Genomic DNA, 56,013 nt, shown 5'->3' with positions numbered 1-56,013 from the left:
GACGATGGCACGATGATCGTGGTGGAAGAAGGCAGAAATTACATTGGCAAACATATTGATGTTCTTGTCACAAGTGTTCTGCAGACATCAGCCGGAAGAATGATTTTTGCAAAACCTAAGCTTCTGGAAAAAGCTTTATAATGTATGATGGAAAGTAGGACAGAACGTGCAGGGAGATTGATTTCCCTGCCTTTTTGCCTGCTTTTTTAAAAGAGGAGCCAAAAATATGAATTATCAAGTGATTCTCCCGGCTGCCGGGCAGGGGAAACGAATGGGAGCCGGAAAGAATAAGCTTCTTCTGGAAATTGGGAATGTCCCTGTGTTTATACATACGTTAAGAGTTTTTGAGGGTGACCCGAAGTGTGCGGGCATGGTATTGGCCATTAACCCTCAGGATGAGGAAGAAATGCGCACCCTCTTAAAGCAGCATCAGATTACGAAAGTGGCTGCTATGGTTGAAGGAGGGAAGGAAAGGCAGCAAAGCGTATATAATGCAGCCAAAGCGGCTCCATGTGAGGAAATTGTGCTGGTTCATGACGCTGCACGCCCTTTTATAACCCGGGATTTACTGCAGCCGCTGGTGAAAGCAGCCCGGGAAGAGGGGGCTGCTGTACTGGCAGTGCCGCTCAAGGATACCGTAAAAAAAGCAGATGGGCATTTAATTACAGAAACACTTGAACGTTCCTGCCTGTGGGCTGTTCAAACTCCACAGGCCTTTCGTGTTTCTTCTCTGCTTGAGGCGCACCGCAAGGCCGAGGAAGACGGCTTTTTAGGAACAGATGATGCGAGCCTCGTGGAGCGGTTAGGCAAAGAAGTGATGATTGTCGAGGGAAGTTACGATAATATTAAGCTGACTACGCCGGAAGATATTTATTTTGCGGAAGCAATTATTAAGAAAAGAAGTCATATGTAAAAGGGGATTGTGATCATGTTTCGGATTGGACAAGGTTTTGATGTTCATCAGTTTGCTGAAGGACGCCCGCTGATTATCGGGGGTATTGAGATACCATATGAGAAAGGCCTCTTAGGACATTCAGATGCTGATGTTCTATTGCATACAGTGGCAGATGCCTGCCTTGGCGCCATTGGAGAAGGAGACATTGGGAGGCATTTTCCTGATACAGATCCTGAATTCAAGGATGCTGATTCTGCGAAGCTGCTGGCACATGTGTGGGGAATCGTTAAAGAAAAAGGATATGAATTGGTCAATGCAGACTGCACCATCATTGCCCAGAAGCCAAAGATGGCTCCTCATATCGGGAAGATGCAGGAGCGCATTGCAGGGCTTCTGGAAACCGAAAAAGAAAATATCAATGTGAAAGCAACGACTACAGAAAAACTTGGCTTTACAGGGCGGGGAGAGGGCATTGCCTCCCAGGCAGCTGTTTTGCTGAAAAAGATAGAGAACAGTTAAAATTACCTTTCAGAAGAAAAAACTGAGTGTTAAAATATAGCTTACAAATAAACTCAACAGATTCAGAGATTTTTAAGGAGGCAGTTGTATGTCAAACGATATCCGCGTCCGTTACGCTCCAAGTCCAACTGGGCATTTACATATCGGAAATGCGAGAACGGCGCTTTTTAACTATTTGTTTGCAAGAAGCAAAGGCGGGAAATTCATCATCCGCATTGAGGATACAGATAAGAAACGGAATATTGAAGGCGGCGAGGAAAGCCAGCTTCATTATTTAAAATGGCTTGGCATGGATTGGGACGAAAGCATCGACAGGGAAGGTGAATACGGCCCATACCGCCAATCTGAAAGAAATCATATTTATAAAACCTACTACACAGAATTGCTTGAAAAAGGGCATGCCTATAAATGCTATTGTACGGAAGAGGAGCTGGAAGCAGAGCGTGAAGCTCAATCGGAAAAAGGCGAAACTCCTGCTTACTCCGGAAAATGCCGCCATCTGACAGAGGAAGAAAGAGCTGTTCTAGAAGCGGAAGGCAGAAAGCCGAGCATCCGCTTCTTAGTGCCAAAAGGCAGGGAGCTAAAATTCAATGACATGGTAAAAGGTGAAGTGTCTTTCGAATCCGATGGCTTCGGCGATTATGTCATTGTCAAAAAGGATGGCACTCCTACCTATAATTTTGCGGTAGCAGTGGATGACCACCTGATGGAAATTTCTCATGTCCTGCGCGGGGATGACCATATTTCCAATACGCCTAAGCAGCAGATGATTTATGAAGCATTGGGCTGGGACCTTCCAGTGTTTGGCCATATGACCCTGATTGTCAATGAAAGCCGCAAAAAACTGAGCAAGCGCGACGAGACGATTATTCAGTTCATTGAACAATATGAAGAGCTCGGCTACTTGCCGGAAGCACTCTTTAACTTTATTGCTCTTCTTGGCTGGTCTCCTGCAGGCGAGGAAGAAATTTTCTCCAAAGAAGAGTTTATTGATATTTTTGATGAAAACCGCCTTTCAAAATCACCGGCTCTTTTCGATAAGCAAAAGCTTGAGTGGATGAATAATCAGTATATGAAAAAGCTGGATCAGGAGCGGTTGGTGTCCATTTCAGCTCCTCATCTGGTGAAGGCAGGTAAGATCAGTGAAAACTGGAAGCAGGAAAACGAAGAGTGGGTTAACAGCCTAATCTCTCTTTACCAGGAAAAAATGAGCTTTGGTGCTCAGATTGTCGAGCTGTCAGAACTGTTCTTTACAGAGGAAATAACCGTTGATGAAGAAGCGAAGGAAGTTCTGGCTGAAGAGCAGGTTCCTGAAGTGCTGTCTGCATTCCTGCAGGAAATTGATGCACTTGCAGAATTCAAAGCAGATGAAATTAAAGCGGCTATGAAGGCTGTGCAGAAATCAACTGGCCACAAGGGCAAAAAGCTCTTTATGCCAATCCGTTCCGCGACGACTGGCCAAACCCATGGACCGGATCTGCCGCAGGCCATCGAGCTTTTAGGAAAAGAAAAAGTAAAAACTCGATTAATGAGCATTATTGGTTAACATCTTGGAGAAAATGTAATATAGTATTAAGTAAATTATTCTATATTGAAAAGTGTTGAAGAGGAAAAGTAAGAAAAAAGAAGCTTTTTAGAGAGAACCATCACCGGCTGAAAGTGGTTTAAGCCTCTCTTTATTCTGAAGTGCGCCTCTGAGCCTCAATTCGAACGGAGCCTCCTGCTTCCAAGTAGAGTTGAGCGGAACCTTCCGTTAACAAGTCAAAGTTGAGGCTATTCTAAGCCTAAACAGAGTGGAACCGCGCATAAAGCGTCTCTGTCCTATTGTGGCAGGGGCGCTTTTTTATATGTAAAACCTGCAAAAATAGTATATGAGAAAAATATTTATAAAAGAGAGAACGACGTCAGGAGGGGGAATTGAACCATGTTTGCAAGAATGAAGGAAGATATCGAAGTGGTATTTGAACAGGATCCGGCAGCAAGAAGTTATTTGGAGGTAATATTAACCTACTCAGGGTTGCATGCTGTCTGGTCACACCGTATTGCCCACGCACTTTTTAAGCGGAAGTTTTATTTTCTTGCAAGAGTGGTTTCCCAGATCAGCCGCTTTTTCACAGGAATTGAAATTCATCCGGGAGCAAAGATCGGCAGACGCTTTTTTATCGACCATGGCATGGGGGTTGTCATCGGGGAAACATGTGAAATCGGTGATAACGTAACGGTTTTCCAGGGTGTGACACTTGGAGGAACCGGGAAGGAAAAAGGCAAGCGCCATCCTACTATTAAGGACAACGCACTGATTGCAACCGGTGCGAAGGTATTGGGCTCTATTACTATTGGGGAGAATTCTAAGGTGGGTGCAGGCTCTGTTGTTCTTCATGAGGTTCCGCCGAACTCCACTGTCGTCGGCATTCCGGGCAGAGTGAAAATCCGCGATGGCGTGAAAGTGGGCAAGGACCTGAATCACAGGGACCTTCCCGATCCGATTTCAGACCGCTTTAAGGAACTGGAGGCGGAGCTGCGGGAATTAAAAACGGAAGTCGAAACATTGAGGAAAGAAAGGAGCCAGGTTCATGGCCATTCAAATCTATAATACACTTACTCGTCAAAAAGAAGATTTTATTCCCTTAGAAGAGGGAAAAGTGAAAATGTATGTGTGCGGTCCAACCGTATATAACTATATCCATATAGGGAATGCCCGCCCGCCCATTGTGTTTGATACCGTAAGAAGATATCTTGAGTTCCGCGGCTTCGATGTGCAGTATGTCTCCAATTTTACGGATGTGGATGATAAGCTGATCCGCGTGGCTAATGAATTAGGAACAGATGTTCCGTCTGTGGCAGAACGGTTCATCAATGCCTATTTCGAGGACGTCTCTGCGCTCGGCTGCAGAAAGGCTGATGTCCACCCGAGAGTAACTGAAAGCATCGATATCATTATTGAATTTATCCAGACCTTGATTGAGAAAGGCTATGCGTATGAATCAGAGGGAGATGTCTATTACCACACCCGGAAATTTGAGGAGTACGGCAAGCTTTCCCATCAGTCTATTGATGAATTGCGCGTCGGCGCCCGCATTGCAGTCGGCGAGAAGAAACAGGATTCCCTTGACTTTGTTCTCTGGAAAGCAGCGAAGGAAGGGGAAATCGCATGGGAGAGCCCTTGGGGGCAAGGAAGACCAGGCTGGCATATCGAATGCTCGGCGATGGCGAAGAAATACCTTGGGGAGATGATTGATATCCATGCCGGCGGACAGGATCTGGCCTTCCCGCATCATGAAAATGAGATCGCCCAGTCGGAAGCACTGACAGGGAAAGCCTTTGCCCGCTACTGGATGCATAACGGCTATATTAATATCGACAACGAAAAAATGTCCAAATCACTGGGGAACTTCGTCCTGGTCCATGACATTATCCAAAAGCATGACCCGCAGGTTTTAAGATTTTTCATGCTGTCGGTTCATTACAGACATCCGATCAACTACAGTGATGAGCTTCTGGAGAATACTCGGACAGGGCTTGATCGCATAAAAACGTCTTATCATAATTTGCTGCACCGCAAAGAAGCAAGTGTGAATCTGACCGATAATAATCAGGAGTGGCTGGATAAAATTACAGTTCTTCATGAGCAGTTCATTCGGGATATGGATGATGATTTTAACACTGCGAATGCCGTATCAATCTTGTTCGAGCTGTCTAAGCTGGCGAATTATTATCTGATGGAGAAAAACACGTCGGTTGAAGTGATCGATGCTTTTACGAAAGAATTTGAAACGCTGTTTGATGTCTTGGGACTTTCACTTGAAGAGGCACATGCAGACCTTCTGGATGAGGAAATCGAACAGCTGATTGAGCAAAGGCAGCAGGCCAGAAAAGAGCGCAATTTCGAACTGGCAGACAAAATCCGCGATCAGCTGAAAGAAATGAATATTATCCTTGAAGATACACCGCAGGGAATCAGATGGAAAAGAGGCTAAGCAATGCTTCCCTATGATAACAAAGTAGATGAAAAACAATTGAATAGTCTCGCCCTGGCGTATATGGGGGATGCGGTATTTGAGACCTATATACGCCACCATCTCCTGCAAAACGGACGGGTTCGGCCTCATTTTCTCCATAAGGAGGCGACCCGGTATGTTTCTGCAAAAGCCCAGTCCCTGATCATTCATGAATTAATGGACTCTGAACGGCTGACAGAAGAAGAACTGGCAGTAGTCCGGAGGGGGCGGAATGCCAAATCCGGTTCGGTGCCGAAAAATACAGATGTCCAAACATACAGATACAGCACAGCCTTTGAATCGCTGATCGGCTACCTGTTTTTAGCGAAAAGGCAGGAGCGGATGGAAGAGCTGATTTTGGAATCCATAGAGTTAGTTGAGAAAAAGAAAGGAGGAGCGGTAAAATGAGCCAGGATTTTATCATTGGGAAAAATCCCGTCATTGAAGCATTAAAGTCAGAGAGGGACATTAATAAGATCTTTATTGCAGAAGGATCGCAAAGCGGGCAGATGCAGCAGGTAATCGGGTTGGCGAAGTCTGCCGGGGTTCTTGTCCAGTTTGTACCCAAGAAAAAAATAGATGGGATGGCAGAGGGGAATCATCAAGGTGTCATCGCACAGGTTGCTGCCTATCAATACGCTGAAATCGACGACCTGTTTGCTGCTGCAGAAAAGAAAAATGAAGCACCATTTTTCCTGCTGCTGGATGAAATTGAAGATCCTCACAATTTGGGATCCATCATGAGAACGGCTGACGCTGTCGGTGCACATGGGATCATTATTCCGAAGAGAAGAGCGGTCGGGCTGACAGCGACGGTAGCTAAGGCATCAACAGGAGCGATCGAATATATTCCCGTTGTCCGTGTGACCAATATGGCCAGAACAATTGATGAATTAAAAGAAAGAGGCGTATGGATCGCCGGCACGGATGCAAAAGGAAAACAGGATTACCGTCAGATAGATGGAGCAATGCCTTTAGGTCTTGTAATTGGCAGTGAAGGTAAAGGGATGGGCCGCCTGATTCGCGATAAATGCGATTTTCTCATTAACCTGCCGATGGCTGGACATGTTACTTCTCTTAATGCATCAGTTGCGGCCGCGCTGCTCATGTATGAGGTTTATCGGAAACGTCACCCGCTAGAGGGATAAAAATGGACATCCTTCTTGTTGACGGATACAACATAATTGGTGCTTGGCCAGAACTCAGGGACCTCAAAAACAAGGATTTATCCTCAGCCAGAGACCGCCTGATTGAAAAAATGGCCGAGTACCAGGGGTATTCCGGGTACAGAGTGATTGTCGTGTTTGATGCCCATTATGTAAAGGGCACGGAAAAAAAGTTTAAGAATTCAAAGGTCGAGGTTATTTTCACGCGGAATAATGAAACAGCCGATGAACGCATTGAAAAATTGGCTATCGATCTGAGCAATATTAAAAATCAAATTCATGTGGCTACCTCCGATTTTACTGAGCAATGGGTCATTTTTGGCCAGGGGGCGTTAAGAAAATCAGCGAGGGAGCTGCTGAATGAAATGAATTTGATTGAAAACAGCATCGAAAAAAAAGTAAAAAAAATTCAGGAGAAAAAGCCAGTCTCCAAGATACCTCTCAGTGATGAAGTGGCAGAAATTTTTGAAAAATGGCGCAGAGGGGACCAATGAGCGGTTGACGCTTGAAAAAACCGTGCTGTATAATGTTTCTAACCATGCTTGTACGGTCGGGGGGATCCTAGTGAGTGCTGACTTCAAGACAATCGACGAAAATCTTATAGACTTTATCCAGCTTGAGGACGAAGAAATAGTAGAGCTCGTTCATAAGGGCGAGAGTGAGGCGCTGGATTACTTGATTCATAAGTACCGCAACTTTGTCCGGGCAAAAGCAAGATCCTATTTTTTGATTGGCGCAGATAAAGAAGATATTGTACAAGAGGGAATGATCGGCTTGTATAAGGCGATCCGCGACTTTAAAGAGGACAAGCTGTCTTCATTTAAAGCGTTTGCCGAGCTGTGCATTACCAGGCAAATTATTACCGCCATTAAGACGGCGACCCGCCAAAAGCATATTCCGCTGAACTCATATGTGTCTTTGGACAAGCCCATTTATGATGAGGAATCGGACAGAACACTTATGGATGTAATCTCCGGGGCGAAGGTTATGGACCCTGAAGAGCTGATTATTAACCAGGAAGAATTTGATCATATTGAAGTGAAAATGTCTGAGCTTTTGAGTGACCTTGAACGCAAGGTGCTTGCTCTTTATTTGGACGGGCAGTCCTATCAGGAAATTTCTGAAGAATTGAACCGCCATGTTAAATCGATTGACAATGCTCTTCAGCGGGTGAAAAGAAAGCTGGAAAGATATCTGGAAGTGCGTGAATTTTCCCTGTAGACATAATTTCCCAACACCTTGCTTTTTTTGCAGTTATTGACATGTTTTGGGGTGCGTGTTAAAGTTTTAAGGGCGTAATGTGACTTAGTAGGTGGAAATATGAAAAAAGTAGTTTTAGCTTGCTCTGCATGTGGATCCAGGAATTATTCCACAGCGGGTAAAAATGATGCTGCTAGGCTGGAATTGAAGAAATTCTGCAGCAAATGCAGCGCTCATACGATCCATAAAGAAACAAAGTGATTATATAGATAAGAAGTTTGTTCTTTTAATAGACTGAAGCTGAGGGTTTTATACAGATTGGAAGACTGGTCTGATTTGAAGCCGCTTTCGCTTCTTGTTAAAGGATATATCTTTTGAAAGTTGGGGGTTACGAAATGCAGCGCATCGTGAATTTTTTCCGTGAAGTTGGCCGGGAAATGAGAAAGGTCAGCTGGCCAAAACGCAAAGAGCTGACAAGCTATACTGTTACCGTTCTTGCTACAGTTACGTTCTTCGCTCTGTTTTTTGCAGTGATTGACCTGGGAATTTCTGAATTGATTCGTATAATTCTTGAATAACCCCTGAGTTTCCATGGTATAATGGAGAATAACACAGGAAACATTTGCAAAGCCCGGAAACGGGTTTTTTAATTTGGAGAAAAATTATAAATTGTTGAATACAGGGAGGGAAGGACGAACAAGTCCTCGTGAATGGAAAAGAATTGGTATGTTGTTCATACGTACTCCGGCTATGAAAATAAAGTAAAAGCCAACCTGGAGAAACGTGTTGAATCAATGGGTATGCAAGATAAGATCTTCCGGGTGGTAGTGCCTGAAGAAGAAGAAACAGAATTGAAGAACGGCAAGAAAAAAGTCGTGAAGCGCAAGGTCTTCCCTGGTTATGTACTTGTGGAAATCGTTATGACAGATGATTCCTGGTATGTAGTAAGAAATACTCCGGGTGTAACCGGATTCGTCGGTTCGGCAGGTTCAGGCTCAAAGCCGACTCCGCTATTGCCTGAGGAGGTTACTCATATCCTTAAGCATATGGGTGTTGAAGAAGCCCGCTTTGATATCAACTTTGAGATCGGCGAAACCGTTAAGGTGAAAGAAGGTCCGTTTGCGAACTTCACGGGCTCCATTGAAGATATTGATAAAGATAAGGCGAAGATTAAAGTGCTTGTGAATATGTTTGGCCGTGACACTCCGGTTGAACTTGATTTTACACAGATTGAAAAACTGTAAGAAACAGCCTTCTGTGAAAGTACTTTTATATATCTTTGTAAAAAAACTTGAAATTGGCTTTGAAAAGTGATAATATTTCAAAGGTCAGTATGTCTCGGACAAAGAGACTGGACAGTAGTTAAAAGTTCTTTATCTTAATATAAAGACTATAAGTTGAGTGGGAGGGAACTTTCCCTATTACCACATCACGGACTTTAAGGAGGTGTGTCTCGTGGCTAAAAAAGTAATCAAACTTGTAAAGCTGCAAATCCCTGCAGGTAAAGCGAACCCTGCACCACCGGTAGGACCGGCACTAGGTCAAGCAGGTGTTAACATCATGGGATTCTGTAAGGAATTTAACGCTCGCACAGCTGAACAAGCTGGCTTAATCATTCCTGTTGAAATCACGGTTTTTGAAGACCGTTCATTTACATTTATTACGAAAACTCCTCCTGCTGCAGTTCTTCTTAAGAAAGCGGCTGGAATCGAGTCTGGTTCTGGTGAACCAAACCGTAATAAAGTAGCAACAGTCAAGCGTGACAAGGTACGCGAGATTGCTGAAACAAAGATGCCTGATCTAAACGCTGCAAGCGTAGAAGCTGCAATGCGTATGGTTGAAGGTACTGCACGCAGCATGGGTATCGTTATCGAAGACTAATCCATGTATGAAGCAGATTTAGGGATGAGGTTGCGACGTTGAATTTGGTTCACTCGCAACCTTTGTTCTGTCAAGCGCAGGCGCCTTAATAGGCGCCTCCGCTTTTCGTATTGAGCTGCGGCGCCTAGCCCCTCGAGGTCATAAGCCAATCCGCCCGGAAAGGTAAAGAACACCTTTCAGTGTGGCTTGTCTTATGATTGTCGGGGCTGACCAAGGCGCCTCCGCTTTTAAGCGTGGGAGGTTATTCCGCTAAAACCACAATCAAGGAGGAAATAAAAATGGCTAAAAAAGGTAAGAAGTACGCAGAAGCTGCGAAGCTTGTTGATTCTTCAAAAGCTTACCCGATTGCTGAGGCAATTGAACTTGCGAAGAAAACTAATTTTGCAAAATTTGATGCAACTGTTGAGGTAGCATTCCGTCTTGGAGTTGACCCTAAGAAAGCTGACCAGCAAATCCGTGGAGCAGTAGTTCTTCCGAACGGAACTGGTAAAACTCAGCGCGTTCTTGTTTTCGCTAAGGGTGAAAAAGCGAAAGAAGCAGAAGCTGCTGGCGCAGATTTCGTAGGCGATGCTGAATACATCAACAAAATCAGCCAAGGCTGGTTCGACTTTGATGTAATCGTTGCTACACCTGACATGATGGGTGAAGTTGGTAAACTTGGCCGCGTATTAGGACCTAAAGGCTTAATGCCAAACCCTAAGACTGGCACAGTTACTTTTGACGTTCAAAAAGCAGTTAACGAAATCAAAGCAGGTAAAGTTGAATACCGTGTTGACAAAGCTGGTAACATCCACGTGCCAATCGGTAAAGTATCTTTCGAAGACGAAAAGCTTGTTGAAAACTTCAACACTATTTTCGACACAATGATGAAAGTTAAGCCTGCTGCTGCTAAAGGAACTTACATGAAGAACGTTTCTGTTACTTCTACAATGGGACCTGGCGTTAAAGTAGATCCTTCATCTGTTGCAGTAAAATAATAACAATTGACATTCTAAAATACATGCTGTAATATGTATTTTGTTGTTAAAAATATAATAACATTTGTGCCGTAGACAGCAGGTGCTTAACCGCTTAATTTCCTGCCGAGGTATTACGATAGAAATTGCTTTTTCTTGCTATTGTATACTTCCTCCATGTCTGCAAAGTCGTGGAGGTTTTTTATTGGACGGTATGAATGTAGAAAATTCTACAGGAGGTGTAAGGATGAGCAGCGTTATCGAACAAAAGAAACAAATCGTAGACGAAATTGCTGATAAGCTTAAAACAAGTTTATCAACAGTTGTTGTTGACTACCGTGGTCTTACTGTTGCTGAGGTTACTGAACTTCGTAAACAACTTCGTGAAGCTGGCGTAGAATTCAAAGTATACAAGAATTCAATGACTCGCCGTGCTGCTGAAGCTGCTGAACTTTCCGGTTTAAACGAAGCTTTAACTGGACCTAACGCAATCGCGTTCAGCACAGAAGATGTAGTTGCTCCAGCGAAAATCCTTAATGATTTCGCGAAAAAGCATGAAGCACTTGAAATTAAAGCAGGTGTAATCGAAGGAACTATCGCTTCAGTAGAAGAAGTTAAAGCTCTTGCTGAACTACCATCACGCGAAGGCTTGCTTTCTATGCTACTCAGCGTACTTCAAGCACCTATCCGCAATCTTGCTCTTGCTGCAAAAGCTGTTGCAGATCAAAAAGAAGAACAAGGCGCGTAAGTTGATTTTAGCGTTAAACTAATAGATTCAAACCAAAAATAAGGAGGAAACATAATCATGACTAAAGAACAAATCATTGAAGCAGTTAAATCCATGACTGTTTTAGAACTAAACGACCTAGTAAAAGCTATTGAAGAAGAATTTGGTGTAACTGCTGCTGCTCCTGTAGCAATGATGGGCGGAGCTGCTGCTGGTGGCGCTGCTGAAGAGAAAACTGAATTTGACGTTGTTCTTGCTTCTGCAGGCGACCAAAAAATCAAAGTTATCAAAGTGGTACGTGAAATCACAGGTCTTGGACTTAAAGAAGCGAAAGAACTTGTTGACAACACTCCTAAAGCTCTTAAAGAAGGCGTTTCTAAAGAAGAAGCTGAAGAAGTTAAAGCTAAGCTTGAAGAAGTTGGAGCTGGCGTTGAAGTTAAGTAATAGCCTTTATGAAAAGTCCGCTGTTTAAGCGGGCTTTTTGTTTTGGGCAATTATAAAATTGCGGAAGGTTTAACTTTGCGTACAGGCTGGGGAATATAACCATCATAGTCTGAGTCCGTCATGGACGAAGGGCTTGAGCATTTGTTTTAACTTTTTGCTTTTTAAGGGCCAATCCTATATAATTCCTTCGAAACCACTTAATTGTTGATTCTCCTTTAATCTTCTTATATATACTCCTGGAGGTGATTTCATGTCTGAACACTACTATTCCAAAACACAGCAAGTTGATAGCAGCCCTAAATCTTGGACCTATACTCTAAAGGAATTCCCATTCCGCTTTAAAACAGACAACGGTGTTTTTTCAAAGGGTGAAGTGGATTTTGGATCTAAACTATTAATCGAGACATTTGAACAGCCGGAAGTGGATGGGAACATTCTCGATGTCGGCTGCGGATATGGGCCAATCGGATTGACAGCGGCGAAGCTGATGCCGGAACGGACTGTTCATATGGTGGATGTAAATGAGAGGGCGCTTGGACTTGCAAAGGAAAATGCTGAATTAAATGACATAAAAAATGTCCAAATCTATGAAAGTGACCGCCTCGAAAATACAAAAGGCAATAAGTTTTCAGCTATTCTGACAAACCCGCCGATCCGCGCCGGGAAAAAGATAGTGCATGATATTTTTGAACAAAGCTTTGAGGCTCTATTATCGGGCGGAGAGCTGTGGGTTGTCATCCAGAAAAAACAGGGTGCGCCTTCTGCAATCGATAAGCTGACAGAGTTATTCGGTGAAGTGGAGACAGTAGAAAAGAAAAAAGGCTATTTTATTTTAAGAGCAAAAAAAGATTGACTTGACTTTTTTGCTATGATAGTATTGTAAAATGCCAACATATTATATTTCTATTTATAACTAAATTTATCTAATAGTTGTATAAATTTGGTTTTAATGGGAAAGCTAACAAAATAATAGTCGTATTGTGAAAATGTGGTTTTTGAAGTGAAAACCCTTTTTCTTTTTGTCTTATAAGAATGGAGGTTTGGCTTATATCCCTGTGCTTGAATGGGGGAAAGCCCGGCTTCTGGGCCAGTTTGCTGGCCGGCTTCGTGCGCCATCGGTTCCGGGTACTAAAACCTGCGCCGATAGGCAGGCGCTCATCGCTTTTCTTATGGGATGATATAAATTGCTATTAGCAACAATAACGCTTGATTTGAGGGGTGAATCAGTTGACAGGTCAACTAGTTCAGTATGGACGACACCGCCAACGTAGAAGTTACGCACGAATCAGTGAAGTTTTAGAATTACCAAATCTAATCGAAATCCAAACCTCTTCTTATCAATGGTTTCTTGATGAGGGTTTACGAGAAATGTTCCATGATATTTCTCCGATTGAAGACTTTACTGGTAATTTGTCGCTTGAATTTATTGATTACAGCCTTGGCGAACCAAAATATTCCGTTGAGGAATCGAAAGAACGAGATGTTACATATTCTGCACCTTTACGTGTGAAAGTGCGTCTTGTAAACAAAGAAACAGGCGAAGTTAAAGACCAGGATGTCTTTATGGGTGACTTCCCGCTTATGACAGAGACAGGTACGTTCGTTATTAATGGAGCGGAACGTGTCATTGTATCCCAGTTAGTGCGTTCTCCGAGCGTATACTTCAGTGGAAAGCTTGATAAAAACGGGAAAAAAGGCTTTACAGCAACCGTAATCCCGAACCGCGGCGCATGGCTTGAGTATGAAACAGATGCCAAAGACGTCGTATACGTCAGAATAGATCGTACTCGGAAACTGCCCGTTACGGTTCTTTTGCGTGCACTTGGGTTCGGCTCTGATCAAGAGATCATCGATTTGATTGGAGACAACGAGTACATTCGCAACACGCTTGAAAAAGATAATACTGAGAGCACAGAGAAAGCGCTCCTTGAAATTTATGAGCGTCTTCGTCCAGGCGAGCCGCCAACGGTCGAAAATGCGAAAAGCTTGCTTGTCTCAAGATTCTTTGATCCAAAGCGTTATGACCTTGCGAATGTTGGACGCTACAAGATCAATAAGAAGCTTCATATTAAAAACCGCCTGTTTGGCCAAAAACTGGCTGAAACGCTTGTGGATCCAGAAACTGGCGAAATCATTGCGGAAAAAGGCGTTACACTTGACCGCCGTACATTAGACCGCATTATTCCTAACCTTGAGAAGGATATCGGCTTTAAAACGGTAAGCCTGTTAGGCGGAGTAGTAGATGATGAAGTATTGCTTCAGTCTATTAAGATATATGCGCCTAATGAAGATGGCGAAAAGGTCATTAATGTTATCGGCAATGCGTATGTGGAAGAAGCTGTGAAAAACATTTCACCTTCTGACATCATTGCATCAATCAGCTATTTCTTTAACCTTCTGCACTCTGTGGGAGATACAGATGATATTGACCATCTTGGAAACAGACGTCTTCGTTCAGTCGGAGAATTATTGCAGAACCAGTTCCGCATCGGTTTATCCCGTATGGAGCGTGTGGTGCGCGAAAGAATGTCCATCCAGGATACAAATACGATTACACCTCAGCAGCTGATTAATATCCGTCCTGTTATTGCGTCAATTAAAGAGTTCTTCGGAAGCTCTCAATTGTCCCAGTTCATGGACCAGACAAATCCGCTTGCTGAACTGACACATAAACGCCGTCTTTCTGCATTAGGACCTGGTGGTCTGACGCGTGAACGTGCCGGATTCGAAGTACGTGACGTTCACTACTCTCACTATGGCCGTATGTGTCCGATTGAAACGCCGGAGGGACCAAACATCGGTTTGATCAACTCCTTATCTTCATTTGCGAAGGTGAACCGCTTCGGCTTTATCGAAACACCGTATCGCCGAATTGACCCTGAGACCGGAAAAGTTACGTCCCGCATTGATTATCTGACAGCTGATGAAGAAGATAACTATGTAGTGGCTCAGGCGAATGCACTTCTTGGTGACGATGGTTCATTCCTTGACGAAGAAGTAGTTGCCCGTTTCAAAGGGGAAAACACAGTTGTCAAACGCGACCGTGTTGACTACATGGATGTATCGCCGAAACAGGTTGTATCTGCTGCGACAGCATGTATCCCGTTCCTTGAAAATGATGACTCCAACCGTGCCCTGATGGGAGCGAACATGCAGCGTCAGGCTGTGCCATTGATGCAGCCGGAAGCGCCAAGAGTAGGTACGGGTATGGAATACGTATCAGGAAAAGACTCAGGTGCTGCAGTTATCTGTAAGCATGAGGGAATTGTTGAACATGTTGAAGCCCGTGAAGTTTGGGTCCGCCGTATTAAAAATGTAGATGGCCAGGAAGTTAAAGGCGATCTTGATAAATACAGAATGCTTAAATTCATCCGTTCCAACCAGGGAACATGCTACAACCAGCGTCCTATCGTCGCTGTTGGCAACCGTGTAACAAAGGGAGAAATCCTTGCTGACGGTCCTTCCATGGAACTTGGTGAATTAGCTCTTGGACGCAATGTTCTTGTAGCGTTCATGACATGGGATGGTTATAACTACGAGGATGCGATCATCATGAGTGAGCGCCTTGTAAAAGATGATGTTTATACATCCATCCATATCGAAGAATATGAATCAGAATCACGCGATACAAAGCTTGGACCTGAAGAAATCACAAGAGATATCCCTAACGTTGGGGAAGATGCACTGCGCAACCTGGACGAACGCGGAATTATCCGCACAGGTGCGGAAGTAAAAGATGGCGATCTTCTTGTTGGTAAAGTAACTCCTAAAGGGGTAACGGAACTGACTGCTGAAGAAAGACTGCTGCACGCAATCTTTGGTGAAAAAGCACGTGAAGTCCGTGATACATCCCTTCGTGTGCCACATGGCGGGGGCGGTATTGTACTGGATGTTAAAGTGTTTAACAGGGAAGACGGAGACGAGCTTCCTCCAGGTGTTAACCAGCTTGTACGTGTATATATCGTTCAGAAGCGTAAAATCTCTGAAGGTGACAAGATGGCCGGACGCCATGGTAACAAGGGTGTTATCTCCCGTATTTTACCGGAAGAAGATATGCCTTACCTGCCGGATGGCACTCCAGTAGACATCATGTTAAACCCTCTGGGGGTTCCATCGCGTATGAATATCGGACAGGTGCTTGAGCTTCACCTTGGTATGGCTGCCAGAGCTCTTGGCATCCATGTAGCATCTCCTGTATTCGATGGTGCCCGTGAGGAAGATGTCTGGTCAACGATCGAAGAAGCAGGCATGGCGCGTGATGCAAAGACTGTCCTTTATGATGGACGTTCAGGCGAGCCGTTCGATAACCGTGTATCTGTCGGTGTCATGTATATGATTAAACTGGCGCACATGGTTGACGATAAGCTGCATGCCCGTTCAACAGGACCTTACTCTCTTGTTACGCAGCAGCCATTGGGCGGTAAAGCTCAATTCGGCGGACAGCGTTTCGGTGAGATGGAGGTTTGGGCACTTGAAGCATACGGTGCTGCTTATACACTTCAGGAAATCTTAACAGTTAAGTCAGATGACGTGGTTGGACGTGTTAAGACATACGAATCAATCGTCAAAGGCGAGAATGTTCCTGAACCAGGAGTTCCGGAATCATTCAAGGTACTGATCAAAGAACTTCAAAGTTTAGGTATGGATGTTAAGATCCTGTCCGGCGATGAAGAAGAAATTGAAATGCGCGACCTGGAAGATGAAGATGAAGTTCAGCAGGCTGAATCATTGACCATCGCTCCGGAAACGCAAAACGAAGAGCAAGCAGTTACGAAAGAATAATTTCATATAAATATCTAATCCCTGGGCGCTCCGCCTCGCATGGCGGATGCCGCTGGGGATATTATTGGCACTTTGCTGCTGTTTGAGCAATAAGGGTAAAACCCGGAGATCAAAAGGGAGGTAGGCCCCTTGCTAGATGTAAACCATTTCGAGTATATGAAAATAGGTCTTGCTTCACCGGATAAGATACGTTCTTGGTCACATGGTGAAGTTAAGAAGCCTGAAACGATCAACTATCGTACATTAAAACCAGAAAAAGACGGTCTATTTTGCGAACGCATTTTCGGACCGACAAAAGACTGGGAATGTCACTGTGGAAAGTATAAGCGTGTTCGATACAAAGGCGTAGTCTGTGATCGATGCGGCGTTGAAGTCACACGTGCGAAAGTCCGCCGTGAAAGAATGGGCCATATTGAACTTGCAGCCCCTGTATCCCACATTTGGTATTTCAAAGGCATCCCAAGCCGTATGGGTCTTGTGCTGGACATGTCTCCGCGTGCACTGGAAGAAGTTATTTACTTTGCTTCTTATGTTGTAACCGATCCTGGTGATACGGCTCTTGAAAAGAAGCAGCTGCTTTCTGAAAAGGAATACCGTGCATACCGTGAAAAGTACGGAAACAAGTTCCAGGCATCCATGGGTGCTGAATCCATTAAAAAGCTTCTTTCTGACATAGACCTCAACAAAGAAGTAGATATCCTTAAAGAGGAACTGAAAACTGCCCAGGGTCAGCGACGCACTCGTGCAATCAAGCGCCTGGAAGTTCTTGAAGCATTCCGCGGTTCTGGAAATGAACCGTCCTGGATGATCCTAGACGTTCTTCCGGTAATTCCTCCGGAGCTTCGTCCGATGGTACAGCTCGATGGCGGACGTTTTGCCACTTCTGACCTGAATGATTTGTACCGCCGTGTAATCAACCGCAACAACCGTTTAAAGCGTTTATTGGACCTTGGTGCCCCAAGCATTATCGTTCAGAACGAAAAGCGTATGCTTCAGGAAGCTGTAGATGCGCTAATTGATAACGGCCGCCGCGGAAGACCGGTAACTGGACCAGGAAACCGTCCATTAAAATCCCTGTCTCATATGCTAAAAGGGAAACAAGGACGTTTCCGTCAAAACTTGCTTGGTAAGCGTGTTGACTATTCCGGACGTTCGGTTATCGTCGTAGGACCAAACTTGAAAATGTACCAATGCGGACTTCCAAAAGAAATGGCATTGGAATTATTCAAGCCATTCGTTATGAAGGAATTGGTGGAAAAGGGCTTAGCCCACAACATCAAATCTGCAAAACGCAAAATTGAAAGAGTGCAGCCGGAAGTTTGGGATGTTCTTGAAAGTGTGATTAAAGAGCACCCTGTATTGCTTAACCGTGCTCCAACTCTTCACAGACTTGGTATTCAGGCATTCGAACCGACATTAGTGGAAGGACGCGCTATTCGTCTTCATCCGCTTGTATGTACTGCTTACAACGCAGACTTTGACGGTGACCAAATGGCAGTTCACGTGCCGCTTTCAGCTGAAGCACAGGCAGAAGCCCGCTTGCTAATGCTTGCAGCACAGAACATCCTGAATCCAAAAGACGGTAAGCCAGTTGTTACTCCTTCACAGGATATGGTATTAGGTAACTACTACCTGACACTTGAAAGAGCTGGCGCTGTTGGGGAAGGTATGATTTTTAAAGATACAAGCGAAGCGCTGCTTGCTTATCAGAACGGTTATGTGCACTTGCATACAAGAGTAGCTGTCCATGCCGGGTCCTTAAATAATCAGACTTTCACTGAAGAACAAAATAAAAAGCTTTTATTAACCACTGTTGGTAAGCTTATTTTTAACGAGATTTTACCTGAGACATTCCCTTATATTAACGAGCCTACAAAAGAAAACCTTGAGATTGAAACTCCTGCGAAATATTTTGTAGAGCCTGCTACTGATGTAGCTGCCGCTATCAAGGAAATGCCGCTGGTAGATCCGTTTAAGAAAAAAATCCTTGGAAACATCATTGCGGAAGTCTTTAAACGCTTCAAAATTACGGAAACGTCTAAAATGCTTGACCGCATGAAAAACCTTGGATTCAGGCACTCCACAAAAGCCGGTATCACAGTTGGTGTTGCTGATATCGTGGTATTAAAGGAGAAGCAGGAAATTATCCAGGAAGCACAGAGCAAGGTTGATAATGTGCTGAAACAGTTCAGACGCGGTCTTATTACTGAAGACGAGCGTTATGACCGTGTTATTTCAATCTGGAGTGCAGCGAAAGATAATATCCAGGCAAAATTAATGAAGTCATTGGATAAATCCAACCCAATCTTCATGATGAGTGACTCTGGTGCCCGTGGTAACGCGTCCAACTTCACTCAGTTAGCCGGTATGCGCGGACTGATGGCCAACCCGGCTGGACGTATCATTGAATTACCGATCAAATCAAGTTTCCGTGAAGGATTAACAGTACTCGAGTACTTCATTTCCACACACGGTGCGCGTAAAGGTCTTGCTGATACAGCCCTTAAAACAGCTGACTCAGGTTACCTTACTCGCCGTCTTGTTGATGTTGCGCAGGATGTCATTGTCCGTGACGACGATTGCGGAACTGACCGCGGCTTGCTTATCGCATCCCTTAAAGATGGTACTGAAGTCATTGAAGCGCTTGAAGAGCGTCTGGTTGGCCGTTATGCAAGAAGAAATATTAAGCATCCTGAGACAAATGAAGTGATTGTGCCTGAAAATGGCTTAATCACTGAAGATATTGCAGTCGAAATTGTTTCAGCCGGCATTGAAAAAGTATGGATTCGTTCTGCATTTACTTGCAACACTCGCCATGGTGTATGTAAGAAGTGCTACGGCCGTAACTTGGCTACCGGCCAAGAGGTTGAAGTTGGTGAAGCAGTAGGTATTATCGCTGCCCAGTCCATCGGTGAACCAGGTACACAGTTAACGATGCGTACTTTCCATACCGGTGGGGTAGCAGGAGACGATATCACTCAAGGTTTACCGCGTATCCAGGAAATATTCGAAGCGCGTAATCCTAAAGGTCAGGCAGTTATTTCAGAGATCGATGGTGTTGTAGTCGGCATTAATGAAGGCCGCGACCGTCAGCAGGAGATTGTAGTTCAGGGTGAAGTCGAATCCAAGACCTACACAGCACCTTATACAGCCCGCTTAAAAGTAGCTGTTAACGACCAGGTAGTACGTGGACAGGAACTAACTGAAGGTTCTATTGACCCTAAAGAGTTAATTAAAGTAAAAGATGTAACAGCTGTTCAAGAATACTTGCTGCGTGAAGTTCAGAAGGTATACCGCATGCAGGGTGTTGAAATCGGCGATAAGCACATCGAGGTAATGGTCCGTCAGATGCTTCGTAAAGTGCGTGTAATTGATGCGGCAGAAACAGATGTGCTTCCAGGTACACTGCTTGATATCCATCAATTTACAGATGCCAACGAAAAAGCCCTCCTTGCAGGTAAAATGCCTGCAACAGGACGTCCAGTTCTGCTGGGAATCACAAAAGCATCTCTTGAAACAGATTCATTCTTATCAGCAGCATCCTTCCAGGAGACAACAAGAGTTCTTACCGATGCAGCGATTAAAGGCAAGCGCGATGAGCTTCTTGGCCTGAAAGAGAATGTAATTATTGGTAAGCTTGTCCCTGCTGGAACAGGAATGCAGCGGTACAGAAGAGCAGAGCCTTATACAAACGAGGAAGCTGCTGAAGATACTGTTACTGTAGAATAATGTAATCATTGCGGTGCTTGCTTATTTAACAGCAAGTACCGCATTTTATAGTGAATAAAAGAAATAAAAATCGTTTTGCTTGTTGACATTGAAATATGAAGGTGTTACTATAGCAAAGGTGCTCCTATTCACCGGATACTTTGGAGGATGTCGTAAATGTCTTATGATAAAGTATTGCAGGCAAGAAGTATTATTGTAGGAACAAAGCAAACAGTTAAAGCTCTCAAACTGGGAACCATTGATGAAATCGTAGTCGCCAGTGATGCTGATCCTAGGATTACAGCTAAAGTGGTTAGTACAGCGAATGAATTGAACGTTCCGATTGTGTATGTCGATTCGATGAAAAAACTCGGAAAAGCATGCGGAATCGAGGTTGGGGCAGCAGCTGTTGCCATATCTATTTAAAAACTGTTTTTGTAGATTGGTATCTGCAAGAACTTTGTTTTTGCATCAAAATGAACCACCTGGATGTGTGGGCTTAAACAAATTCGAAGGGAGGAAAAATCAAATGCCTACTATTAATCAATTAGTGCGCAAGCCTCGTCAAACTAAGTCTGAGAAGTCAAACTCACCTGCTCTTAACAAAGGCTACAACAGCTTCAAAAAAGCTCAAACAAATGTAGCTTCACCTCAAAAGCGTGGTGTATGTACTCGTGTTGGTACAATGACTCCAAAGAAGCCGAACTCTGCATTACGTAAATATGCTCGTGTTCGTTTAACAAATGGCATCGAGGTTAATGCTTACATCCCTGGTATCGGGCACAACCTTCAAGAGCACAGTGTTGTTCTTATCCGTGGAGGACGTGTAAAAGACTTACCGGGTGTGCGTTACCACATCGTGCGCGGCGCTTTAGATACTGCTGGTGTTAACAACCGTATGCAAGGCCGTTCTAAATACGGTGCTAAGCGTCCAAAAGCAGCTAAAAAATAATTCTACTAAATAAACAACCATCTTTGAAAGGAGGAACAATCCATGCCACGTAAAGGTCCTGTAGCAAAAAGAGACGTATTGCCGGATCCGATTTACAACTCAAAGCTAGTTAGCCGTCTGATCAACAAAATGATGATCGATGGTAAGAGAGGTAAATCTCAAGCAATTCTTTACTCTGCGTTCGATATCATCAGCGAACGCACTGGCAAAGAACCAATGGAAGTTTTCGATCAGGCGCTTAAAAACATCATGCCTGTACTTGAAGTTAGAGCACGCCGTGTAGGTGGTGCAAACTACCAAGTACCAGTTGAGGTGCGCCCTGACCGTCGTACAACTCTTGGTCTTCGCTGGTTAGTAAACTATGCGCGTCTTCGCGGTGAAAAGACAATGGAAGAGCGTTTAGCTAACGAAATTCTTGATGCAGCTAACAACACTGGTGCATCTGTTAAGAAGCGTGAAGATACACACAAAATGGCGGAAGCGAACAAAGCGTTTGCCCACTACCGCTGGTAAGATATACCGCTTAACTAAAATAACACTCATACTAGGAAGGAGAAAGACCCAATGGCTAGAGAGTTCTCCTTAGAAAATACTCGCAATATCGGTATCATGGCTCACATCGATGCCGGTAAAACAACAACTACTGAGCGTGTACTTTACTACACTGGCCGTATCCACAAAATCGGTGAAACGCACGAGGGTGCATCACAGATGGACTGGATGGAGCAGGAGCAGGAGCGTGGAATCACAATCACTTCTGCTGCGACAACTGCACAGTGGAAAGGCCACCGCGTTAACATCATTGACACTCCTGGACACGTAGACTTCACAGTTGAAGTTGAACGTTCACTTCGTGTTCTTGATGGTGCGGTAGCTGTACTTGACGCACAGTCAGGTGTTGAGCCGCAAACTGAAACAGTTTGGCGTCAGGCTACTACTTACGGAGTACCACGTGTGGTATTCGTAAACAAAATGGATAAAATCGGTGCAGACTTCTTGTACTCATTGAAGACTCTTCATGATCGCCTTCAAGCGAATGCAGCTGCAATTCAATTACCGATTGGTGCTGAAGATCAATTCGAAGGCATCATCGATTTAATTGAAATGAAAGCTACATTCTACGGAAACGATTTGGGTACTGATATCGAAGACCGTGAAATCCCAGAAGAATACAAGGATCAAGCTGAAGAATACCGTGAGAAGCTAATTGAAGCGGTAGCTGAACTTGATGAAGAATTAATGGAGAAATACCTTGGCGGTGAGGAAATCACTAACGAAGAGCTAAAAGCTGCTATTCGTAAAGGTACTGTTAACGTTGAATTCTACCCAGTTATCTGTGGTTCTGCGTTCAAAAACAAAGGTGTTCAAAAAATGCTTGATGCAGTAATCGACTACCTTCCATCTCCACTTGATGTACCTGCTATCAAAGGTACAACTCCGGATACAGAAGAAGAGGTTACTCGTCCTTCAAGCGATGATGCACCATTCTCAGCTCTTGCGTTCAAAGTTATGACCGACCCTTACGTTGGTAAACTTACATTCTTCCGTGTATATTCAGGTACATTGAACTCTGGTTCATATGTACAGAACTCTACTAAAGGAAAGCGTGAGCGTGTAGGCCGTATCCTGCAAATGCATGCGAATTCCCGTGAAGAGATCTCAGTTGTACACGCTGGAGATATCGCAGCTGCAGTAGGCCTAAAGGACACTACTACAGGTGACACTCTATGTGATGAAAAGAGTCTAGTTATTCTTGAATCTATGGAGTTCCCAGAGCCGGTTATCTCATTATCTATCGAGCCTAAGTCAAAGGCTGACCAAGATAAGATGACAACTGCTCTACAAAAACTTCAAGAGGAAGATCCTACATTCCGCGCTCATACTGACCAGGAAACTGGACAGGTTATCATCGCGGGTATGGGTGAGCTTCACCTTGATATCCTTGTTGACCGTATGAGACGTGAATTTAAAGTGGAAGCTAACGTAGGTGCACCTCAGGTTGCATACCGTGAAACTTTCCGTGGTTCTGCTCAGGTTGAAGGTAAATTTGCACGTCAATCCGGTGGACGCGGACAATTCGGTCACGTTTGGATCGAATTCAGTCCAAACGAAGAAGGTAAAGGCTTCGAATTCGAAAACGGAATCGTTGGTGGTGTCGTTCCTCGTGAATACATCCCAGCTGTTCAGGCGGGTCTAGAAGATTCGTTAGAAAGAGGAGTACTTGCAGGATTCCCAATGGTAGACATCAAGGCACGTTTATTTGACGGTTCTTACCATGATGTTGACTCCTCTGAAATGGCGTTTAAGATTGCTGCATCAATGGCACTTAAAAACGCTGCGTCAAAATGTAACCCTGTAATTCTTGAGCCGGTTATGAAGGTTGAAGTCGTAATCCCTGAAGAATACATGGGAGACATCATGGGTGATGTTACATCACGCCGTGGACGCGTTGAGGGTATGGAAGCTCGCGGTAACGCGCAAGTTGTTCGTGCGATGGTTCCTCTATCAGAAATGTTTGGTTATGCAACTTCATTGCGTTCTAACACGCAGGGCCGCGGTACATTCTCAATGCACTTCGACCACTATGAAGAAGTACCAAAATCAATTTCTGAAGAAATCATCAAAAAAAATAAAGGTGAATAATTGATTTTACCTTTTCAATAAAGTATAACTACTATTGTAGGCTAAAAGCGCTGTGGGAAGGGAAACCTCTCCACAGCATAAAATACTTAACTTTTATAATCTGAAGGAGGATTTTTCAAATGGCAAAAGCTAAATTTGACCGTTCAAAACCCCATGTTAACATCGGTACTATCGGACACGTTGACCATGGTAAAACTACTTTAACTGCAGCTATCACAACTGTTCTTTCTAAAAAAGGCGGCGGTGAAGCACGCGGATACGATCAAATCGACGCGGCTCCAGAAGAGCGCGAGCGTGGAATCACAATCTCAACTGCGCACGTTGAGTACGAAACTGACAACCGTCACTATGCACACGTTGACTGCCCAGGTCACGCTGACTATGTTAAAAACATGATCACTGGTGCTGCGCAAATGGACGGCGGAATCCTAGTTGTTTCAGCTGCTGACGGCCCAATGCCACAAACTCGTGAGCACATCCTTCTTTCTCGTCAGGTTGGTGTACCTTACCTTGTTGTATTCATGAACAAGTGTGACATGGTTGACGATGAAGAACTACTTGAATTAGTAGAAATGGAAGTTCGTGACCTTCTTTCTGAGTACGAATTCCCTGGTGATGACATTCCTGTAATCAAAGGTTCTGCACTTAAAGCTCTTGAAGGAGAAGCTGAGTGGGAAGCTAAAATTGAAGAACTTATGGCAGCTGTTGACGAGTACATCCCAACTCCAACTCGTGACACTGACAGACCATTCATGATGCCTGTTGAGGATGTATTCTCAATTACTGGCCGTGGTACTGTTGCTACAGGACGTGTTGAGCGTGGACAAGTTAAAGTCGGTGACGTAATCGAAATCATCGGTCTTGCTGAAGAGCCAAAATCAACTACTGTAACTGGTGTTGAAATGTTCCGTAAGCTTCTTGATTATGCTGAAGCTGGAGATAACATTGGTGCCCTTCTTCGTGGTGTATCACGTGAAGAAATCCAACGTGGACAAGTACTTGCTAAGCCAGGTTCAATCACTCCACACACTAAGTTCAAAGCTGAAGTATACGTTCTTTCAAAAGAAGAAGGTGGACGTCATACTCCATTCTTCACTAACTACCGTCCTCAGTTCTACTTCCGTACAACTGATGTAACTGGTATCTGTAATCTTCCTGAAGGCGTAGAAATGGTTATGCCTGGAGATAACATCGAAATGACTGTAGAACTAATCGCTCCAATCGCTATCGAAGAAGGTACTAAGTTCTCTATCCGTGAGGGTGGACGTACTGTTGGCGCTGGCGTAGTTGCTACAATCCAAGAGTAATTTCAACTAATCAAAACAGATGGGTGACAACCCATCTGTTTTTTTATATGCAGCTTTACTTTCAGTTATAACAAGATGGGCTGATTTATATTAAGGTGTAATATAAAATGCATCAGAATTATATTCTTGCAGACATAACTGTTCTTCCCGCTAAGAGATCAATCCTCGGCGATTAAAACCGCTTTTCTTCTATATAATATATTGATTATAATTCTTTCTATTCAACTCACCACAATGCAAATAGTTAGACTTCTTTCGATACTATTGAAAACTCCATGAACAGCAGTTATAATAGTAAAAGTGTGCGGAACAAAAAGAAATAACATATATATGTTGCATTTCATTTATTGTTTCTGTATAATAGACAATGTTGGTCTTTGACTGCGATGATGTGAAAGGTTGCTGACACACCCGGCCGCTTTGCCATGGCGAGTGTGTGGGAAATTTTCACGGAGAATGTCTATATTAAAATAGGCGAAAAGGAGGGAAAATAATGGCAAAACAAAAAATTCGTATTCGTTTAAAAGCGTATGATCACAGAATTCTTGATCAATCAGCAGAAAAGATTGTTGAGACTGCAAAACGTTCTGGTGCGGCTGTTTCAGGTCCGATTCCATTACCAACTGAAAAGTCTATTTACACAATCCTTCGTGCGGTTCACAAGTATAAAGACTCTCGTGAGCAGTTCGAAATGCGTACGCATAAACGTCTAATCGACATCGTTAACCCAACACCACAAACGGTTGATTCTCTAATGCGTTTAGACTTACCGTCAGGTGTAGATATCGAAATCAAACTTTAATCAATAAATAAACATAAGAAACTTAGGAGGTGTGACTGAAATGACCAAAGGAATCTTAGGAAGAAAGATTGGTATGACTCAAGTATTTGCTGAAAACGGTGATCTTATCCCGGTAACAGTAGTTGAGGCAGCTGCTAACGTTGTTCTTCAAAAGAAATCAGTTGAGACTGATGGATATGAAGCAATCCAGATCGGATTCGAAGATAAGCGCGAAAAGTTGTCCAACAAACCTGAAAAAGGACATGTTGCTAAAGCAAACACTGCTCCTAAGCGCTTCGTACGCGAATTCCGCGGAGCTGATTTAGGACAATATGAAGTTGGTCAAGAAGTCAAAGTTGATATTTTCGCAGAAGGCGATACTGTTGATGTAACAGGAATTTCAAAAGGAAAAGGTTTCCAAGGTGCCATCAAGCGCCACGGACAATCTCGCGGGCCTATGGCTCACGGTTCTCGTTACCATCGTCGCCCTGGTTCAATGGGTCCTGTAGCTCCAAACCGTGTATTCAAAGGTAAATTATTACCTGGACGTATGGGCGGAGAGCAAGTGACTGTACAAAACCTTGAAATCGTAAAAGTTGATGTTGAACGCAACCTTCTTCTGATCAAAGGTAATGTACCTGGTGCAAGAAAAGCATTAGTAAAAATCAAAAGTGCGGTAAAAGCATAATAATTAAACCGGAAAGGAGGAAAACAGAATGCCGAAAGTAGCATTGTTTAACCAAAGCGGATCTAAAGTTGGTGATATCGAACTTAATGATGCGATCTTTGGTATCGAGCCCAACCAGCACGTACTATTCGAAGCAGTAGTAATGCAAAGAGCTTCATTACGTCAAGGGACTCATAAAACTAAAATTCGTTCTGAAGTAGCGGGCGGAGGACGTAAACCATGGCGCCAAAAAGGCACAGGCCGTGCACGTCAAGGTTCTATCCGTTCACCACAATGGCGCGGAGGCGGTACTGTATTTGGTCCTGTACCACGCAGCTACAGCTACAAACTACCTAAAAAGGTTCGCCGTCTGGCAATCAAATCTGCGTTATCTTCTAAAGTGTTAGAAGAAAACATCCTAGTATTAGAAGGCCTTGCTTTCGAAGCGCCTAAAACAAAAGACTTTAAAGGTGTATTAACTGGTCTTTCTGTTGATTCTAAAGCACTTATCGTAACTGCTGACCTAGATGAGAACGTAGCATTATCTGCTCGTAATATTCCTGGTGTAACAGTTGTATCTGCTTCTGGAATCACTGTTTTAGATGTTTTAAACCATGATAAGCTTATCATGACGAAAGCAGCGGTTGAAAAAGTAGAGGAGGTGCTTGCATAATGGATGCACGCGAAATCATTAAGCGCCCCGTAATCACTGAACGTTCTACTGATATTATGGCTGATAAAAAATATACGTTCGAAGTTGACGTACGAGCTAACAAAACTCAAGTTAAAGACGCTGTTGAAGAAATCTTTGGCGTTAAAGTTGAGAAAGTTAACATCATGAACTACAAAGGCAAGTTCAAGCGTATGGGCAAATTCGGCGGTTACACTAACAAACGCCGTAAAGCGATCGTTAAATTAACAGCTGAAAGCCAAGAAATCGAGCTTTTTGAAGCTTAATAACTATAACTAGAAGAGGAGGGAAACGAAATGGCGATTAAAAAGTATAAACCTACCTCTAATGGTCGTCGCGGCATGACGGTTTCTGATTTCGCAGAAATCACGACTAACCAACCAGAAAAGTCTTTACTTGCTCCTTTAAAGAGAAAAGGCGGCCGTAACAACCAAGGTAAGTTGACAGTTCGTCATCAAGGCGGCGGTCATAAACGTCAATATCGTATCATCGATTTTAAACGTACAAAAGATGGCATTCCAGGACGCGTTGCCACAATCGAATATGATCCAAACCGCTCTGCAAATATTGCACTAATTAACTATGTAGATGGAGAAAAGCGCTACATCCTTGCACCTAAGAACTTACAGGTAGGCATGGAAGTAATGTCTGGTCCTGAAGCAGATATCAAAGTGGGTAATGCACTTCCACTAGTTAACATTCCAGTGGGTACTGTAATCCACAACATCGAATTAAAACCTGGTAAAGGCGGGCAATTAGTACGTTCTGCTGGTACTTCTGCACAAGTTCTTGGCAAAGAAGGCAAGTACGTATTAGTTCGTTTAAACTCTGGTGAAGTTCGCATGATTCTTGCTGAGTGCCGTGCGACTGTAGGTCAAGTCGGTAACGAGCAGCACGAGCTTATTAACATTGGTAAAGCAGGTCGTTCACGCTGGTTAGGCAAGCGCCCAACTGTACGTGGATCTGTAATGAACCCTAACGATCACCCTCACGGTGGTGGTGAAGGACGTGCGCCAATCGGACGTAAGTCTCCAATGACTCCTTGGGGCAAACCAACACTTGGTTACAAGACTCGCAAGAAGAACAATAAATCAGATAAATTTATCGTACGTCGTCGTAAAAAATAACGGGATTGTACTACGGTTCCAATTAAGAACCGTAGAGCAATCACGAAGGGAGGTTCAATCATGGGTCGCAGCTTAAAAAAAGGACCTTTTGTTGATGAACATTTAATGACAAAGATCGAAAAGCTTAATGAAACAGATAGCAAGCAAGTTACTAAAACTTGGTCTCGCCGTTCTACGATCTTCCCACAATTCATCGGACACACAATCGCAGTTTATGATGGTCGTAAACATGTGCCTGTATACATCACTGAAGACATGGTAGGCCACAAGCTTGGAGAATTTGCTCCAACTCGTGCGTACAAAGGCCATGGCAATGATGATAAGAAAACAAGACGTTAATGAGAGGAGGGCATTCTAATGCAAGCTAAAGCTGTTGCAAGAACAGTTCGTATTGCTCCTCGTAAAGCTCGTTTAGTCGTAGATTTAATTCGAGGAAAGCAAGTAGGCGAAGCAGTAGCGATTTTAAACCTAACACCTAAAGCTGCTTCTCCAATCGTAGAGAAAGTTTTAAAATCTGCACTAGCTAACGCTGAGCACAACTACGAAATGGACGTTAACAACCTGGTAGTTGCTCAAGCATTCGTAGACGAAGGACCAACTTTAAAACGTTTCCGTCCTCGCGCTATGGGCCGTGCAAGCCAAATCAACAAGCGCACTAGCCATATTACTATCGTTTTATCAGAAAAGAAGGAGGGATAATCAGTGGGTCAAAAAGTAAATCCAGTCGGTTTGCGTGTCGGTGTCATCCGTGATTGGGAGTCAAAATGGTACGCAGGCAAAGACTATGCTGATCTTTTACACGAAGACCTTAAGGTTCGTGAGTACATCACAAAGCGCTTAAGCGATGCTTCTGTTTCTAAAGTAGAAATCGAACGTGCTGCTAATCGCCTGAACATCACTATCCACACTGCGAAACCAGGTATGGTTATCGGTAAAGGTGGTACTGAGGTTGAAGCACTTCGCAAGTCACTTAACTCATTAACTGGCAAGCGTGTTCACATCAACATCCTTGAAATTAAAAGAGCTGATATCGATGCGAAATTGGTTGCGGAAAACATTGCTCGTCAATTAGAAAACCGCGTATCATTCCGTCGTGCTCAAAAACAAACTATTCAACGTGCAATGCGCGCTGGCGCTAAAGGTATCAAAACAATGGTATCTGGTCGTTTAGGCGGTGCTGATATCGCTCGTTCAGAATCATACAGCGAAGGAACAGTTCCACTTCATACTCTTCGTGCTGATATCGATTATGCTACAGCTGAAGCTGATACAACTTACGGTAAATTGGGCGTAAAAGTATGGATCTATCGTGGAGAGGTCCTTCCTACGAAGAAGAAAACTGGGGAAGGAGGCAAATAATATGTTATTGCCAAAGCGCGTAAAATATCGTCGTGTACACCGCGGAAAAATGCGTGGTCAATCAAAAGGCGGAACTGAAGTAAACTTCGGTGAATATGGCCTTCAAGCTCTAGAAGCTTCTTGGATCACTAACCGTCAAATTGAATCTGCACGTATTGCAATGACTCGTTACATGAAACGTGGCGGTAAAGTTTGGATTCAAATTTTCCCTCACAAGCCTTACACTGCAAAGCCTCTAGAAGTCCGCATGGGTTCCGGTAAAGGTGCTCCTGAAGGATGGGTAGCAGTTGTTAAGCCTGGTAAAGTAATGTTCGAAATCGCTGGTGTATCTGAAGAGATCGCTCGTGAAGCATTACGTCTTGCATCACACAAACTTCCAGTTAAGTGCAAGTTTGTAAAACGAGAAGAAATTGGTGGTGAATCAAATGAAAGCTAATGAAATTCGTGACCTTACCACTGCCGAAATTGAACAAAAAGTTAAATCATTAAAAGAAGAGCTTTTCAACCTTCGCTTTCAATTGGCGACTGGACAACTTGAAAATACAGCTCGCATTCGTGAAGTACGCAAAGCGATTGCCCGCATGAAAACTGTTATTCGTGAAAGAGAAATCGGCTTTAGCAAGTGATATTGAGAGGAGGTTCGCACAATGAGTGAACGCAACCAACGCAAAGTTTACACTGGACGCGTCGTTTCTGACAAAATGGATAAGACAGTAACGGTTCTTGTCGAAACTTACAAAAAGCATCCACTTTACGGTAAACGCGTTAAGTACTCTAAAAAGTTCAAGGCTCATGATGAGCAAAATCAAGCAAAAACTGGCGATATCGTTCGTATTATGGAAACTCGTCCACTTTCTGCGACTAAACGCTTCCGTCTTGTAGAAGTAGTTGAAAAAGCAGTTATTATCTAATTGTTCGGTTGGGAGATTTATCCCGAAGGGAGGTTACACACATGATTCAACAAGAATCACGTTTAAAAGTTGCTGACAACTCTGGTGCTCGTGAGGTACTTACAATCAAAGTTCTTGGTGGCTCTGGCCGCAAAACTGCTAACATCGGTGATGTTATCGTTTGTACAGTGAAACAAGCAACACCAGGTGGCGTTGTTAAAAAAGGTGATGTTGTTAAAGCGGTAGTTGTTCGTACTAAGAGCGGTGTACGCCGTAATGACGGTACTTACATTCGTTTCGATGAAAACGCATGTGTAATTATTCGTGATGACAAAGGACCACGCGGAACTCGTATCTTCGGACCGGTTGCCCGTGAACTACGTGAAAACAACTTCATGAAAATTGTATCTTTAGCTCCAGAAGTACTATAAATATCAAATTAAATTGCCTTTAAGGAGGTGCGCACAGATGCATGTGAAAAAAGGTGACAAAGTAATGGTCATCTCTGGTAAGGATAAAGGCAAAACGGGCGTTATTCTTGCAGCGTTCCCTAAACAAAGCCGAGTGCTTGTTGAAGGAGTTAACATTGTAAAGAAACACTCTAAGCCTTCTCAGATGAACCCGCAAGGCGGAATCATCAGCCAAGAGGCACCTGTTCATGTATCAAACGTTATGCCTGTTGATCCTAAATCTGGTGAACCAACTCGTGTAGGCTATAAAACGGTTGATGGCAAAAAAGTACGTGTTGCAACAAAATCCGGTGAAGTTCTAGATAAATAGTTTAAAGAAGAAGGGAGGTACAATGAATGAACCGCCTAAAAGAAAAGCATTCAAAAGAAATTACTCCTGCTCTAATGAGCAAGTTTAGCTATAAATCAGTTATGCAAGTACCTAAGCTTGAAAAAATCGTTATCAACATGGGTGTTGGTGACGCTGTTCAAAACGCAAAAGCACTAGATAAAGCTGTTGAGGAATTAACTTTGATCACTGGTCAAAAGCCGGTTATCACTCGTGCTAAGAAATCAATCGCTGGCTTCCGTCTTCGTGAAGGTATGCCAATCGGTGCGAAAGTTACTCTTCGTGGAGAGCGCATGTATGAGTTCTTTGATAAGTTAGTATCTGTATCTCTTCCACGTGTACGTGACTTCCGCGGTATCTCTAAGAAGTCATTTGACGGCCGTGGTAACTATACTCTAGGTGTCAAAGAACAGTTGATCTTCCCTGAGATTGATTACGATAAAGTAAGCAAAGTTCGTGGTATGGATATCGTTATCGTAACTACAGCTAACACTGATGAAGAAGCTCGTGAACTTTTAACTCAATTTGGAATGCCATTCCAAAAGTAATCGCTAAATAGAGGGAGGCGAAAACGTGGCTAAAAAGTCAATGATTGCGAAGCAAAAACGCACGCCTAAACACAAGGTACAGGAGTACACTCGCTGCGAACGCTGCGGACGTCCACATTCTGTATACCGTAAATTTAAGCTTTGTCGTATTTGTTTCCGTGAATTAGCATATAAAGGACAAATTCCTGGCGTGAAAAAAGCTAGCTGGTAAAACCCAAGCATGGGAAGGAGGTAAAAACAATGGTCATGACAGATCCAATTGCAGACTTGCTTACTCGCATCCGTAATGCGAACATGGTTCGTCACGAAAAATTAGAAGTTCCTGCTTCTAACATCAAGAAAGAAATTGCTGAGATCTTAAAGCGTGAAGGTTTTGTACGTGATGTTGAGCTTATCGAGGATAACAAGCAAGGCATCATCCGCATTTTCCTAAAATACGGTGCAAACAACGAACGCGTTATCACTGGTCTAAAGCGTATCAGTAAGCCTGGTCTTCGTGTATACGCAAAGGCTGATGAAGTACCTCGTGTACTTAACGGTCTTGGAATCGCACTAGTTTCTACTTCTCAAGGCGTTATCACTGATAAAGAAGCCCGCGCTAAACAAGTCGGCGGAGAAGTATTAGCATACGTTTGGTAATAGAGTTTTTCATGAATGGAGGTGCAATTTAATGTCTCGTATAGGTAAAAAACCAATTGAAATTCCAACTGGTGTTACTGTTACTAACGACAATAACACTGTTACTGTGAAGGGTCCTAAAGGTGAACTTTCCCGTTCATTCAACCAGGATATCGAAATCAAGGTGGAAGACAACGTAATCAACGTTTCCCGTCCATCTGATGCGAAAGAACACCGCGCATTGCACGGAACTACTCGCGCACTTCTAGCTAACATGGTTGAAGGTGTGTCAAAAGGATTTGAAAGAGGTCTAGAGCTTATCGGTGTCGGTTACCGTGCTCAAAAACAAGGCAAAAAGCTTGTTTTAAACGTTGGTTACTCTCATCCTGTTGAAATCGAACCTGAAGAAGGTATTGAAGTTGAAGTTCCTTCTAACACAAAGATCATTGTTAAAGGTACTAACAAAGAGCGCGTTGGCGCATTGGCTGCCAACATCCGTGATGTTCGTCCTCCAGAGCCTTACAAAGGTAAAGGTATCCGCTATGAAGGCGAATATGTTCGTCGTAAAGAAGGTAAAACTGGTAAGTAATGCCGCTTAGGTAAACGAAAGGAGTGACCGAAATGATTACGAAGGCTGATAAAAATGCGGTTCGTAAGAAAAGACATGCTCGTGTGCGTGCGAAACTTTCTGGAACTGCGGCTCGTCCTCGTTTAAATGTGTATCGTTCAAACAAGCACATTTATGCTCAACTTATTGATGATGTAAACGGAGTTACTGTAGCAAGTGCTTCTACACAAGATAAAGAAGTGAACCTTGATGCAACAAGCAACGTTGATGCAGCAGTTAAGGTCGGAGAATTAGTTGCAAAGCGCGCAATCGAAAAAGGCGTAAAAGCTGTCGTTTTCGATCGTGGTGGCTATCTATATCATGGACGTGTTCAGGCATTAGCTGATGCAGCACGTGAAAATGGTTTAGAATTTTAATAGACAAAGGAGGGACACAAAAAGATGCGTCGTATTGATCCAAACAAACTTGAACTTGAAGAGCGCGTAGTTACGGTTAATCGTGTAGCAAAGGTTGTTAAAGGTGGACGTCGTTTTCGTTTCTCTGCTCTTGTAGTAGTAGGTGACAAAAACGGTCACGTTGGCTTTGGTACAGGTAAAGCACAGGAAGTTCCTGAAGCGATCCGCAAAGCTATTGAAGATGCTAAGAAAAACTTAGTCGAAGTACCTATGGTTGGAACTACAATTCCTCACCAGGTAATCGGTCACTTCGGTGCTGGAGAAATCCTACTTAAGCCTGCTTCTGAAGGTACTGGAGTAATCGCCGGAGGTCCAGTTCGTGCGGTTCTAGAATTAGCTGGTGTTGGTGATATCCTATCTAAATCTTTAGGTACTAACACACCAATCAACATGGTTCGCGCCACTTTGAACGGTTTAACTCAATTAAAACGTGCTGAGGACGTAGCGAAATTACGTGGTAAATCAGTAGAAGAACTGTTAGGATAAGGAGGGATATCAAATGGCGAATAAACTAGAAGTAACCCTCACTCGCAGCGTGATTGGTCGCCCGCAAGACCAGCGCGAAACAGTTAAGGCTCTTGGCTTACGCAAAATGCACCAAACAGTTGAGCATCAAGATAATCCTGCTATCCGCGGAATGATCAACAAAGTTGCTCACCTTGTTGTGGTAAAAGAAAAATAAATCTATTCTTCTACAAATAAGGAGGTGCCAACATGAAACTTCATGAATTAAAGCCTGCAGAAGGTTCTCGTGGGGAACGCAAACGCAAAGGCCGTGGTATCGGTTCCGGTAATGGTAAAACTGCTGGTAAGGGTCATAAAGGTCAAAACGCTCGTTCTGGCGGCGGTGTCCGTCCTGGATTCGAGGGTGGTCAAACACCTTTATTCCAACGCTTGCCTAAACGCGGTTTCACTAACATCAACCGTAAAGAGTACGCGATTGTGAACCTTGATGCTTTAAACCGTTTCGAAGATGGAGCTGAAGTAACTCCTGAGCTTCTTATCGAAACTGGTGTAGTAAGCAACGAAAAAGCAGGAATCAAGATTCTTGCAAAAGGCAAAGTTGAGAAAAAGCTTACAGTAAAAGCTCATAAATTCTCCTCTGCTGCAAAGGAAGCTATTGAAGCTGCCGGCGGTCAAACTGAGGTGATTTAATGTTTCAGACAATCTCCAATTTTATGCGTGTGGGTGATATAAGACGAAAGATTATTTTCACCCTTTTAATGCTGATTGTATTTCGCATCGGTACATTTATCCCTGTACCGGGCGTAAATGCAGAGCTATTAAAAGCCCAGGATGAACTAAATGTATTCGGTGTTCTGAATACATTCGGCGGCGGGGCGCTCCTGAACTTCTCAATCCTTGCAATGGGTATCATGCCGTATATTACGGCATCCATCATTGTGCAGCTTCTGCAGATGGATGTTGTTCCTAAGTTTACGGAATGGTCAAAGCAGGGTGATGTCGGACGCCGTAAGCTAGCTCAGTTTACCCGTTACTTTACTATCGTGCTTGGTTTTATCCAGGCTCTCGGTATGTCTTATGGGTTTAATAACCTAGCAGGCGGAATGCTGATTGAGAATCCGGGAATCACGTCTTATCTATTGATTGCCGTAGTATTGACTGCCGGAACTGCATTTCTAATGTGGCTTGGTGAGCAGATTACGTCAAAAGGTGTTGGCAATGGTATTTCCATCCTTATCTTTGCTGGTATCGTAGCTGGGATTCCTTCAACGGTTAACCAGATTTACGCTCAGCAGTTTGAAAATGCTGGAGAGCAGCTATTCCTTCGCATCGTGACAGTCGTGCTTATATTAATTGCAGTCATTGCTATTGTTGTAGGAACGATCTTCATCCAACAGGCATTAAGAAAAATTCCTATTCAATATGCTAAGCGTGTAACAGCAGGAAATAATTCTGCTGGCGGACAATCAACTCATCTTCCGTTAAAAGTTAATGCAGCTGGTGTAATTCCAGTAATCTTTGCGATTTCATTCATCATTACGCCAAGAACCATTGCCGGTTTCTTTGAGCAGAATGATGTGACGCTATGGATTCAAAGAATATTTGACTATACGTCTCCAATCGGAATGGTCATCTATAGTGCATTAATCATTGCTTTTACTTATTTCTATGCTTTCATTCAGGTGAACCCCGAACAAGTTGCGGAAAACCTGAAGAAGCAGGGCGGTTATATCCCGGGCATCCGTCCAGGAAATAACACGCAGGAATATCTGACTCGCGTCTTATACCGTTTAACCTTGGTTGGAGCTCTCTTCTTGACAGTGATTTCAATCCTGCCGGTTTTCTTCATCAATATCGCTGGATTGCCTGAATCTGCGCAAATTGGAGGCACAAGCCTGCTGATCGTAGTCGGTGTTGCACTGGAAACGATGAAGCAGCTTGAAGCACAGCTGGTTAAGCGTCATTATAAAGGTTTCATTAAATAATTTGGTTGTAGGGGACGCATGTTCCCTTATACCATTTAGAGACTAGGGGGAAATTGACGTGAATTTAGTTTTAATGGGGCTCCCTGGTGCCGGTAAAGGTACACAAGCCGAGAAGATCGTCCAAAAATACGGCATCCCTCATATCTCTACCGGAGATATGTTCCGTGCGGCTATTAAAGACGAAACGGACCTAGGCCTTAAAGCAAAATCATTCATGGATAAAGGCGAGCTTGTTCCTGATGAGGTAACAATCGGCATTGTGCGTGAACGATTAAGCAAGGATGATTGCGAAAAAGGCTTTTTGCTGGATGGCTTCCCAAGAACGGTTGCCCAAGCAGATGCCCTTGAAAACATCCTTTCTGATTTAGACAAGAAAATTGATTATGTTATTAATATTGATGTCGATCAGAGTATCCTAATGGAGCGTCTTACAGGACGCCGCATCTGTAAAGACTGCGGAGCTACTTATCATCTAGTATTCAATCCGCCAGCGAAAGACGGAGTGTGCGATCGCTGCGGCGGTGAGCTTTATCAGCGTGCTGATGATAATGAAGCGACTGTCCAGAATCGACTTGACGTTAATATTAAACAAACAAAACCGTTGCTTGATTTCTACGAAACGAAAGGTTATCTGCGCAATATTGACGGTCAGCAGGATATTAATAAAGTATTTTCTGATCTTGATGCATTGCTCGGGGGTTTACAATGATCATTTGCAAAACCCCGCGTGAGCTTGAAATAATGCGTGAGGCCGGCAGAATCGTAGCACTTACACATCAGGAACTGAAAAAACATATTGCACCCGGAATCACAACCCGCGAACTGGATGATATTGCTGACCGGTTTATCCGTAAATACGATGCAATCCCATCGTTCAAAGGGTATAATGGTTTCCGCGGCAGCATCTGTGCTTCAGTTAACGATGAACTTGTTCATGGCATTCCTGGTGATCGAGTTTTAAATGACGGTGATATAATCAGCATTGATATCGGTGCTAAATATAACGGTTATCATGGTGACTCAGCCTGGACATATGCTGTTGGCCAAATTGATGAGGAAGCCGAGCGTCTGATGGATGTGACAGAAGAATCATTATATAAGGGCCTTGAAGAAGCTAAACCGGGTGAGCGCTTGTCGAACATCTCCCATGCTATCCAAACGTATGCGGAATCTAATGGCTTTTCCATTGTACGCGAGTATGTCGGCCACGGAGTAGGGCAAGACTTACATGAGGATCCTCAAATTCCTCATTATGGACCGCCTAACAGAGGGCCGCGCTTAAAGCCGGGAATGGTACTTGCAATTGAACCTATGGTGAATGCAGGAAGTCGTTATGTTAAAACCTTAGCCGATAACTGGACAGTTGTCACAGTTGACGGTAAAAGGTGTGCGCATTTTGAGCATACTATAGCGATCACTGAATCCGGTTATGAAATACTGACAAAAGCCTAAGGTGCAGGTGATTCCATTGGTTGGTTCTGATACGAATCCGCAGCCTGGTCAAATTGTTTTGATCAAAAGTGGGCGAGATGCTGGTCAATATGCTATAATTATAAGGTTGTTGGATGAAAGATATGTTATACTTGCTGACGGCGGCAAGAAGAAATTCGACCGCCCGAAGAAAAAGAACGTTCAGCATCTGCAATTGTTTAATTATATCTCTCCAGAAGTTCAGACCAGTCTCGAGGAGACCGGCCGTGTAACAAACGGAAAGTTGCGCTTTGCGCTTGCAAAGTATGTAAATGAATTCGTATATGACATGAAGAAGGGAGAATAAAGTTCAATGGCGAAAGACGATGTAATCGAAATAGAAGGCACAGTTGTTGATACTTTGCCAAATGCAATGTTTAAGGTAGAATTAGAAAATGGTCATACAGTGCTAGCTCATGTATCCGGTAAGATCCGCATGCACTTCATCCGTATTTTACCTGGAGATAAAGTAACAGTTGAGCTGTCTCCATATGATTTAACACGCGGTAGAATCACATATCGTTTTAAATAATCATTGCACTCCGTACTATTAAGGAGGTTAGGATAATGAAAGTAAGACCATCAGTTAAACCAATCTGCGAAAAGTGTAAAGTTATCCGCAGACGTGGAAAAGTAATGGTTATCTGTGAAAACCCTAAACATAAACAAAAACAAGGTTAATTTGAAGGAGGTGCGCTTATACAATGGCACGTATTGCTGGTGTAGATGTTCCACGTGAAAAACGTGTAGTAATCTCATTAACTTATATCTTTGGTATTGGTAAATCTACAGCTCAGAAAGTTTTGGCTGAAGCTGGTGTTTCTGAAGACACTCGTGTTCGTGATCTTACAGAAGACGAACTTAACAAAATCCGTGACATCATCGACAAATTGAAAGTTGAAGGTGACCTTCGCCGTGAGGTTTCTCTAAACATCAAACGTCTAATGGAGATCGGAAGCTATCGCGGTCTACGTCATCGCCGTGGTTTACCGGTTCGCGGACAAAACACAAAAAACAACGCTCGTACACGCAAAGGTCCTCGTAAGACTGTAGCGAACAAGAAGAAATAATCGGTAAAGGAGGTAACTTTAAATGGCTCGTAAAACTAATACACGTAAGCGTCGTGTGAAAAAGAATATTGAACAGGGTATTGCACATATCCGTTCTACTTTCAACAACACAATCGTAACTATCACTGATGTTCATGGAAATGCTATTTCATGGTCAAGTGCTGGAGCTCTTGGATTTAGAGGTTCTCGTAAATCTACTCCATTCGCAGCACAAATGGCAGCTGAAACTGCAGCTAAAACTTCCCAGGAACACGGTATGAAATCCCTTGAAGTAACTGTTAAAGGACCTGGTGCAGGACGTGAAGCTGCTATCCGTGCTCTTCAAGCTGCTGGTCTAGAAGTTACTGCTATCAGAGACGTAACTCCAGTTCCTCATAACGGATGTCGTCCACCAAAACGCCGCCGTGTATAATTTTTCTGTATAGAATTTGTATCCTTGTCTATAATGGGATATGATACTAATTTTTAGTTATACAGAACAATTATTCCAGTTGTTGTGCACAAAACGGGAACGTATACATGGGGGAATTTCGGTTAGAGATTGCTAGCCGGGGTTTCGACGTTTTGAAGGAGGGTATATTTTGATGATCGAAATAGAAAAACCAAAAATCGAAACGGTTGAGATCAGCGATGATGCCAAGTACGGCAAGTTCGTCGTCGAGCCACTTGAGCGTGGATATGGTACAACTTTGGGTAACTCCTTACGTCGTATCCTTTTATCCTCACTCCCAGGTGCCGCTGTCACATCGATCCAAATTGATGGGGTACTTCATGAGTTCTCAACAATTGAAGGCGTCGTAGAAGATGTAACATCTATCATTTTAAACATTAAAAAACTAGCACTTAAAATCTACTCTGATGAAGAAAAAACATTGGAAATCGATGTTCAGGGTGAAGGTGTAGTGAAGGCAGCTGACGTAACACATGACAGCGATGTTGAAATCCTAAATCCGGATCTTCATATTGCTACTCTTGGTTCGAATGCCCATCTGCGCATGCGTTTAACTGCAAAACGCGGACGAGGCTATACACCAGCTGACCAAAACAAGAGAGAAGATCAGCCAATTGGTGTGATTCCGATCGATTCTATCTACACTCCAGTAGCCCGTATTTCCTACCAGGTAGAGAATACACGTGTGGGTCAAATGACTAACTATGATAAGTTAACATTCGATGTTTGGACTGACGGCAGTACAGGTCCTCAAGATGCGGTTGCACTTGGAGCGAAGATCTTAACTGAGCATTTGAATATCTTTGTCGGTTTAACGGATGAAGCTCAAAATGCAGAAATCATGGTTGAAAAAGAAGAAGACCAAAAAGAGAAAGTACTTGAGATGACAATTGAAGAACTTGACTTGTCTGTACGTTCTTACAACTGCTTAAAGCGCGCTGGCATCAATACTGTTCAGGAATTAGCTAATAAGACTGAAGAGGATATGATGAAGGTCCGCAACCTTGGCAGAAAGTCACTTGAGGAAGTAAAACATAAATTAGAAGATCTTGGACTGGGCTTACGCAAAGACGATTGATTAATTAATTGATAATCTATATGTTTGCTTTCAGCAGATCGAATGACTTCAACAAAGGAGGGAAACTTTCATGGGATACAGAAAGTTAGGACGCACTAGCTCACAACGTAAAGCTATGCTGCGTGACTTAGCAACAGATCTAATCATCAATGAGCGCATCGAAACAACTGAAGCTCGTGCGAAAGAACTTCGTTCAGTTGTTGAGAAAATGATCACTCTTGGAAAGCGCGGCGACTTGCATGCACGCCGTCAAGCAGCTGCATTTGTTCGCAACGAGGTAGCTAACGCTGAAACTGACCAGGATGCTGTTCAAAAATTATTCAGCGACATCGCAACTCGTTATGAAGAGCGTCAAGGCGGATACACTCGTATTATGAAACTTGGACCTCGTCGTGGAGACGGTGCGCCAATGGTAATCATCGAGTTAGTATAATTTTTTTAGGAAAGGGCGCGGGACGGTTTCAATGAACTTGTTCTTTGCCCTTTTTCTATAAAAGCGGCTGTTTCCTTAATTTGTATGGAGCGCCGAAATCAGGCCAATAACGAGCGTTACGATGAGCATGTACAGCAAGTAAACAGGAATGGATGAGCAATAGATTCCCCATTGCCTGGTATATGACTCGTCTAGCTCATGCACCTCTTCCGGAAATAAGAAATGCGCCCGGCAGTTTCCTGCCTGACGGAAAGAGGTGCAGGCTTTTTTAAATTTAGTATGTTCATAACCAGAAGAAAACCGGGGTCTCTGAACATATTTATACAATAGCAAGAACCAACGACCATACTGCGTCAGTATGAGCTTTTAATAGGGAGGCATAATAGGCATCCAATAAGCTTAGATAGCAGAAATCCAGATTTTCTTGTGTATTATTACAAGTGTGGGAGAATGGTATCATTCAACGCTTGCTATCCGGTAACATAACCTATTATCGAACTATTTAAAGCTCGCCAAAAATGGCGGGTTTTTTCATTATAAGAGCAGAGCTGAAATAGAGAAGCAGAGCTGAGAGGAGGACTTCACTTGAACGAGCCGCTGGTAGAATTGAAAAATGTTTCGTTTAAATATGATGCAGAAGCTTCATATGCGCTGGACAATATCTCTTTTAATATCTTTAAAGGGGAATGGCTTGCAATAGTTGGGCATAATGGTTCCGGAAAATCAACACTTGCTAAATTGCTTAATGGCCTGCACTTTCCTCTGCAAGGCAGCATTAGAGTAGGCGGCATTTCATTGAGCGAAGATACGGTTTGGGAAACGAGAAAGAAGATTGGTATGGTTTTTCAAAATCCGGATAACCAGTTTGTTGGAACGACTGTAAGGGATGATGTGGCTTTTGGTTTAGAAAACCATGGAATTGAAAGACATGACATGGTTCAGCGTGTTGCCCAATCATTGGAAAAGGTCAAAATGACATCATTTCTTAATCAAGAGCCGCACCATCTTTCCGGCGGCCAGAAGCAAAGGGTAGCCATAGCCGGCGTTATCGCCTTAAGGCCGGATATTATTATTCTCGACGAGTCAACCTCTATGCTGGACCCAAGAGGGCGTGAAGAGGTGTTGGAGACCGTCAGAGAGCTCAAGCGGGATTATCATATGACGGTCATCTCCATCACTCATGATCTGGAGGAGGCGGCAAAGGCTGATCGCATCATAGTCATGAATAAAGGCAAGTTATATCGGGAAGGCACGCCAGAGGAAATTTTTCAAATGGATGAGGAGCTTGTAAAGCTGGGCCTGGATATTCCTTTCCCTGTGAAGCTGAGCAAGGAATTAAGAGAAAAAGGGCTGCCGTTATCCAGGCATTATTTATCTGAAGAAGAGTTGGTGGAAGAATTATGGACATCTCACTCCAAAATGTAGAATACCGTTATCAGGTTAATACGCCATTTGAACGTCTCGCCATAAAGGATGTCTCCATCGATATTCCATCAGGCACATTTCTCGCGATCATTGGTCATACCGGTTCAGGCAAATCGACCGTCCTTCAGCATTTAAATGCCCTGCTTAAGCCGACAGATGGCCAGGTAGTGATCGGGGAGCGGTCGATCACACCGGAAAAGAAACAAAAGAACCTGAAGGAAATCCGCCAAAGGGTCGGCATCGTATTTCAATTTCCTGAACATCAGCTGTTTGAGGAAACAGTTGAGAAAGATATTTGCTTTGGACCGATCAACTTTGGAGTGTCAGAAGAGGAAGCCAAAAAAAGAGCCAGAGCAGCTCTAGCCCAGGTGGGCCTGCCGGAAGAAATTTTAAGCAAGTCCCCATTTGACCTGTCAGGCGGTCAAATGCGACGTGTAGCCATAGCAGGAGTGCTGGCAATGGAGCCTGATGTCATTGTCCTGGACGAGCCTACTGCGGGACTTGATCCACGTGGCCGGAAGGAAATCATGGATATGTTCTACAGCCTGCATGAGACAAGGGGACTTTCGACAGTACTTGTGACACATAGCATGGAGGATGCTTCTCGCTATGCTGATCAGATTGTCATCATGCATAACGGTGAAGTGTACAAAAAAGGGACACCCAAAGAAATTTTTTCTTCTCCGGAAGGCTTGCTTAAGCTTGGACTCGATGTTCCGGAGGTTGTCCGCTTTCAGCTGAAAATGGAAAAATCGCTTAACATCCGTCTTTCTAAGACGTGCCTGACTATGGATGAGCTGACGGATGAGATTGCTGCTGTGATGAAGAGGGGGACAGATGCATGATGGACAAAATGATTTTTGGGCGCTATGTTCCGGCTGAGTCTGTCATCCATAGGATGGACCCTCGTTCAAAGCTTGTCCTTATTTTCTTATTCGTGTGCATTGTCTTTCTGGCAAATAATTTGCTGACATATGGATTGCTGACGATTTATACCTTTTTTATGATTGCTTTATCTAAAGTGCCGATCCGGTTTATCTATACAGGATTAAAGCCGGTCCTGCTGCTTGTTATTTTTACTTTATTTCTTCATTTGTTTTTGACAAAAGAGGGGGATGTTCTCTTCCAGTTTGGATGGATTACGATCTATGAAGAAGGTCTGAGACAGGGGATTTTCATCTCTCTGCGTTTTTTTCTGCTCATTCTGATGACTTCTATTCTGACTTTGACCACGACTCCTATTGAAATTACGGATGGTCTGGAAAGTCTGCTCAATCCATTAAATAAATTCAAGTTTCCGGTGCATGAACTGGCTTTGATGATGTCGATTTCTCTCCGCTTCATTCCGACACTCATGCAGGAAACCGATAAAATTATGAAGGCCCAGACAGCCAGAGGGGCCGATTTTACAAGCGGTCCGATTAAAGACCGTGTTAAAGCCATTATTCCTCTTTTAATTCCTTTGTTTGTCAGTTCGTTCAAACGGGCAGAAGAGCTTGCTGTGGCGATGGAATCACGGGGCTATAGAGGCGGGGAAGGCAGAACGAAATACAGGCAGCTTAACTGGGGTCTGAAGGATACATCGATGCTCGCCATGCTTGCAGCTCTCACCCTGGTGTTAATCCTGCTGAGATCATAAACGGGGTGGCCTTATGCAAAGATTTAAATGTATTGTGACATATGACGGAACCCTTTTTGCAGGCTACCAGGTGCAGCCTGGGAAGCGGACTGTGCAGGGAGAGCTGGAACGGACCTTAAAGAAGCTTCATAAAGGAAAAGACATTAGGGTGACTGCTTCAGGAAGAACCGATGCAGGTGTCCATGCAAGGGGGCAGGTGATTCACTTCGATTCCCCTTTGAACATTCCGATTGAAAAATGGGATATTGCCCTTAATTCCCTGCTGCCGGATGATGTGGCCATCATCGGGACGGAGACAGTGCCTAACGACTTCCATGCCCGGTTTGATGCGAATGGGAAGGAGTATCGGTACTTCGTGCACCGATCAACCAGGAGAGATCCGTTTAAACGCCATTATGCCTATCAATACCCCTATGCCTTAAATATGGATGCTATCAGACAGGCAGCGGCGGATTTAATAGGGACACATGATTTTACAAGCTTCTGCTCCGCTAAGACGGAAGTGGCAGATAAAGTCAGGGAACTTCAGGAGATAGATGTGCGTGAAGAAGGGGATATGCTCATCTTCCGATTTAGAGGCACTGGATTCTTATATAATATGGTCCGGATTCTGACCGGCACCCTTTTGGAAGTCGGCTCAGGGGAAAGAGACCCCGGATCCATGCCAGCAGCCCTAAAGGAAAAAAACAGGTCAGCTGCAGGAAAAACAGCACCTCCCCAAGGTTTATATTTGTGGAAAGTTTTTTATTAAAATTTTGGAAAAAACATTTGAGGAACCGCGGGGGCGCGTTGTAAAGCCAAACTCGTTTGAAAAAAGATTTTAAAACAACTAAACCAGGTGTAACATTCGCTTGACATTAGACTGTCAAAGTTATATTATAGCATATGGTATTATTATTAAAACCACGATAAGCCCCGGAACTTATTGTGTCGAATAGATAAACCAAAAATGATTATGAATGGAACTATTAGGAGGGAAACTGATGCGTACAACGTTTATGGCGAATTCAAACAATATCGAACGTAAATGGTACGTGATTGATGCTGAAGGCAAAACTCTTGGTCGTCTTGCTAGTGAAGTAGCGTCAATCCTACGTGGTAAACATAAACCAACTTATACACCACATGTTGATACTGGTGATCATGTAATTCTTATCAACGCTTCAAAAATCGAACTTACTGGGAAAAAGCTTACTGACAAGATCTACTACCGTCACAGCATGCACCCAGGCGGTCTAAAATCAAGAACTGCTCTTGAAATGCGTACAAACTACCCTGAGAGAATGCTTGAGCTTGCTATCAAAGGCATGCTTCCAAAGAACTCTCTTGGCCGTCAAATGTTCAAGAAATTACACGTATATGCTGGTAGCGAACATAAGCACCAAGCACAACAACCTGAAGTTTACGAACTTCGTGGATAATTTTTAGGGAGGTTATTAACTTGGCACAGGTTCAATATATTGGTACTGGTCGTCGTAAGAGCTCCGTTGCACGTGTTCGTTTAGTTCCAGGCGACGGTAAAATCATCATCAATGGTCGTGAAATCACAGATTACATTCCTTTTGCAGCTTTACGTGAAGTTGTAAAACAGCCGCTTGTAGCTACTGAAACAGTTAACAGCTACGACATTCTTGTAAATGTAAACGGCGGTGGATACACTGGTCAAGCTGGCGCAATCCGCCACGGCATCGCTCGTGCATTGCTTCAAGCTGATCCTGAATTCCGTCCAACATTAAAGCGCGCAGGACTATTAACTCGTGACGCACGTATGAAAGAGCGTAAGAAATACGGTCTTAAAGGTGCTCGTCGTGCTCCTCAGTTCTCAAAGCGTTAATTATCAGCGTTTCAAAGACTCTTTTCACTTCTGTGGAAAGGGTCTTTTTTTTGTTTAAAATATACTTTCAAACAAATTTGCCCACCAATCATAGCTCTAGTATTCGTTACATGTGAGCGGATATTCATTGTCAATATCTGATTGACCTGGAATCATCCTGGAAGGAAAGCAACTCATATCATTTATGAGGATTTATCCTGAGTATTGTTTCTGGTTCATATCCCCAATTCCCCAACCATGTGCTCGTTTCTGTGCAAATAAGGAGACATGGGTTCCCTCTTTAGAAATTTATTTCTATTTCATCAAACTGTACAAGCAATTTAAATATTTTTGAATATCATTTATAAACAATTTAGAAAGGATGATAAGATGAAACATTATATCGTCCCTCCTTCTTGGCCAAATTCTATTTCAACGGGATGCTGTATTCTAAAACCGCCTAGCCAAACATGTGATTGTCCACCTGGACCGCAGGGACCGCCAGGACCAGAAGGACCACAGGGGATACAAGGTCCAGAAGGACCAGAAGGACCACAGGGGGTACAAGGACCAGAAGGACCACAGGGGGTACAAGGACCAGAAGGACCACAGGGGGTACAAGGACCAGAAGGGCCAGAAGGACCACAGGGGATACAAGGTCCAGAAGGGCCGGAAGGACCACAGGGGATACAGGGACCAGAAGGGCCAGAAGGACCACAGGGGATACAGGGACCACCAGGACCTCCAGGACCCGGATTAACTGGCTTTCAAATAGTGACACAATCTATCACTTCGACAGCTGGAGTCGCGACCCTTACTATTACTTGTCCACTTAATAATATTGCGATATCTGCTGGATTTTCTATAGCTGGAGGTAATCAAGTTAGAATAACTCAAATGCAGCCGGTTGGCACTCCCCCTAATCAATGGATTTTTCGAGCAGAAGGTCAAGGTGCTCAACAGTTCACACTATCCGGTTTTGTTATTTGTGCACAAATCGTTTAACTAGCTGAAGTAATTATAAAAACGGTGGTAAGTTAACAACAGATGATAAGTATCGAAAAGTACAGGAATAAATTGTAGAATACAAATTCAAACAAGATATTAATACAAACAAGGTATTCTTAATTAAGGCCCTTCCCTAAATGGGGTAAGGGTTATTTATTGTGACTACGGATGATAGGGGATAGGGAGGGGTATACGACAAACTGACATCTCCGCAGACAGGAAAGAGCAGGAACCGGTTCGCTTCCACGATATGGGCTGACAATAAATACAGGTGGCCTGACGCCAGCAGGTGTTTACTAACGTCTGATCTGCTGTTTACAAGCACCGTCAACTTTAGCTCAGCCGGCTGGCGGGGCTAATTCCTGTATCAGCGAAAAAATTGGAAATTATATTATTGCAAATATCGGGCTGAGAGAGGATTATTCACGCTGAGAGAGCATCAGCGGAGCTCAGACTGTATATGTTAGCGTTTTCATTCACTATCTCGCCTATATCCTCCCGTCTTTCCCTAATACCCTTGAATCTGTATTTGAGCATGTTACGATAGATACCGTTGATAAAATACGAACGGTTATACGAACAGTTTTTCATTTAAAGGAGGATGTCCATGTTAGCCAATAAAACAATCGCATTTTTAGGAGCAGGGTCAATGGCGGAATCAATGATTTCAGGAGTCATTACAGCTGAAAAAATGTCACCTGATCGGGTTTTTGTAACGAACAGAAGCAATGCAGACAGATTGGAAGAGATTCAAGACTTGTATGGTGTAAGTGCCATGCCGCAAAACGAAATCCCCTTTGAGGAAATTGATTTATTTATTTTAGCTATGAAGCCAAAAGGGGCAGAAGAAGCCCTTCTTTCGATTAAAGACAAATTATATCCCGGTCAGGTGATTCTTTCTGTTTTGGCAGGCATAACAACAGAGTTCATGGAAGAGCATTTAAATCCCGGACAGCAGGTAGTGCGTGTGATGCCGAATACTTCAAGCATGATTCAGGAATCTGCTACTGCTGTTGTCGCAGGAAAGAATACGAGCATGGCCAATGTGGAAATGGTTAAGGAATTGCTGGAATGCATGGGGGAAGTTTATATCATCGATGAAGACCAAATGGATGTTTTTACGGGATTAGCCGGAAGCGGGCCTGCTTACTTCTATTATCTGATGGAAAACATGGAGCAGGTAGGGGTACAAAATGGAATGGATGAAAAGACTGTCCGCAAAATTGTTGCCCAGACGATTTTTGGAGCAGCGAAGATGGTGCTTGAAAAAGAAGAAGCGCCAACTTCTCTAAGAGAGAAAGTGACCTCTCCAAATGGCACGACCGCCTCAGGACTCGAAGCCTTAAGGAGATACAACGGAGGCGAAGCCATCACACAGGCAGTTGAGCATGCCGCCAAACGTTCGAAGGAAATCAGCAAAGAGCTGGAAGACGCCCTTGTCACTTCCTAAGGGAAAAGGATTTACAAGTTTACAGGAGGTATTGGATGTTGATTAACGAAAAGCAGATAAAAAGAGTTGTTATTAAGATTGGGAGCAGCTCATTAACAAGCATGCACGGGGAGATTAGCCGCAGAAAGCTTGAAAAGTTTGCTGAGCAAATTGTCGAGCTGAAGGATGCCGGCTATGAAACAGCCGTTGTGTCATCAGGTGCTGTAGCAGCAGGATATAGGAAGCTTGGCTGCCTTAACAGACCATCTTCTCTTCCGGAAAAACAGGCTGCAGCTTCGATTGGCCAGGGGCTATTAATGGAATCTTACTCAGAACTCTTTTTATCTCATGGCTATGTAGCTTCACAAATCTTGATTACCAGAAGCGATTTCTCTGATGAAAAGCGTTATGGAAATATGCATAACACCATGAATGTGCTGCTGGAGCGAGGCATCATCCCGATCATTAATGAAAATGATACGGTTACAGTCGATCGTTTGCGCTTCGGGGACAATGATACTCTGGCTGCAAAAGTGGCTGGTCTGATTGATGCGGATTTCCTGATTATTTTATCAGACATAGACGGCCTCTATGACAGCAATCCAAATGATAATCCTCACGCAAGTCTTCTCGAGAGGGTTCACTGCATAACACCTGAAATTGAAGCTGCTGCAGGAGGATCTGGCAGTGCTGTAGGAACAGGCGGCATGAAGTCAAAAATCCAGGCAGTGAAAATTGCGATGGCTGCAGGAATTGACTCCTTTTTAGGAAAAGCAGGAACGGAAAACATTTTAATGGAAGCTGTGGAAAACAGAGCAAGAGGCACTTACTTCACGCCAGAGCCGGATGCATTCAATCTGGATAATGAAAAGCAGTGGATAGCATTCCACTCGGGTCCTGAAGGAAAGGTGACCATCAATTCCCATGGGATAGAAGCGATTGTGGATCATCAGGAAAACTTGTACTGCTCTGATATTCAGGAAGTCAAAGGGAGATTTAAGGATGGAGCAGTTGTCCGCATCCTGGATGAAGAAGGACAGGAAATTGGCCTCGGCCGCATTAATTATTCAAACGAACAGTTAACCGGCAATACAGGAGATGAAGAGCTTGAACCGGCCATAGCGCAGGAAACGTTTGTATGCTCCCGCGACTTTAAGCTGCCGGCATTGGTTTGAACTTTTTTAGGAGGGATTCAATGACTACTGCATCAGCAGTATTAAATAATGTAGAAGAACAGGCAATAAAGGCAAAGAAGGCTGCCAAAACCTTAAGTATTTTAAATACTGAAGAAAAGAACGAAGCACTCCATACAGTTGCAGATGCGTTGGAGACTGGATATGAATCGATTCTTGCAGCTAATATGGCCGATCTTAAAAGCGGTAGGGAGAAAGGGTTCGAAGAGGCGTATATGGATCGGCTGTCATTATCGAAGGAGCGGGTTTATGAATTTGCAGACGGCCTTCGCCAGGTAGCTGAACTTCCCGATCCGATTGGAGATGTTATGTCAGGCTGGACCTTGGATAATGGGCTGAAGGTGGAAGAGGTCCGTGTTCCGCTTGGTGTCATCGGAATGATTTATGAAGCAAGACCTAATGTTACAGCCGATGCGGCGGGTCTTGCATTAAAATCAGGAAATGCTATTGTTTTAAAAGGCGGATCATCAGCACTGAATTCGAATCAGGCTATAGTAGAGATTATTCATGAGGCTCTGGAAAACACGAAGATACCTAAAGAAGCTGTCCAATTCATTGCCTCATCGGACAGGGAAGCGACAAAGCAGCTGTTCACCATGAAGGAGCATATTGATGTGTTAATTCCGAGAGGCGGCGCATCCCTCATTAAAGCAGTGGTCGAGAATGCGACGGTGCCTGTTCTTGAGACAGGAGTCGGAAACTGCCATATCTATGTAGATAAGGATGCAGATCCGGATAAAGCGATCAATATCCTGATTAATGCCAAAACCGACCGTCCCGCAGTCTGTAATGCGGCAGAAACACTGATTGTCCATAAAGCATGGCTGAATCAGCATAAAGAATTGCTTGCAAAAGCTCTAAAGGAACATGGCATTACTGTGCATGGAGATGAAGCTGCGGCAAAAGTCTTGCCCGATGTTGTGCCTGCAGGCAAGAGCGACTGGGCCAATGAATATTTAAGCATGGATTTAGCTGTGAAAACCGTTAATAGCCTTGAACAGGCCATTGACCATATTGATCAATACGGCACTAAGCATTCAGAGGCGATTATTACCGAAAATGGGGACACAGCTAAAAAGTTTATGCAGCTGACAGATGCAGCTGCGCTGTACCATAATGCTTCGACCAGGTTTACGGATGGCGGCGCTCTGGGCTTTGGGGCTGAAATCGGTATTTCCACACAGAAGCTCCATGCGAGAGGACCGATGGGGCTGCCAGCACTAACAACCCGCAAATATCTCATGTCAGGGAATGGGCAGATCAGATAAAGTGTTTTTATAAGCATCAGCTCCGGCTGGTGCTTTTTTTAACTACACCTTAAAAAATTGGCAGCCCGATTAGCGGCTGCTTTTTGCATTTCTCTCCCGCTGCAGATAAAGACTATCTGTAAGGGGTGAGAAAGCGTGACTGTCATAACAACGTTCAAAGAGAAAAAAAGAGAAAAGCAGATCAAATATGAAAAATCAGTCCTTCGGGAAATTTCGATAAAAGCTTTAAAAGAAAAAGTACAGCAATTTTTTGGATCTTCCAGATTTGTCTCTGGCCTGATCATGAATGCCGGAATTGAAGAGGCCTGCTATGATGTAGCGATTGAAGCCTATTTGCTGGGGGCCAATTATAGCCGTTTTGGGCGCTATGGCGAATCGCTGGATCAGGTTCGCCACAGATGTGAAAAAGAATATAAGCACTTAGTGGATACGCTCTATAACTTTTTCCTGTATTGGGGCCATGGCTCGGAAGCGGCTATGAGTGAATCCCTTTATTATATGTGCGAGCAATATGTAAACAGCTGGTGGTCAGAAGGGTTTAACAAAGGGGAGAGAAGGCATAAATTGCGTCTCCACTAAAGAATTTGGTTAAAGCGCTGTCTCCTGATCGAAGTTCTAGATCTCCATCTTGTCCCATATATTGAAGTGAGGATAAGCAGGAGGGGACTGATTAGGGCGTATGAAGAAAAAATTAAAAATAGGCGGGTTTGCAATCGGGCTTATCGTCCTTTTTCTTATTTTACAATATGACTTTACGGATGATGATTCCTGGGAATCGTGGAATCTGCCTTTAACCGGGAAGATCATCTTGCTTGATCCCGGCCATGGCGGCCCGGATGGCGGAGCAGGTGACGAAGGGGCACTCGAGAAAGATATTGCGCTGGATGTATCATTAAAGGTAAGGGATTACCTCCAGGAGCAGGGAGCACTTGTGCTCATGACGAGGGAGGATGACAGGGACCTTGCACCCGAGGCAACCAAGGGATACAGCCGGAGAAAAGTAGAAGACCTGAAGAAACGGCTTGAAATGATAAATACGTCTAACTCTGACTTTTATGTCAGCATCCATTTAAATTCGATTCCCTCTCCCCAATGGAGCGGAGCACAGACCTTCTATGCACCCGGGATTAAGGAGAATGCCAAAGCCGCAAAATTTATACAGGACGAACTTCGCCGCAACTTGGAAAATACAAAGCGGAACTCCAAGCCTCTGAACAATGTATTCATCTTAAAATACGCCAAAAAACCGGGTGTCTTAGTAGAAGTGGGATTCTTATCAAACCCGGGGGAGCGGGCTAATCTGAAAACTGATGAATATCAGGATAAAATAGCTGCCTCTATCTATAATGGAATAATGCGCTACTATACCAACGAAAAAGAATTGACTGAAACATGGGAATGAAAAGGTGCTGAGAAAGTGCCTTTTCTTTTTTGAATGTTTTTCCGGTGTGATAGAATTAACTGTATAGAATTTTCAATATGTTATACTAAAATGGAAACGAATTCAAAAGGCGGGTGCAATGTATGTTAACTGAACAGAAAGTCAGAGAAGCTTTAAGCGGCTTGAAGGAACCATTTATACATAGAACATTGGGCGAACTTAACGCCATTGAAGAAATTAAAATCAAAGAAGAAAAGAACCATGTCAGTGTTAAGATTCAGGTTGCCAAGACAGGTACTGCTGAACAGCTTCAGCTTCAGACGGAAATCGTCAATCTTTTAAAAGAAGCAGGGGCTGCGACCGTTGGCATCCGCTTCAGCGAGCTTCCTGATGAAGTGCTTTCACAATTTAGAGAGGCAGCGGCTGAAGAAGACAAAGGCCTGCTTTCTCCTGGTAATAAGACGGAATTCATCGCTATTGCCAGCGGAAAAGGAGGTGTCGGCAAATCAACCGTTTCGGTAAACCTGGCTGTATCGCTGGCAAGACTGGGCAAAAGGGTCGGATTGATTGATGCCGATATTTATGGATTCAGCGTTCCGGACATGATGGGCATAACGAAGCGTCCTGTGGTTAGGGGAGAACGTATTCTGCCGGTTGAACGCTTTGGCGTAAAAGTAATTTCAATGGGATTCTTTGTAGAAGATAATGCGCCGATTATCTGGAGAGGTCCGATGCTTGGCAAAATGCTGAACAGCTTTTTCAATGAGGTAGAGTGGGGAGAATTAGATTACCTTCTTCTTGATTTGCCTCCTGGGACAGGAGATGTTGCACTGGATGTTCACACCATGCTTCCTTCCTGTAAGGAAATTGTCGTTACAACTCCGCACCCTACAGCAGCATTCGTTGCGGCCAGAGCTGGTGCAATGGCGCTTCGCACAGAGCATGAAATCCTGGGTGTTATTGAGAACATGGCTTATTTTGAGAGTCAATTGACTGGAGAAAGAGAGCACGTGTTTGGTCAAGGCGGGGGTATGAAGCTCGCTGAAGAACTGCGTACAGAAGTGCTGGGCCAGCTTCCTCTTCAGCAGCCTGATTGGAATGAAGAAGATTTTGCACCGTCTATTTATGACGAAGAACATAAGCTTGGTCAAATCTATACAGACATTGCCCGTAAAGTAATCCAAACGATTGAAAGTAAATAAAAAGATAAAACCTCTTCCGATGGAAGAGGTTTTATTCTTAAGGGTTAAGATCCGCCGCCGCCGCTACCGCCGCCTTGGCTTTCACCTTGGCCGCCGCCTTCACCCCCGCCTTCTTGACCACCTTCTTGACCTCCGCTTTTTGTTTCCTCAGCTGCCTTTAGAAGGATATCCTGAATTTTTGCTTTAAAAAGCGGGCTTTCAAATGTCTCAGTCATTACTTTCTGAATGTGCTCCCGATATTCCTTGCTTTTAAGGACATTTGTCACTTCTTTTTCAAGCTCGGGATCTTTAAGTACTTCAATCATCATTCCCCGGTATTCAGGGTCTTTCATAAGGTCTTTTAAAAGCTTTTCATTTTCCTTTTGCATGCTTTTGGCCATGCTCTCGGCAAACTTTGGATCGTCAAAAGACTTTTTCCAAAACTCTGTGCCTTTATCAGAAGTTAAGGTCTTTTCAATGGTTTCACTTACAACCTTTTGGTCCATGACCATCTTTTGCTGCATTTTTTCATCAGCCATCAATTCTTCAAGTGCTTTTTTTCCTTCATCTGTCTTTAATATATCTACAACCATTTTTTTAGTTTGCTCATAATCCATTTGGCTGGCGCCCGATTCACCTTGGCCGCAGCCTGAAATGAAAAACACTAGCGCTAATGGAAGGAGCAAACGGAATTTTGTTTTCATGGTGAAGCTCCTTTCAGAGGTGTCCTTACCTTTAGAATGAAGATTTTTAGCAAATATTATGCGCTGGAAATACAATGCCTAGATTTTTCAAACTTTGGTTGGTACAATCAATAAGAATGAATTTATTTATTATGGGGGAAAAATAAATTGACTAGCCGTAATTGGGTAAAACTGTTTATAACAACTCTTTTAGTCGGTGGATTAACTACAGGAGTTGTTGGGTTTATTGTGCGCTGGGATGAATTTGCGCCTATTTTTATTGACTTCGATTTCCTGCAAATTCTGTCAGTATTGTTCTGGCTTATCGGTGTAGGATTAATCTTCAGTATTATTAGCCAAATGGGCTTTTTTGCTTATTTGACTGTACACCGCTTTGGATTGGGGATTTTTAAAGGGTTATGGAATCCTATTCAAATTGTCCTTATTTTATTTGCTCTATTTGACCTGGTTTATTTCCGATATAAGGCTTTTGCGGGTGAAGGAGATAGCATGCTGCCGTATATTGGCGTTGCAGCATTTCTTCTTATAGTCGCTCTTGTGGTCGCAGCATTAAAAACCAAACAGACCAACCAGCATGCGTTTATTCCTGCAGTGTTCTTCATGGTGGTCGTAACCGCCATTGAGTGGGTACCGGTATTAAGGGTAAACGAAGAAAGCTGGCTATATCTGATGCTGATCCCATTATTAGTATGCAACACCTATCAGCTGCTAATTCTGCATAAGCTGAATGAAGATTCACAAAAACAGAGAAACAATATAGCTAAAAAGCCATCCAAATAACGGATGGCTTTTGTTGTTTTATCGAAGTCCAACGGGCATGAAGTGCACCCACTTTAAGACTCAGCGCAATCAAAGGAGGATAAGTGAGGGGCAAACTGCTCGTAAAGGCCCGAAAAGAGGAATAATGACTAATAAGTATCAGATTCCTGTTCAACGTCTTTGAGGCCCGCTTCCTGCGGGCCTCAAGTAATAATCAGTGGTGGATAAAGATGGCCCCCATGGATCAAAGCTTCATTTTATTTCATTCGTTTTTGTCTCGGCATTAGCAATCATTTCTGAGACGGAAACAAAGCTAAGCCCCCTGGATTTTATATCATTTAAAATGAGCGGAAGAGCTTTAGCCGTTTGTTTAGCAGAATCGGATGCATGCAAAAGGACGATATCACCTTTTTTGGCCTTTGATACATTCTCTGTTATCCGATTGACACCCGGATTCGTCCAATCCTTTGAATCGACGCTCCAGTGAACAACGGTAAAACCCATCCTGTCAGCAATCTTTAAGGTTTTCTGATCAAAATGCCCTGTTGGCGCGCGTACAAGCTTAATGTCTTTAATATTCAGCTTTCTAAATGCCTCCTGCGCCCTTGCAAGGTCCCTCCTGATTTTATCCTCTTCAAGCTCTGTATAATCTTCATAACCATAGCCCAGAATTCCGATTTCATAGCCTTCTTTCGCGATCCTTGACACTAAATCCGGATGGCGTTCGGCCCAGGAACCGGCCAGAAAAAAGGTCGCAGATTTTACATTTTCTTTTTTAAGAATATCCAATATGGGCTCTGCTTTGACATCCCCCCATCCTATATTAAAAGTGAGGGCTAAATCCTTTTCCCCTTTGTATATCGCCTTAGGCCCGTCTTTAGCTGAAAAAGCAGGCAATTGGACAATACTTTGCATGTAGAGGAACCAGGCAGTGAAAAATGCTGCAATGACAATCAGCGAAATTTGTTTTAAAGACTTACCATTCAACACGAAAAAAAAGTTCATATTTGTTCACCTCGTCCGATACCTTCCTAGTCTCATACCTATGCTGAACTTGTCTCTTCCATGTATAAAAAATTTATTCATAAAAATTATCAATTGGAAAAATACTACAATAAACAAATTAAAGAATATAATGGAGGCAATTTAATGATTGGAATGCTTTTAAGCCAAAAAGAGCTAAAAGAAATGGAGTATCTGATCAAGCGGGAAATGGACGAAATATTATTCGATTTAAAAGATGACAGAATCGACCACATTGTCAAAAGAGCCATGGAGGAACGATATAAAATTTTATTTTCATTATTTCAGCGCATGGCAACACCAGCAGATTGCCTTAAATATATGCGTTCCAGCCAGCATCATGAAAAGAAGGGGTAATATTTTTTGTGCTGAAGAAAAAATGGCAAAAAGGATGTTGACTTCTTCTTGGTATCTTGGTATATTAATAAACGTCGCTGATGACGGAAAGCATTAATGAAAACAACTTAAAAAAAGTTGTTGACGTCAAAGTTGACACGTGATATATTAATAAAGTCGCTTCTGGGCGGCGGATTGATCTTTGAAAACTGAACGAACAAT

At 43.5% G+C, this 56,013-nt stretch carries 72 protein-coding genes, 1 pseudogene and 2 other annotated features (1 of these 75 only partly in view); of the genes and pseudogenes, 71 read left to right on the top strand and 2 right to left on the bottom strand.

Annotation, left to right across the window (positions count from 1 at the left end; translation table 11 throughout):
- The 69 genes and pseudogenes from AC6CHU_RS20445 to salA all read left to right on the top strand — a co-directional run.
- On the top strand, positions 1–141 hold the end of the coding sequence (locus AC6CHU_RS20445) for a PIN/TRAM domain-containing protein (RefSeq protein ID WP_159869651.1). The gene continues 948 nt to the left of window position 1, outside the view; only the last 141 of its 1,089 coding nucleotides appear in the window; its start codon lies off the left edge, out of view; it ends in the stop codon at positions 139–141.
- An 85-nt stretch (positions 142–226) separates the two neighbouring features.
- The gene (gene ispD, locus AC6CHU_RS20440) at positions 227–913 is read left to right on the top strand and encodes a 2-C-methyl-D-erythritol 4-phosphate cytidylyltransferase (protein ID WP_251284583.1); all 687 of its coding nucleotides are present in this window, start codon (positions 227–229) and stop codon (positions 911–913) included.
- Between the two features lie 15 nt (positions 914–928).
- Positions 929–1,414, top strand: a complete 486-nt coding sequence (gene ispF, locus AC6CHU_RS20435) for a 2-C-methyl-D-erythritol 2,4-cyclodiphosphate synthase (RefSeq protein ID WP_159869657.1) — start codon at positions 929–931, stop codon at positions 1,412–1,414.
- Positions 1,415–1,502: 88 nt separating this feature from the next.
- Positions 1,503–2,960, top strand: coding sequence for a glutamate--tRNA ligase (gene gltX, locus AC6CHU_RS20430; protein WP_251284582.1), 1,458 nt, complete (start codon positions 1,503–1,505; stop codon positions 2,958–2,960).
- A gap of 46 nt (positions 2,961–3,006) precedes the next feature.
- Positions 3,007–3,235: a binding site (T-box leader), on the top strand.
- Positions 3,236–3,338: 103 nt separating this feature from the next.
- Positions 3,339–4,007: a serine O-acetyltransferase gene (gene cysE / locus AC6CHU_RS20425; protein ID WP_159869663.1), complete on the top strand. Its 669-nt coding sequence runs from the start codon at positions 3,339–3,341 to the stop codon at positions 4,005–4,007.
- A complete protein-coding gene (cysS, locus tag AC6CHU_RS20420; protein WP_159869666.1) occupies positions 3,988–5,391 on the top strand; it encodes a cysteine--tRNA ligase in 1,404 nt (467 codons plus the stop codon). The genes cysE and cysS overlap by 20 nt, the downstream gene beginning before the upstream one ends.
- 3 nt (positions 5,392–5,394) lie before the next feature.
- Positions 5,395–5,820 carry a Mini-ribonuclease 3 gene (locus AC6CHU_RS20415; protein ID WP_251284581.1) on the top strand — a complete coding sequence of 142 codons (426 nt, stop codon included), beginning with the start codon at positions 5,395–5,397 and terminating at the stop codon, positions 5,818–5,820.
- Positions 5,817–6,560, top strand: coding sequence for a 23S rRNA (guanosine(2251)-2'-O)-methyltransferase RlmB (gene rlmB / locus AC6CHU_RS20410; RefSeq protein WP_159869672.1), 744 nt, complete (start codon positions 5,817–5,819; stop codon positions 6,558–6,560). Before AC6CHU_RS20415 ends, rlmB begins: the two co-directional genes overlap by 4 nt.
- Positions 6,561–6,562: 2 nt before the next feature.
- The gene (locus AC6CHU_RS20405; protein WP_251284580.1) at positions 6,563–7,072 is read left to right on the top strand and encodes an NYN domain-containing protein; all 510 of its coding nucleotides are present in this window, start codon (positions 6,563–6,565) and stop codon (positions 7,070–7,072) included.
- Between the two features lie 70 nt (positions 7,073–7,142).
- The gene (gene sigH / locus AC6CHU_RS20400; RefSeq protein WP_009336536.1) at positions 7,143–7,799 is read left to right on the top strand and encodes an RNA polymerase sporulation sigma factor SigH; all 657 of its coding nucleotides are present in this window, start codon (positions 7,143–7,145) and stop codon (positions 7,797–7,799) included.
- Between the two features lie 99 nt (positions 7,800–7,898).
- Positions 7,899–8,039, top strand: a complete 141-nt coding sequence (gene rpmG, locus AC6CHU_RS20395; RefSeq protein WP_159869678.1) for a 50S ribosomal protein L33 — start codon at positions 7,899–7,901, stop codon at positions 8,037–8,039.
- A 134-nt stretch (positions 8,040–8,173) separates the two neighbouring features.
- Entirely contained in the window at positions 8,174–8,356 is a 183-nt protein-coding gene (gene secE / locus AC6CHU_RS20390) for a preprotein translocase subunit SecE (protein ID WP_048011528.1), read from the top strand.
- A 132-nt stretch (positions 8,357–8,488) separates the two neighbouring features.
- The gene (gene nusG, locus AC6CHU_RS20385; protein ID WP_159869681.1) at positions 8,489–9,022 is read left to right on the top strand and encodes a transcription termination/antitermination protein NusG; all 534 of its coding nucleotides are present in this window, start codon (positions 8,489–8,491) and stop codon (positions 9,020–9,022) included.
- Positions 9,023–9,233: 211 nt separating this feature from the next.
- Positions 9,234–9,659 (top strand): 50S ribosomal protein L11, encoded by a 426-nt coding sequence (rplK, locus tag AC6CHU_RS20380; protein WP_009336545.1) that lies wholly within the window; start codon positions 9,234–9,236, stop codon positions 9,657–9,659.
- 233 nt (positions 9,660–9,892) lie between these two features.
- Positions 9,893–10,636 carry a 50S ribosomal protein L1 gene (gene rplA / locus AC6CHU_RS20375; protein WP_341070739.1) on the top strand — a complete coding sequence of 248 codons (744 nt, stop codon included), beginning with the start codon at positions 9,893–9,895 and terminating at the stop codon, positions 10,634–10,636.
- 51 nt (positions 10,637–10,687) lie between these two features.
- Positions 10,688–10,828, top strand: a sequence feature (ribosomal protein L10 leader region).
- A 34-nt stretch (positions 10,829–10,862) separates the two neighbouring features.
- Positions 10,863–11,363, top strand: a complete 501-nt coding sequence (rplJ, locus tag AC6CHU_RS20370) for a 50S ribosomal protein L10 (RefSeq protein WP_159869687.1) — start codon at positions 10,863–10,865, stop codon at positions 11,361–11,363.
- Positions 11,364–11,420: 57 nt separating this feature from the next.
- Entirely contained in the window at positions 11,421–11,786 is a 366-nt protein-coding gene (rplL, locus tag AC6CHU_RS20365) for a 50S ribosomal protein L7/L12 (RefSeq protein WP_035332312.1), read from the top strand.
- A 250-nt stretch (positions 11,787–12,036) separates the two neighbouring features.
- Positions 12,037–12,639 (top strand): class I SAM-dependent methyltransferase, encoded by a 603-nt coding sequence (locus AC6CHU_RS20360; RefSeq protein ID WP_498122665.1) that lies wholly within the window; start codon positions 12,037–12,039, stop codon positions 12,637–12,639.
- A 374-nt stretch (positions 12,640–13,013) separates the two neighbouring features.
- Positions 13,014–16,568: a DNA-directed RNA polymerase subunit beta gene (gene rpoB, locus AC6CHU_RS20355; protein ID WP_159869693.1), complete on the top strand. Its 3,555-nt coding sequence runs from the start codon at positions 13,014–13,016 to the stop codon at positions 16,566–16,568.
- Positions 16,569–16,697: 129 nt separating this feature from the next.
- Complete coding sequence (rpoC, locus tag AC6CHU_RS20350; protein WP_498122664.1) at positions 16,698–20,297, top strand: DNA-directed RNA polymerase subunit beta'; 3,600 nt, start codon at positions 16,698–16,700, stop codon at positions 20,295–20,297.
- A 156-nt stretch (positions 20,298–20,453) separates the two neighbouring features.
- A complete protein-coding gene (locus tag AC6CHU_RS20345) occupies positions 20,454–20,702 on the top strand; it encodes a 50S ribosomal protein L7ae-like protein (RefSeq protein ID WP_159869699.1) in 249 nt (82 codons plus the stop codon).
- A gap of 103 nt (positions 20,703–20,805) precedes the next feature.
- Positions 20,806–21,228 carry a 30S ribosomal protein S12 gene (gene rpsL, locus AC6CHU_RS20340; RefSeq protein WP_009336562.1) on the top strand — a complete coding sequence of 141 codons (423 nt, stop codon included), beginning with the start codon at positions 20,806–20,808 and terminating at the stop codon, positions 21,226–21,228.
- A gap of 42 nt (positions 21,229–21,270) precedes the next feature.
- Positions 21,271–21,741 (top strand): 30S ribosomal protein S7, encoded by a 471-nt coding sequence (gene rpsG / locus AC6CHU_RS20335; RefSeq protein WP_009336565.1) that lies wholly within the window; start codon positions 21,271–21,273, stop codon positions 21,739–21,741.
- 51 nt (positions 21,742–21,792) lie between these two features.
- Positions 21,793–23,871, top strand: coding sequence for an elongation factor G (gene fusA / locus AC6CHU_RS20330; protein WP_159869702.1), 2,079 nt, complete (start codon positions 21,793–21,795; stop codon positions 23,869–23,871).
- Positions 23,872–23,990: 119 nt separating this feature from the next.
- Positions 23,991–25,178, top strand: a complete 1,188-nt coding sequence (gene tuf, locus AC6CHU_RS20325) for an elongation factor Tu (protein WP_159869705.1) — start codon at positions 23,991–23,993, stop codon at positions 25,176–25,178.
- Between the two features lie 493 nt (positions 25,179–25,671).
- Positions 25,672–25,980: a 30S ribosomal protein S10 gene (gene rpsJ, locus AC6CHU_RS20320; RefSeq protein WP_009336571.1), complete on the top strand. Its 309-nt coding sequence runs from the start codon at positions 25,672–25,674 to the stop codon at positions 25,978–25,980.
- A 40-nt stretch (positions 25,981–26,020) separates the two neighbouring features.
- The gene (gene rplC, locus AC6CHU_RS20315) at positions 26,021–26,647 is read left to right on the top strand and encodes a 50S ribosomal protein L3 (protein ID WP_061793793.1); all 627 of its coding nucleotides are present in this window, start codon (positions 26,021–26,023) and stop codon (positions 26,645–26,647) included.
- 28 nt (positions 26,648–26,675) lie between these two features.
- A complete protein-coding gene (rplD, locus tag AC6CHU_RS20310) occupies positions 26,676–27,299 on the top strand; it encodes a 50S ribosomal protein L4 (protein ID WP_035332298.1) in 624 nt (207 codons plus the stop codon).
- Entirely contained in the window at positions 27,299–27,583 is a 285-nt protein-coding gene (gene rplW, locus AC6CHU_RS20305) for a 50S ribosomal protein L23 (protein WP_061793795.1), read from the top strand. Before rplD ends, rplW begins: the two co-directional genes overlap by 1 nt.
- Positions 27,584–27,613: 30 nt before the next feature.
- Complete coding sequence (gene rplB / locus AC6CHU_RS20300; protein ID WP_159869708.1) at positions 27,614–28,444, top strand: 50S ribosomal protein L2; 831 nt, start codon at positions 27,614–27,616, stop codon at positions 28,442–28,444.
- A 60-nt stretch (positions 28,445–28,504) separates the two neighbouring features.
- A complete protein-coding gene (gene rpsS, locus AC6CHU_RS20295; protein ID WP_159869711.1) occupies positions 28,505–28,783 on the top strand; it encodes a 30S ribosomal protein S19 in 279 nt (92 codons plus the stop codon).
- Positions 28,784–28,801: 18 nt separating this feature from the next.
- Positions 28,802–29,143, top strand: a complete 342-nt coding sequence (gene rplV / locus AC6CHU_RS20290) for a 50S ribosomal protein L22 (protein ID WP_009336582.1) — start codon at positions 28,802–28,804, stop codon at positions 29,141–29,143.
- Positions 29,144–29,146: 3 nt separating this feature from the next.
- Positions 29,147–29,803: a 30S ribosomal protein S3 gene (rpsC, locus tag AC6CHU_RS20285; protein ID WP_009336585.1), complete on the top strand. Its 657-nt coding sequence runs from the start codon at positions 29,147–29,149 to the stop codon at positions 29,801–29,803.
- Position 29,804: 1 nt separating this feature from the next.
- On the top strand, positions 29,805–30,239 hold the full coding sequence (gene rplP, locus AC6CHU_RS20280; protein WP_009336587.1) for a 50S ribosomal protein L16: 435 nt from the start codon (positions 29,805–29,807) through the stop codon (positions 30,237–30,239).
- Positions 30,229–30,429 (top strand): 50S ribosomal protein L29, encoded by a 201-nt coding sequence (gene rpmC, locus AC6CHU_RS20275; protein WP_009336588.1) that lies wholly within the window; start codon positions 30,229–30,231, stop codon positions 30,427–30,429. Before rplP ends, rpmC begins: the two co-directional genes overlap by 11 nt.
- A 21-nt stretch (positions 30,430–30,450) precedes the next feature.
- Positions 30,451–30,714, top strand: coding sequence for a 30S ribosomal protein S17 (gene rpsQ, locus AC6CHU_RS20270; protein ID WP_009336589.1), 264 nt, complete (start codon positions 30,451–30,453; stop codon positions 30,712–30,714).
- Positions 30,715–30,755: 41 nt separating this feature from the next.
- The gene (rplN, locus tag AC6CHU_RS20265) at positions 30,756–31,124 is read left to right on the top strand and encodes a 50S ribosomal protein L14 (RefSeq protein WP_009336590.1); all 369 of its coding nucleotides are present in this window, start codon (positions 30,756–30,758) and stop codon (positions 31,122–31,124) included.
- A gap of 37 nt (positions 31,125–31,161) precedes the next feature.
- On the top strand, positions 31,162–31,473 hold the full coding sequence (gene rplX / locus AC6CHU_RS20260) for a 50S ribosomal protein L24 (protein ID WP_035332291.1): 312 nt from the start codon (positions 31,162–31,164) through the stop codon (positions 31,471–31,473).
- A 26-nt stretch (positions 31,474–31,499) separates the two neighbouring features.
- On the top strand, positions 31,500–32,039 hold the full coding sequence (rplE, locus tag AC6CHU_RS20255; protein WP_159869714.1) for a 50S ribosomal protein L5: 540 nt from the start codon (positions 31,500–31,502) through the stop codon (positions 32,037–32,039).
- A 25-nt stretch (positions 32,040–32,064) separates the two neighbouring features.
- Positions 32,065–32,250: a 30S ribosomal protein S14 gene (rpsN, locus tag AC6CHU_RS20250; RefSeq protein ID WP_009336593.1), complete on the top strand. Its 186-nt coding sequence runs from the start codon at positions 32,065–32,067 to the stop codon at positions 32,248–32,250.
- A 29-nt stretch (positions 32,251–32,279) separates the two neighbouring features.
- Complete coding sequence (gene rpsH / locus AC6CHU_RS20245; RefSeq protein ID WP_061793797.1) at positions 32,280–32,678, top strand: 30S ribosomal protein S8; 399 nt, start codon at positions 32,280–32,282, stop codon at positions 32,676–32,678.
- A gap of 31 nt (positions 32,679–32,709) precedes the next feature.
- Positions 32,710–33,246: a 50S ribosomal protein L6 gene (gene rplF / locus AC6CHU_RS20240; protein ID WP_159869717.1), complete on the top strand. Its 537-nt coding sequence runs from the start codon at positions 32,710–32,712 to the stop codon at positions 33,244–33,246.
- A 32-nt stretch (positions 33,247–33,278) separates the two neighbouring features.
- Positions 33,279–33,641, top strand: coding sequence for a 50S ribosomal protein L18 (gene rplR, locus AC6CHU_RS20235; protein WP_159869719.1), 363 nt, complete (start codon positions 33,279–33,281; stop codon positions 33,639–33,641).
- Positions 33,642–33,665: 24 nt separating this feature from the next.
- Positions 33,666–34,166 (top strand): 30S ribosomal protein S5, encoded by a 501-nt coding sequence (gene rpsE, locus AC6CHU_RS20230; protein WP_009336597.1) that lies wholly within the window; start codon positions 33,666–33,668, stop codon positions 34,164–34,166.
- Positions 34,167–34,179: 13 nt separating this feature from the next.
- Positions 34,180–34,362, top strand: coding sequence for a 50S ribosomal protein L30 (gene rpmD / locus AC6CHU_RS20225; protein ID WP_009336598.1), 183 nt, complete (start codon positions 34,180–34,182; stop codon positions 34,360–34,362).
- Positions 34,363–34,394: 32 nt separating this feature from the next.
- On the top strand, positions 34,395–34,835 hold the full coding sequence (gene rplO, locus AC6CHU_RS20220) for a 50S ribosomal protein L15 (protein ID WP_061793800.1): 441 nt from the start codon (positions 34,395–34,397) through the stop codon (positions 34,833–34,835).
- A complete protein-coding gene (gene secY, locus AC6CHU_RS20215) occupies positions 34,835–36,130 on the top strand; it encodes a preprotein translocase subunit SecY (protein ID WP_159869722.1) in 1,296 nt (431 codons plus the stop codon). The genes rplO and secY overlap by 1 nt, the downstream gene beginning before the upstream one ends.
- A gap of 58 nt (positions 36,131–36,188) precedes the next feature.
- Positions 36,189–36,839: an adenylate kinase gene (locus AC6CHU_RS20210; protein ID WP_061793802.1), complete on the top strand. Its 651-nt coding sequence runs from the start codon at positions 36,189–36,191 to the stop codon at positions 36,837–36,839.
- Complete coding sequence (gene map, locus AC6CHU_RS20205) at positions 36,836–37,582, top strand: type I methionyl aminopeptidase (RefSeq protein ID WP_159869725.1); 747 nt, start codon at positions 36,836–36,838, stop codon at positions 37,580–37,582. Before AC6CHU_RS20210 ends, map begins: the two co-directional genes overlap by 4 nt.
- A 16-nt stretch (positions 37,583–37,598) precedes the next feature.
- Positions 37,599–37,957, top strand: a pseudogene (locus AC6CHU_RS20200) (KOW domain-containing RNA-binding protein).
- Positions 37,914–38,132 (top strand): translation initiation factor IF-1, encoded by a 219-nt coding sequence (gene infA, locus AC6CHU_RS20195; protein ID WP_009336604.1) that lies wholly within the window; start codon positions 37,914–37,916, stop codon positions 38,130–38,132. Before AC6CHU_RS20200 ends, infA begins: the two are co-directional and overlap by 44 nt.
- A 35-nt stretch (positions 38,133–38,167) precedes the next feature.
- On the top strand, positions 38,168–38,281 hold the full coding sequence (rpmJ, locus tag AC6CHU_RS20190) for a 50S ribosomal protein L36 (RefSeq protein ID WP_000868344.1): 114 nt from the start codon (positions 38,168–38,170) through the stop codon (positions 38,279–38,281).
- Positions 38,282–38,304: 23 nt separating this feature from the next.
- Positions 38,305–38,670, top strand: coding sequence for a 30S ribosomal protein S13 (rpsM, locus tag AC6CHU_RS20185; RefSeq protein ID WP_009336605.1), 366 nt, complete (start codon positions 38,305–38,307; stop codon positions 38,668–38,670).
- Between the two features lie 22 nt (positions 38,671–38,692).
- The gene (gene rpsK, locus AC6CHU_RS20180; protein ID WP_048011510.1) at positions 38,693–39,082 is read left to right on the top strand and encodes a 30S ribosomal protein S11; all 390 of its coding nucleotides are present in this window, start codon (positions 38,693–38,695) and stop codon (positions 39,080–39,082) included.
- Positions 39,083–39,254: 172 nt separating this feature from the next.
- Positions 39,255–40,199: a DNA-directed RNA polymerase subunit alpha gene (locus AC6CHU_RS20175; RefSeq protein WP_159869776.1), complete on the top strand. Its 945-nt coding sequence runs from the start codon at positions 39,255–39,257 to the stop codon at positions 40,197–40,199.
- A gap of 70 nt (positions 40,200–40,269) precedes the next feature.
- The gene (gene rplQ, locus AC6CHU_RS20170; protein ID WP_009336608.1) at positions 40,270–40,632 is read left to right on the top strand and encodes a 50S ribosomal protein L17; all 363 of its coding nucleotides are present in this window, start codon (positions 40,270–40,272) and stop codon (positions 40,630–40,632) included.
- A gap of 585 nt (positions 40,633–41,217) precedes the next feature.
- Positions 41,218–42,057 (top strand): energy-coupling factor ABC transporter ATP-binding protein, encoded by an 840-nt coding sequence (locus tag AC6CHU_RS20165; RefSeq protein WP_159869731.1) that lies wholly within the window; start codon positions 41,218–41,220, stop codon positions 42,055–42,057.
- Complete coding sequence (locus AC6CHU_RS20160) at positions 42,033–42,902, top strand: energy-coupling factor ABC transporter ATP-binding protein (protein ID WP_498122663.1); 870 nt, start codon at positions 42,033–42,035, stop codon at positions 42,900–42,902. The genes AC6CHU_RS20165 and AC6CHU_RS20160 overlap by 25 nt, the downstream gene beginning before the upstream one ends.
- Entirely contained in the window at positions 42,899–43,696 is a 798-nt protein-coding gene (locus AC6CHU_RS20155; protein WP_498122662.1) for an energy-coupling factor transporter transmembrane component T family protein, read from the top strand. Before AC6CHU_RS20160 ends, AC6CHU_RS20155 begins: the two co-directional genes overlap by 4 nt.
- Positions 43,697–43,709: 13 nt before the next feature.
- Positions 43,710–44,447 (top strand): tRNA pseudouridine(38-40) synthase TruA, encoded by a 738-nt coding sequence (gene truA / locus AC6CHU_RS20150; RefSeq protein ID WP_159869740.1) that lies wholly within the window; start codon positions 43,710–43,712, stop codon positions 44,445–44,447.
- Positions 44,448–44,679: 232 nt separating this feature from the next.
- A complete protein-coding gene (gene rplM, locus AC6CHU_RS20145; RefSeq protein ID WP_159869743.1) occupies positions 44,680–45,117 on the top strand; it encodes a 50S ribosomal protein L13 in 438 nt (145 codons plus the stop codon).
- Between the two features lie 20 nt (positions 45,118–45,137).
- The gene (gene rpsI, locus AC6CHU_RS20140; RefSeq protein WP_009336614.1) at positions 45,138–45,530 is read left to right on the top strand and encodes a 30S ribosomal protein S9; all 393 of its coding nucleotides are present in this window, start codon (positions 45,138–45,140) and stop codon (positions 45,528–45,530) included.
- Between the two features lie 451 nt (positions 45,531–45,981).
- Positions 45,982–46,269: a hypothetical protein gene (locus AC6CHU_RS20135; protein WP_498122661.1), complete on the top strand. Its 288-nt coding sequence runs from the start codon at positions 45,982–45,984 to the stop codon at positions 46,267–46,269.
- Between the two features lie 855 nt (positions 46,270–47,124).
- Positions 47,125–47,967: a pyrroline-5-carboxylate reductase gene (gene proC / locus AC6CHU_RS20130; protein ID WP_159869746.1), complete on the top strand. Its 843-nt coding sequence runs from the start codon at positions 47,125–47,127 to the stop codon at positions 47,965–47,967.
- Between the two features lie 35 nt (positions 47,968–48,002).
- On the top strand, positions 48,003–49,121 hold the full coding sequence (gene proB, locus AC6CHU_RS20125) for a glutamate 5-kinase (RefSeq protein WP_251284575.1): 1,119 nt from the start codon (positions 48,003–48,005) through the stop codon (positions 49,119–49,121).
- Between the two features lie 20 nt (positions 49,122–49,141).
- Positions 49,142–50,407 (top strand): glutamate-5-semialdehyde dehydrogenase, encoded by a 1,266-nt coding sequence (locus tag AC6CHU_RS20120; protein ID WP_251284574.1) that lies wholly within the window; start codon positions 49,142–49,144, stop codon positions 50,405–50,407.
- 135 nt (positions 50,408–50,542) lie between these two features.
- Positions 50,543–50,986, top strand: coding sequence for a YbaK family protein (locus AC6CHU_RS20115; protein WP_159869755.1), 444 nt, complete (start codon positions 50,543–50,545; stop codon positions 50,984–50,986).
- 100 nt (positions 50,987–51,086) lie between these two features.
- A complete protein-coding gene (gene cwlD, locus AC6CHU_RS20110) occupies positions 51,087–51,809 on the top strand; it encodes an N-acetylmuramoyl-L-alanine amidase CwlD (RefSeq protein WP_159869758.1) in 723 nt (240 codons plus the stop codon).
- A gap of 122 nt (positions 51,810–51,931) precedes the next feature.
- Entirely contained in the window at positions 51,932–52,990 is a 1,059-nt protein-coding gene (salA, locus tag AC6CHU_RS20105) for an iron-sulfur carrier protein/transcriptional regulator SalA (RefSeq protein ID WP_498122660.1), read from the top strand.
- A 44-nt stretch (positions 52,991–53,034) separates the two neighbouring features.
- On the opposite strand, the gene gerD is transcribed toward salA, so the two are convergent.
- Positions 53,035–53,673, bottom strand: coding sequence for a spore germination lipoprotein GerD (gene gerD / locus AC6CHU_RS20100; protein WP_498122659.1), 639 nt, complete (start codon positions 53,671–53,673; stop codon positions 53,035–53,037).
- A gap of 147 nt (positions 53,674–53,820) precedes the next feature.
- Here gerD and AC6CHU_RS20095 point away from each other — a divergent pair, with 147 nt between their 5' ends.
- On the top strand, positions 53,821–54,453 hold the full coding sequence (locus tag AC6CHU_RS20095; protein WP_498122658.1) for a KinB-signaling pathway activation protein: 633 nt from the start codon (positions 53,821–53,823) through the stop codon (positions 54,451–54,453).
- Between the two features lie 231 nt (positions 54,454–54,684).
- Here AC6CHU_RS20095 and pdaB read toward each other — a convergent pair whose 3' ends face one another.
- On the bottom strand, positions 54,685–55,437 hold the full coding sequence (gene pdaB / locus AC6CHU_RS20090) for a polysaccharide deacetylase family sporulation protein PdaB (RefSeq protein ID WP_159869770.1): 753 nt from the start codon (positions 55,435–55,437) through the stop codon (positions 54,685–54,687).
- 144 nt (positions 55,438–55,581) lie between these two features.
- Here pdaB and AC6CHU_RS20085 point away from each other — a divergent pair, with 144 nt between their 5' ends.
- Positions 55,582–55,812 (top strand): hypothetical protein, encoded by a 231-nt coding sequence (locus AC6CHU_RS20085; protein WP_498122657.1) that lies wholly within the window; start codon positions 55,582–55,584, stop codon positions 55,810–55,812.
- Positions 55,813–56,013 lie beyond the last annotated feature (201 nt).

It is taken from the genome of Cytobacillus sp. GQ23, from assembly GCF_059758675.1.
This window is presented reverse-complemented; position numbering and strand designations above follow the sequence as displayed.

Coding starts and splice junctions, on each gene's coding strand:
- AC6CHU_RS20345 (WP_159869699.1), top strand. CDS start 20,454: ATGTCTTATGATAAAGTATTGCAGGCAAGAAGTATTATTGTAGGAACA.
- rpmJ (WP_000868344.1), top strand. CDS start 38,168: ATGAAAGTAAGACCATCAGTTAAACCAATCTGCGAAAAGTGTAAAGTT.
- AC6CHU_RS20155 (WP_498122662.1), top strand. CDS start 42,899: ATGATGGACAAAATGATTTTTGGGCGCTATGTTCCGGCTGAGTCTGTC.
- cysS (WP_159869666.1), top strand. CDS start 3,988: ATGGCCATTCAAATCTATAATACACTTACTCGTCAAAAAGAAGATTTT.
- rpmD (WP_009336598.1), top strand. CDS start 34,180: ATGGCGAATAAACTAGAAGTAACCCTCACTCGCAGCGTGATTGGTCGC.
- map (WP_159869725.1), top strand. CDS start 36,836: ATGATCATTTGCAAAACCCCGCGTGAGCTTGAAATAATGCGTGAGGCC.
- rpmG (WP_159869678.1), top strand. CDS start 7,899: ATGAAAAAAGTAGTTTTAGCTTGCTCTGCATGTGGATCCAGGAATTAT.
- fusA (WP_159869702.1), top strand. CDS start 21,793: ATGGCTAGAGAGTTCTCCTTAGAAAATACTCGCAATATCGGTATCATG.
- cwlD (WP_159869758.1), top strand. CDS start 51,087: ATGAAGAAAAAATTAAAAATAGGCGGGTTTGCAATCGGGCTTATCGTC.
- rpmC (WP_009336588.1), top strand. CDS start 30,229: ATGAAAGCTAATGAAATTCGTGACCTTACCACTGCCGAAATTGAACAA.
- rplB (WP_159869708.1), top strand. CDS start 27,614: ATGGCGATTAAAAAGTATAAACCTACCTCTAATGGTCGTCGCGGCATG.
- gltX (WP_251284582.1), top strand. CDS start 1,503: ATGTCAAACGATATCCGCGTCCGTTACGCTCCAAGTCCAACTGGGCAT.
- AC6CHU_RS20120 (WP_251284574.1), top strand. CDS start 49,142: ATGACTACTGCATCAGCAGTATTAAATAATGTAGAAGAACAGGCAATA.
- AC6CHU_RS20175 (WP_159869776.1), top strand. CDS start 39,255: ATGATCGAAATAGAAAAACCAAAAATCGAAACGGTTGAGATCAGCGAT.
- proC (WP_159869746.1), top strand. CDS start 47,125: ATGTTAGCCAATAAAACAATCGCATTTTTAGGAGCAGGGTCAATGGCG.
- salA (WP_498122660.1), top strand. CDS start 51,932: ATGTTAACTGAACAGAAAGTCAGAGAAGCTTTAAGCGGCTTGAAGGAA.
- proB (WP_251284575.1), top strand. CDS start 48,003: ATGTTGATTAACGAAAAGCAGATAAAAAGAGTTGTTATTAAGATTGGG.
- AC6CHU_RS20160 (WP_498122663.1), top strand. CDS start 42,033: ATGGACATCTCACTCCAAAATGTAGAATACCGTTATCAGGTTAATACG.
- ispF (WP_159869657.1), top strand. CDS start 929: ATGTTTCGGATTGGACAAGGTTTTGATGTTCATCAGTTTGCTGAAGGA.
- rplE (WP_159869714.1), top strand. CDS start 31,500: ATGAACCGCCTAAAAGAAAAGCATTCAAAAGAAATTACTCCTGCTCTA.
- rpsS (WP_159869711.1), top strand. CDS start 28,505: ATGGGTCGCAGCTTAAAAAAAGGACCTTTTGTTGATGAACATTTAATG.
- rpsM (WP_009336605.1), top strand. CDS start 38,305: ATGGCACGTATTGCTGGTGTAGATGTTCCACGTGAAAAACGTGTAGTA.
- rplO (WP_061793800.1), top strand. CDS start 34,395: ATGAAACTTCATGAATTAAAGCCTGCAGAAGGTTCTCGTGGGGAACGC.
- rlmB (WP_159869672.1), top strand. CDS start 5,817: ATGAGCCAGGATTTTATCATTGGGAAAAATCCCGTCATTGAAGCATTA.
- AC6CHU_RS20360 (WP_498122665.1), top strand. CDS start 12,037: ATGTCTGAACACTACTATTCCAAAACACAGCAAGTTGATAGCAGCCCT.
- rpsL (WP_009336562.1), top strand. CDS start 20,806: ATGCCTACTATTAATCAATTAGTGCGCAAGCCTCGTCAAACTAAGTCT.
- ispD (WP_251284583.1), top strand. CDS start 227: ATGAATTATCAAGTGATTCTCCCGGCTGCCGGGCAGGGGAAACGAATG.
- AC6CHU_RS20415 (WP_251284581.1), top strand. CDS start 5,395: ATGCTTCCCTATGATAACAAAGTAGATGAAAAACAATTGAATAGTCTC.
- rplJ (WP_159869687.1), top strand. CDS start 10,863: ATGAGCAGCGTTATCGAACAAAAGAAACAAATCGTAGACGAAATTGCT.
- secE (WP_048011528.1), top strand. CDS start 8,174: ATGCAGCGCATCGTGAATTTTTTCCGTGAAGTTGGCCGGGAAATGAGA.
- rplN (WP_009336590.1), top strand. CDS start 30,756: ATGATTCAACAAGAATCACGTTTAAAAGTTGCTGACAACTCTGGTGCT.
- gerD (WP_498122659.1), bottom strand. CDS start 53,673: ATGAAAACAAAATTCCGTTTGCTCCTTCCATTAGCGCTAGTGTTTTTC.
- nusG (WP_159869681.1), top strand. CDS start 8,489: ATGGAAAAGAATTGGTATGTTGTTCATACGTACTCCGGCTATGAAAAT.
- infA (WP_009336604.1), top strand. CDS start 37,914: ATGGCGAAAGACGATGTAATCGAAATAGAAGGCACAGTTGTTGATACT.
- rpsE (WP_009336597.1), top strand. CDS start 33,666: ATGCGTCGTATTGATCCAAACAAACTTGAACTTGAAGAGCGCGTAGTT.
- rpsG (WP_009336565.1), top strand. CDS start 21,271: ATGCCACGTAAAGGTCCTGTAGCAAAAAGAGACGTATTGCCGGATCCG.
- rplD (WP_035332298.1), top strand. CDS start 26,676: ATGCCGAAAGTAGCATTGTTTAACCAAAGCGGATCTAAAGTTGGTGAT.
- AC6CHU_RS20085 (WP_498122657.1), top strand. CDS start 55,582: ATGATTGGAATGCTTTTAAGCCAAAAAGAGCTAAAAGAAATGGAGTAT.
- rplC (WP_061793793.1), top strand. CDS start 26,021: ATGACCAAAGGAATCTTAGGAAGAAAGATTGGTATGACTCAAGTATTT.
- rplP (WP_009336587.1), top strand. CDS start 29,805: ATGTTATTGCCAAAGCGCGTAAAATATCGTCGTGTACACCGCGGAAAA.
- rplM (WP_159869743.1), top strand. CDS start 44,680: ATGCGTACAACGTTTATGGCGAATTCAAACAATATCGAACGTAAATGG.
- rpsJ (WP_009336571.1), top strand. CDS start 25,672: ATGGCAAAACAAAAAATTCGTATTCGTTTAAAAGCGTATGATCACAGA.
- rplX (WP_035332291.1), top strand. CDS start 31,162: ATGCATGTGAAAAAAGGTGACAAAGTAATGGTCATCTCTGGTAAGGAT.
- rplQ (WP_009336608.1), top strand. CDS start 40,270: ATGGGATACAGAAAGTTAGGACGCACTAGCTCACAACGTAAAGCTATG.
- cysE (WP_159869663.1), top strand. CDS start 3,339: ATGTTTGCAAGAATGAAGGAAGATATCGAAGTGGTATTTGAACAGGAT.
- secY (WP_159869722.1), top strand. CDS start 34,835: ATGTTTCAGACAATCTCCAATTTTATGCGTGTGGGTGATATAAGACGA.
- pdaB (WP_159869770.1), bottom strand. CDS start 55,437: ATGAACTTTTTTTTCGTGTTGAATGGTAAGTCTTTAAAACAAATTTCG.
- AC6CHU_RS20405 (WP_251284580.1), top strand. CDS start 6,563: ATGGACATCCTTCTTGTTGACGGATACAACATAATTGGTGCTTGGCCA.
- rplR (WP_159869719.1), top strand. CDS start 33,279: ATGATTACGAAGGCTGATAAAAATGCGGTTCGTAAGAAAAGACATGCT.
- rplV (WP_009336582.1), top strand. CDS start 28,802: ATGCAAGCTAAAGCTGTTGCAAGAACAGTTCGTATTGCTCCTCGTAAA.
- rpsH (WP_061793797.1), top strand. CDS start 32,280: ATGGTCATGACAGATCCAATTGCAGACTTGCTTACTCGCATCCGTAAT.
- rplF (WP_159869717.1), top strand. CDS start 32,710: ATGTCTCGTATAGGTAAAAAACCAATTGAAATTCCAACTGGTGTTACT.
- tuf (WP_159869705.1), top strand. CDS start 23,991: ATGGCAAAAGCTAAATTTGACCGTTCAAAACCCCATGTTAACATCGGT.
- rplW (WP_061793795.1), top strand. CDS start 27,299: ATGGATGCACGCGAAATCATTAAGCGCCCCGTAATCACTGAACGTTCT.
- rpsK (WP_048011510.1), top strand. CDS start 38,693: ATGGCTCGTAAAACTAATACACGTAAGCGTCGTGTGAAAAAGAATATT.
- rplL (WP_035332312.1), top strand. CDS start 11,421: ATGACTAAAGAACAAATCATTGAAGCAGTTAAATCCATGACTGTTTTA.
- rpsQ (WP_009336589.1), top strand. CDS start 30,451: ATGAGTGAACGCAACCAACGCAAAGTTTACACTGGACGCGTCGTTTCT.
- truA (WP_159869740.1), top strand. CDS start 43,710: ATGCAAAGATTTAAATGTATTGTGACATATGACGGAACCCTTTTTGCA.